The organism is Amycolatopsis vancoresmycina (assembly GCF_000716785.1).
Taxonomy (GTDB): Bacteria; Actinomycetota; Actinomycetes; order Mycobacteriales; family Pseudonocardiaceae; genus Amycolatopsis; species Amycolatopsis vancoresmycina.
Genome location: NZ_JNYY01000004.1, coordinates 391,711 through 448,510, shown reverse-complemented (window position 1 = coordinate 448,510; position 56,800 = coordinate 391,711). Strand labels below are relative to the sequence as shown.

The window sequence follows — 56,800 nt, the reverse complement described above, 5'->3', positions numbered from 1 at the left end:
GTGGGTTGCAGGTGTTAGATATCGAGGGTGGTACTTGGACTCATCGGCAGTCGGGGAAGGCAAAGACAACTATTCATTTAAGTGGTACCCAGTTCCGTGATCGGTTACGCCTGGCGCCAGTGCTTGACCTCGAGAAGTTGGTTAATGGTGGCCCTAGAAATGTTCTTTTGCACGACGCTTATGAACATACAAATAGTCGCGGCGAGGTTTTCTTTCTGAACTCAAAAGTGGTTACATTGCGTGACAAAAAAACCCAGCGAATTTACTACTTTAGTAAGTCTCTGCAGCCGGATTACGCAACCGGGCTGCCGGCCGGCATGACTGTTCGCGAAAATCCCAAGAATGGTTTTTTGACACTTATACGCGAAGGTGGCGAGTAGTCACTTAATGCGCGGCCGCCATCAGGCGGGGCGGATTGGCAGGTGGCCGCTGTGGTGCTGGCGGCCTGAAGGGGTGTGGGCAACGAGACCTACTGCTCTTTGTGGTTTATCACGCGAGACCATGGGCAAGTTTGGAGGGCGTCGTCGGTGGGCGGATCGCTTTGTCGGGTCGCTCTGCGGCTGGGCTGTGCGCCATTAGCAGCGCCCGCGTCTCGAGCAAAATTTGGTGTCGATTCGTTGGTCGGGGTGTCCGCTGACGTCTCAACTTGGTGAGAATGACTGGCAAGCGTTCGGGTGGCAGGTGGGCTGTTGGTCAGAACTTCAGCAACTAGACCGCTACCGAAGGTAACCCGGCGGGTGTTCCGCTTCAACGTGTGGCGCACTCTTCGTGAGCGTCAACTACTGACTGTTGTTTTCATTGGGCGCAGGATATGCTGCGTTCAATGAAAGCTTCGCCGAGTCTCCTGCCGCTGCTGCGCTCGCGCATGCAGGGTGAGCTGCTCGCGCTCCTCCTGCTGCACCCGGAGCGCGAGTACAGCATCACCGAGCTTGCCGAAGCCTGCGGTGTCTCGCCGACGGCCATCCTGCGTGAGGTCGAACGGCTCGTCGGGGGCGGCATCCTGGCAGACCGGCGGGTCGGCCGGAGCCGGCTCGTCAAGGCCCGGATCGACACCCCGCTCTACCGGCCGCTGAGCGAGCTCATGGCGGTCACCTTCGGGCCGTTGCCGCTGCTCTCCGAGGCCCTGTCAAACCTGCCGGGCGTGCGCGAGGCCTACATCTACGGCTCCTGGGCCGCGCGCTACCGCGGTGAACCAGGGCCGCCGCCCGGGGACGTCGACGTTCTCGTGGTCGGCTCGCCCGATCCGGATGCCCTTTTCGACCTGGCCGAGGGCGTGTCGCGGCGGCTGGGCCGCGAGGTCAACGTCCACCGGGTCTCGCCCGAGTCGTGGGCGGCGGACACGGCCGACCCGTTCCTCACCAGCGTGCGTGAACGTCCGCTGGCCCCGCTGAACCTCGACCAGGAGGCCTGATGCCCCAGTGGAACCAAGGGCGGGACCGGATCGACGCCTTCATCGCCCGCGGTGCCATCGAGCACGTCCCGGCGTCGCGGGAGGCGGCCGAGGCCGAGCTGGTCCGAGCCCGCACCCACCTCGCTTCCGCGCGGCAGCTGCAGGACACCGACCCCGAAGGCGCGTACACGCTGGCCTACGACAGCGCGCGCCGGGCGTTGGCGGCGGTCCTGCAGAACCAGGGCCTGCGGGTGACGAGCCGGGGCGGGCACGTGACCGTCTACGAGGCGGTCCTCGCCCAGCTGGATCCCCCGCTGGGCTCGCTCCTGCGGCCCTTCAACCGGATGCGGGCCCGGCGCAACGAAATCGCGTACCGATCTTCGGAGACGCCGGCGATGACCGCCGAGGACGTGGCGGCCGACGTGCCGAAGGTGCTCGCGCTCATCGAGGTGGCCGAGAAGGCCATCCCGAACATGCCCCGGTACTGATCGTGGCCGGCACCCGCCCGCTCACGCCGAACGAGCGGACGACCCTGGACACGCTGCTCGCGGCGGACTTCCCCGGCGCCGCGGAGCTGCGGGCGCAGGCGCCGACGGCCCGGGTGACCAGCCGCTGTGGCTGCGGCTGCCCCACGATCGACCTCGAGGTGGACGAAACAACACCGTCAGCGCCGCTCAAGAACTCGGTGGCGATCGAAGCCGACGCACCCGGCGGCGGTCTTATCGTGTTCGTCGACGACGGCCGGTTGTCGTGTCTCGAGTACTGGACCACGGCCGACGAACCCCCGGCCGAGTTCCCGCCGGCCGGGAAGATCGTCTTGTAGCGACCTAGCCGAGCAGGCCCAGCAGGGCGATCGCGATCAGCACCACCGCGGGGGCGAGGGCGTTGATCCAGGCGCGCTGGGCGGTGGTGGGGGCGGTGTTCATGGGCGTTTCCCTACGGGCGAACCGATACTTCCGCAGGATCAGCGCGCTGATCATGCCCCGCGTTAGCCGCTGTGATCGAACTCTCAGCCGTCCAGGTGACGGCGGTTGCGGGCGGTGAACCAGAGCACCCCGCCGGCCGCCGCCACCATCGTTGCGAATGCTGCCGTGCCGACCACGATTGCCTGAGTCATCTCGTCTCCCTCCCGAAGGTTCCGGTAACCGAGAGACGTCGAAACGGCGCTATGGTGCACTCAGCGTAGCCGAGATCACAGCACCGAATCGATCTGCGCCGCCAGGTCGAAGTCCTTCGCCGTCAGCCCGCCCGCCGAGTGCGTCGAGAGCCGGAACGTCAGCGTTCGCCAGCGGATGTCGATGTCCGGGTGGTGGTCGGCGGCCTCCGCGAGCTCCGCCACCCGGTTCACCGCCTCGATCGCCTCGGGGAAGCTCGCCAGTTCCACCTCGCGGGAGATCACCGCGCCGGACCGCGTCCAGCCCGTGCGCAACCGTCCGTCGGCCTCGGAGTCGCTCAAGATTTCCGTCATGTCTCCATCGTCCTGCGTCCTGGACTACGCTGCACGGTTGCCACGGGAGTCCGGCGGGTGCCGGGCTGAGAGGCGGGTATCCGCGACCGTTCGCACCTGACCGGATCATGCCGGCGAAGGGAGGGCTTCCCCCTCCTCGTCCGGCGAAGTGCAGGAGGGTAGATGAAACGCAGGGCTGCGACGGCCATCGCCGTCGTCGGCGTGGTCGCCGCTGGGTGCTCGCTGTCGGACGGATCCGGTGGCACGCAGCAGACGCCCACCGTCACCCTCGTGACGCACGACTCCTTCTCGGCGCCGCCGGACGTGCTCGACGCCTTCCAGAAGCAGTCGGGCATCAAGATCTCCGTGCTCAAGCAGGGTGACGCCGGATCGCTGACCAACAAGCTCGTGCTGACGAAGGCCAACCCGATCGGCGACGTCGCGTACGGCGTCGACTCCACCTTCGCTTCGCGCGCGCTCAGCGAGGGCGTTTTCGAGCCGTACACCAGCCCGGAGGCCGACCGCGGGCCGCAGCGCTACGCCGTCGACCCGGAACACCGGCTGTCCGCGGTCGACGTCGGCGACGTCTGCGTCAACGTCGACGTGAACTACTTCACCGCCAAGGGGATCCCGGCGCCGTCGACCTACGACGACCTGGCCGACCCGAAGTACAAGGACCTCCTGGTCGCGGAGGACCCCGCGACGGCGTCGCCCGGCCTGGCGTTCCTCCTCGGCACCATCGCCAAGTACGGCGAGGCCGGCTGGAAGGACTACTGGACGAAGCTGAAGGCCAACGGCGTCAAGGTGGTCAGCGGCTGGGAAGAGGCCTACACCAAGCAGTTCTCCGGCTCGACCGGCAAGGGGCCGCGGCCGATCGTCGTCTCGTACGCGTCGTCGCCCGCCGCCGAGGTCGGCGACGACGGGAAGCCGCGCACCAAGGCGCTGCTCGACACCTGCTACCGGCAGGTCGAGTACGCCGGTGTGCTGGCGAACGGCAAGCAGTCCGACAACGCGCACAAGGTCGTCGACTTCCTGCTCTCCCAGCAGTTCCAGGCGACGGTCGCCGCGAACATGTACGTCTACCCGGCCCGCCAGGGCGTCGACCTGCCCGGGGGCTGGGCGCAGGCCGCGCCGCTGCCGCAGAAGCCGCAGACGCTGCCCGCGGACCAGGTGCAGGCGGGCCGCGAGAAGTGGATCGGCGAATGGCGCACGCTCCTGCAGTGACGACGAAAGCCACTGCGCCACCGCGGACCGCCCGCGGACTCGGCCTGGCGCTGCTCGGCCTGGCCCCGATCGGGTTCCTGGTGGTCTTCTTCGCCTGGCCGGTCGTCGCGATCGTCGGCCGCGGGTTCGCCGCGGGCGGCCTCGGCGAAGTCCTCGGCGATCCGCGGACCTGGCAGCTGGCCGGGTTCACCGTCGGCAGCGCGGCCGCGTCGACGGCCGTCGCGGTGGTGGCCGGGCTGCCGGTGGCGTTCCTGCTGGCGCGCGTCCGGCTGCCCGGCGTCGGCCTGGTGCGGACGCTGGTGCTCGTGCCGTTCGTGCTGCCGACGGTGGTGGTCGGCTTGGCGTTCCGCGCGCTGTGGCCGGACGGCGGTGTGCTGCCGATCGTGCTCGCCAACGCCTTCTTCAACGTCGCCGTCGTCGCGCGGACCGTGGCCGGGCTGTGGGCTCGGCTGGACGCGCGGACGACCGACGCCGCCCGTGCGCTCGGTGCCTCGCCGTGGCGGGCCTTCCGGTCGGTGACGCTGCCCGCGCTGGCGCCCGCCATCGCGTCCGCCGCGGCCGTGGTGTTCCTGTTCTGCGCCACCAGTTTCGGCGTCGTGCTGATCCTCGGCGGCGCCCGGTACCGGACCCTGGAAACCGAAATCTACCTGCGGACGGTGGACCTCCTCGACCTCTCGGGGGCGGCCGCGCTTTCGCTGATCCAGTTCGCGGCCGTGGTCGCCGCGCTGGTGCTCGGCGGGCTTGCCCGGCGGCGCAAGGAAAGCGCGGCCCGCATCGGCTCGATCCGGGCCCGGCGGCCGCAGGGCGGCGAGTGGTGGGTCGTCGGTGTCGCGGGTGTCGTGCTGGCTCTGCTCGTGACGCCGATCGTCGCGCTGCTCGCCGAATCGCTGTCCACAGAGGACGGATGGAGCTTCGCCGGGTACCGGGCCCTGACCGGCACCGGCGAGAAGGGCGCGCTGCAGGTGTCCGGTTGGGACGCCGCGCTGAACTCGCTAAAGGTGGCGATCGACGCGACGCTGCTCGCGATGGTCGTCGGCGTGCTCGCGTCCGTCGTCCTCGTGGCCCTGCGGCGCTCGCCGGCCAGAGCCGCGCGCGGGCTGGGCGAGACGATGGACGCCGTGCTGATGCTGCCGCTCGGAGTCTCCGCGGTCACCGTCGGGTTCGGCTACCTCGTCACGCTCGACGCGCTGCCCGGCGACCTCCGGACGTCGCCGTACCTGGTGCCGCTGGCCCAGGCGCTGGTGATCATCCCGCTGGTCGTCCGGATGGTGCTGCCGGTGCTGCGCTCGGTCGACGTCCGGCTGCGGCAGGCCGCGTCGACGCTCGGCGCGAGCCCGCTGCGCGTCTGGCGCGAGATCGACCTCCCGCTCACCCTGCGGCCGCTGGTCGCCGCGGCCGGGTTCGGGTTCGTCGTGGCGCTCGGCGAGTTCGGTGCGACCAGTTTCCTCGCCCGGCCGTCGGCGCCGACGCTGCCGGTCGCCGTCGCGACGCTGATGGCGCGTCCCGGGGAACTGAACAACCAGATGGCGTACGCGGCCTGTGCGCTGCTGATGCTCGTGACGGTGCTGGCCGTCGCGCTGATCGACCGGCTCGGGGCCGCCCGCGGCGGGGTGGGGGAGTTCTGATGGCGCTGTCGGTGCGGGACCTGACCGTCCACTACGGATCGTTCGCGGCGGTGCGCGACGTCCGGCTGGACATCGCCGACGGCGAGGTGCTGGCGCTGCTCGGCCCGTCGGGCTCGGGCAAGTCGACGCTGCTGCGCGCGATCACCGGGCTGGAGCCGTCGGCGCGCGGTTCGGTGAGCTGGGACGGCGAGGACCTCGGCGCGGTGCCGGTGCACCGGCGTGGGTTCGGGCTGGTGTTCCAGGACGGTCAGTTGTTCGCCCACCGCGACGTCGCCGCGAACATCGCGTTCGGCCTGCGGATGCACGGCGTTCCGCGCAGCGAGTGGGCGCCGCGGGTCGCGGAGCTGCTGGCGCTGGTCGGCCTGTCCGGCTTCGAGCGGCGGCGGGTCACCGAGCTGTCCGGCGGCCAGGCGCAGCGGGTGGCGCTGGCCAGGGCGCTGGCGCCGGAGCCGCGGTTGCTGCTGCTCGACGAGCCACTGTCCGGGTTGGACGCCGGGTTGCGCGAGCAGCTGGCCATCGACCTGGCCGACCTGTTGCGCCGCAGCAAGATCACCACCCTGCTGGTCACCCACGACCAGGAGGAGGCGTTCACCCTCGCGGACCGGGTCGCGGTGCTCGACACCGGCGAGGTCCGCCAGGAGGGTGCGGTCCGGCGGGTGTGGCGCAACCCGGCGGACGACGACGTGGCGCGCTTCCTCGGCGTGACGACGTTCGCCGACGGCGTGGCCGCGGGCGGGCGGGTCCGCACCGCGCTGGGCGAGCTCGCCCTGCCGGACGCCGGCGACGGCCCGGTGCGGCTCGGGCTGCGGCCCCACGCGCTCCGGGCGGCCGCCGAAGGCGTTCCCGGCGAGGTGGTGGCGGCGGTGCACCGGCGGGCGCACGTGCGGCTCGTGGTCCGGCTGGAAAACTCCACTGTGGACGCGGTGGCCCCGGCCACGGCGGACCTGCGGGCCGGGGACGCGGTCCGGCTGGTGTTCGATGCGGACGGTGTCGCGCTGGTCGGCTGAAAGCGCTTATTACTCCGAACGGGGCCTGTTCTCCTCCTGATCGCGGCCTAGAGTGGCCGAACGCTGATCAACGAGGAGCCCTCTGGATGAACATCGACACGGCGTTGAAAGAAGCGATGACCATCACCGGCGCCGTCGGGGCCGCGGTGGTCGACTACGACAGCGGGATGTCGCTGGGGTCGCTGGGCGGCGGTGAGTGGCTGGACCTGGACGTCGCGGCGGCGGGCAACACGGAGGTCGTGCGCTCGAAGCTGCGCGTGATGGCCGCGCTGCAGCTCAACGACGACATCGAGGACATCCTGATCACCCTGCGCCGCCAGTACCACCTGATCCGGCTGATGGAACCGTCCAAGCGGGACACTTCGACGCTGTTCCTGTACCTGGTGCTGGACCGCGAACGGGCGAACCTGGCCATGGCGCGGCTCCAGCTCAAGCGCATCGAAGCCGATCTGGTCGTATGAGCGAAGCTCACGCGGAACGCGCCGCGCTGCCCAAACGCGGGAGCACGCCGGTGGTGCCGGACGCGCGGAGGGTGGCGTCGGCGGTTTCTCCCGAGGACGCGGCCAGGACGAGCGCGGCGCTGCGGGACATCCGCGGCCGGATCGACTGGAAGAACGTCAAGGGACTGCTGGCGGCCAGCCGGGACGGGCTGCTGCTGTGCAGCGACACCCGTGACATCGAGGACGACAGCGTCGCCGCGATGGCGGCCTCCGCGGTGGGCCTGGCCGTCCAGTTCACCGGCCGGGCCGGCGTCGGTGCCCCGCGGGCGGCCATCTTCGAAGGCGCGTACGGCCACGTCGGCGTGTTCACCACGAAGGAAGGCATCCTGCTGGTCGTGCTCGGCGAGCGGGACACGACCATGGGGCTGTTCAACGTCGCCGCGAGGCAGGCGTTGTCCCTGTTCCAGGAGGCCGTCGCCGACCGGCGGGTGCGCAGTGTCCGTGACATCGCACCCGCCGACGGGAACCGCTGACCTCAACCGTCCCGAGTGGACAGCCGGGCGTACGCCAGCGAAAGGCCGATCACGATGTAGCAGAGGGCACGCAGGGCTCCTTCGCCGAGCAGCTGCGTGCCCATCGGGTCCTGCAGCACCTCCGCCGGCGCCACCGACCAGTTCTGCGTCAGCAGGAACGGGTGCAGCCAGTTCAGCGAGGTCAGGAACCCGAGGATGGTGAACACGATGTCCGCCGCCAGCACGGACGCCACCACCAGCATCGGGTGCTCGGTCCAGCTGGAGATGGCCAGCGCCACCGCGCCGACCGCCCACATCTGGAGCACCACCCAGCCCGCCACCAGCAGGATCCGGGCCAGCGCGCCGCCGAGCGACAGCGTCGTGCCCGACAGCGTGAACAGCGAATCCGTGCCGTTGATGATCAGCCCGGTCACCACGCCCGTCACGCACATCGCCAGCACCGCGGCCACCGACACGGTCGCGACGCCGAACGCCTTCACCGCCAGCAGCCGGCCCCGGCCGACCGGGGCGATCAGCCAGCCGCGCAGCGTGCCGTGCGCGGTTTCGCCCGCGATCGCGTCCGCGCCCGCCATCGCCGAAGCCAGCGGCAGCAGCAGCGCCAATGACATCACGATCGCCGCGATGGGCAGCACGAACGCATTGTTGACCGCGGACGCCAGCAGCGCCCCGCCGCCGTTGTCCGGGCCGCCGCCGTTGTCCGTCGGGTCGTTGACCAGCGTCAGGCCGATCCCGATCACCACCGGGATCAGCGCGAGCAGGCCCAGGACGGCGAGCGTCCGCGGCCGCCGGAAGATCCAGCGCAGCTCCGCGGCGAGCAGCCGGGGCAGTGGCACCGTGTCGTGGCCCGTGCGGGCCGCCGGTGCTTCGAGAACCGCCGTCATTCCGATCCCTCCCCGGTGGATTCGGTCAGCCGCGCGAACAGGTCTTCCAGGCCGGTGCGGGCCCGCGTCGCCTCGTGGACCGCGACCCCCGCGCCCACCAGGACCTGCAGCACCTGCGGCGCTTCCGCCGCGGTGAGGTCGGCCCGGACGCCGTCCGGTGTGAGCCGGGCGCCGATCCGGTGCTCCCGCAGCACTTCCACCGCCTGTTCCGTGTCCGGCGTGCGGACCAGCAGGGCCGCGTTCCCGGACTCCAGCAGCTCCGCCAGCTCGCCCTGCGCGACGACGTTCCCGCTCTGCAGCACGGCGACGTGCGTGCAGGTCGCCTCGACCTCGGCCAGCAGGTGCGACGACACCAGCACGGTGACGCCCTCGGCGTGCAACTCGGCGACGATCCTGCGGATCTCCCTGGTACCCGCAGGGTCGAGGCCGTTGGTCGGCTCGTCGAGCACGACCATCTTCCGCGGCACCAGCAACGCCGAAGCGAGCCCGAGCCGCTGCTTCATGCCGAGCGAGTACCCCTTGTACCGCCGTCGCGCGGCGCCGGTCAGCCCGACGCGCTCCAGCGCGGAGTCCACTGCGGACGCGATGCCGGCCGAGGACAGCCGCGGTTCCGCCGCGGCGAAGCGCAGCAGGTTGTCGCGCCCGGACAGGAACGGGTGGAAGCCCGGCCCCTCGACCAGCGCGCCGACGTCCGGCAGCGCGTGCGCGGCGGCGTCCGGCATCGGGCGGCCGAGCAGCTCGACCTCGCCCTCGGTCGGCCGGACCAGGCCGAGCAGCATCCGGATGGTGGTTGTCTTGCCCGAGCCGTTCGGCCCGAGCATCCCGACCACCGCGCCCTGCGGGATGTCGAGGTCGACGTGGTCCACCGCGACCGTGCTGCCGTACACCTTGCGCAGGCCCCGGGTGCGCGCGGCGAGCGGGACCGCCGGGGCGGACGCCTCCGAAGAAACGTCCGCCCCGGACTCGAGAGCCGTGCTGGTCACTTCTGACCCAGCGCTTCGTACAGGACCTGCTCCGGCACCGCACCGGCGGCGAAGCGGCCGTCGTCGGTCAGCACCGCGGTGCCGACCTTCGTGGTGACGAGGTAGCCGCTGCCCCACGTGCCGCTGACCTTCTTGGCGAACCGCTCGAGCAGCGCCTTCGGGTCGGCGTTGCGGCCCTCACGGCCTTCGCGGCCGGACTGCTTCGGCGCCGCGTTCAGCGCGTCCGCCGGGACCTTGCCGGTGACGACGGTGTCCCAGCCGTCGCCGACGAGCTTCGTGTCCTGCTTGGCCTGCTCGGCCCGGTCCTTGTCCGCCTGGTCGATCGTCGGCGTCTTCTCCTGCACCTTGGCGCCCTTCGGCGGGGTGAAGGTGAAGAGGTCGGCCGGCTGCTGGGTGAACTCGATCTCGGTGAACGCGACCTGCAGTGCCGGGGTCGCGGTGCCGTTGCTCAGCACCGACACCCGCAGCGGCATCCGCGTCTGCGAGTCGACGGCGACGCGGATCTCGCGCAGCAGCGTCCGCTCGGTCGGCTTCGGCGTCAGCACCAGCTCGTAGGCCGGCCGGTCGGCGACCGTCGCGGTGCCGTCGACCGACACCGTGCTGCTCTCGCGAACCTTCGCGAGCAGCTCGGTCGACGCGGTCAGCGGGTCGGGCGTCTTCTCGCTGCCCGCGCCCTTCTGCTTGGCGACGTCGGCCGGGATGGTCACCTTCGTCGCGGTGTTCGTCTTGGAGCTGTAGTCCCAGACGGTCGTGCCGTCGTGGACCACGGTCTCCTGGCTGGCCCCCTGCGTGACGGCGAGGCGGCTCTTGCCGGCGCCGTCGCTGAAGATGTGCGCCGAGTCGATGTTCAGCGCCGACGCCCCCGGCACCGCGTTCCCCACCGCGGGCAGGCCCAGGTCGTTGCTGACCTTCACCGTCCCGTCGAACGCCCCCGGCTTCGCCTTGACCACCGACTGCACCAGGTCCTCGGCGCTCACCTGCGGCAGCGCGGGCTTGTCGTCGGCACTGGCCGGCATCGCGACGAACGCGAGCCCGCCGGCGCCGAGCGCCGTGCCGACGATCGCGGCGGTGATGCCCTTCGTCTTCGGTTTCATGCGTCTCTCCCTGTGGTGTTCCCGGGCTCGAGTGTGCCCGGCTCCCTGGCCACGACGCTTCCCTCTCGAGGCTGAGATACCACTGAAGGTTCTCCCTCCCAGGCTGAGATCGCGCTGAGAACGCCCACGCGACCTGCGAAAACCGGCCATGATGAGTCTCGTGAAACCTCGGGTGCTGGTGGTCGACGACGAACCGGGCGTGCGGAAGGCGCTGCAGCGCGGGCTGCGCGCGGAGGGGATGGACGTGGTCACCGCCGCGGACGGCCCCACCGGGCTGCAGCTGGCGGGCACCGGTTCGTTCGACGTCGTGCTGCTCGACATCATGCTGCCGGGCCTGTCCGGCTACCGCGTGCTGGAGCGGCTGCGCAAGGACGGCGTCACCACGCCGGTGCTGCTCGTCTCGGCCAAGGACGGCGAGGTCGACCAGGCCGACGGCCTGGACCTCGGCGCCGACGGCTACCTCGTCAAGCCGTTCTCCTTCGTGGTGCTGGTCGCGCAGGTCCGCGCGGTGCTGCGCCGGGCGGGGCCGGAGGCGGGCCGCGGGACGCTGCGGCTCGGCGCGCTGGCCGTCGACCGCGGGCTGCGGCAGGTGCACTGGAACGGCGAGGAGGTCGGGCTGAGCCCGCGGGAGTTCGCGCTGCTCGAGGTGCTCGTCGGGCGGGCGGGCACGGTCGTGACGAAGGACGAGCTGCTGCGCGCGGTCTGGGGCGAGGAGCAGGCCGTGACGCGCAACCTCGTCGAGGTCTACGTCGGGTACGTGCGGCGCAAGCTGGACGCGGTCGGCGCGGGCGCGTTGCTGCGGACCGTGCGCGGGCACGGCTACCTGGCCTCCGATGCGCAGCTCGACGAGGTCATCACCCCGTGACGTCCTGGTGGCGGGGCCGGTCCCTGCAGGCCCGGATCACCGTGCTGGCCGCGACGATCACCCTGGCCTGCCTGCTCGGGCTGGCGGCACTGGCCGCGGCGAACCTTTCGCCGCTGCTCATCGGCTCGGTCGACCGCGAGCTGTCCGCCGCGCTCGGCCCGGCGGGCGCCGAGGTGAGCGCCGGCCGTCCGCTGTCCGGCGCGGCCCCGGTGACGCTGCGGGTGCTGGACACCGCGGGCACGCCGGTGGACGGCGGCACCCCGGCCGGGCTGGCGCCGCCGGACGTCTCGGCGCTCAAGGCGGGCCAGCCGGTCCAGCGCGACGGGGCGCGCTACCTGGGCACGGTCGTGACCGCGCCGGACGGGTCGCAACGCCTGGTCGTGGCCGGCGCCGGCCTGGTCGGGTTCGCGGCCGCGGTGCACTACGGCGGGGTGTGGCTGGTGGTCGTCGCCTCGGTCGGCGCGCTGGTGGCGGGCTTCGCGACGTGGCTGGTGGTGCGGCTGTCGCTGCGGCCGGTCGCGCGCATGCGGGGCTCGGTGCGGTCGCTGCCGCCGGGGGCCCGGCTGGCGCTGCCGGACTCCCACGACGAGCTGCGGGCCCTGGCGGAGGAGTTCAACGCGCTGCTGGAGCGGCAGGAGCAGGCGGCCGAACGGCTCCGGCGCTTCACCGGCGACGCGGCGCACGAGCTGCGGTCGCCGGTCGCGTCGATCCGGGTGCAGGCCGAGGTGGCGGTGACCAACCCGGATCCGGAGCTGGCGCAGGAGACGCTGTCGGACATCCTGACGGAGGCCGAGCGGCTGTCGTCGCTGCTCGACGGGCTGCTGTCACTGGCCCGCTCGGACGCGGGGGAGGTGCCGCCCGCTTCGCCGGTCGAGCTGGTGAGCGAGGTGCGTTCGGCGGTGGCCCGGCTCCCGGCCGGGGCGCCGGAGACCCGGGTGAGCACGGCGGTCGCGCAGGCGTGGGCGTCCTCGGCGCACGCCGAGGTGGAGCTGGTGCTGGACAACCTGCTGCGCAACGCGTGCCGCTACGCGCGCGGGCAGATCGTGGTGTCGGTGCTGGCTTCGCGGTCGTCGGTCCGGGTGGTGGTCGACGACGACGGCCCGGGAATCGCCCCGGAGCACCGGGAGAAGGTGTTCGACCGGTTCTACCGGATCGCGGACGACCGGGCGCGCTCGTCCGGCGGCACGGGCCTGGGCCTGGCGATGGTGGCGGAGACGGTCCGCCGCCGCGGCGGCCGGGTCCAGGTGACCGACTCCCCGGACGGCGGCGCCCGGTTCGTGGTCGTCTGGCGCGCGGCTGGCACCGGGTCGTGAGTGGCAAGGCGAGTTAGAACGCGCCTTGCCACTCACGACCGGTCGGGTGGGGCTTCCGGGTAAGTTCCGGGACTGTGAACGCTGTGATCGTGGGAGCCGCCCTGGTGCGGGACGGCAAGCTGCTGGCCCAGCAGCGCGCCTGGCCGCCGAAGCACGCGGGGCAGTGGGAACTGCCCGGTGGCCGCGTCGAAGAGGGGGAGTCCGAAGCCTTCGCGCTGGCCCGCGAGTGCAGCGAGGAACTCGACGTCGTCATCGAGGTCGGCGGCCGCGTCGGGGAGGACGTCCCCCTGCCGGGCGGAAAGGTCCTGCGCATCTACGCCGCCACGCTCGTCTCACCCGGCGAGGAGCCGCGGGCCGTCGAGCACCGAGCCGTGCAGTGGCTCGGGCCCGACGACCTCGACGACGTCGACTGGCTGCCCGCGGACCGGATCCTGCTCCCCGCCTTCCGCGCGCTGCTCAGTTAGCCCCGATCATCCGGAGGGCGGCGTCAAGGCGGTGGGAACCGCGCTCGCGAGCCCGCTCGGCACCCGCCTTGCGGACCCGGTCCAGCTCCGCGACGTCGTCGAGGAGCGCCAACGCCTGCGAGCGCACCGGCCGCAGCTCCTCGACCACCGCGTCGGCGACAGCGTCCTTCACCGCTCCATACGAGGTGAACTCGTCGGCGAGCTCGGCAGGCGACCCGCCCCGGCACGCGGCCAGGATCTCCAGCAGGTTCGCCATCCCCGGCCGGGTCTCCGGGGCGTGGACCGGCACCGAGCCGCCGTCGGTGACCGCGCGGCGGATCTTGCGGCGGATCTGGTCGGGCTCGTCGAGCGCGAACACCACGCCCACCGCGTCCCGCGCCGACTTCGACATCTTGCGCGTCGGGTCGGCCAGGTCCTTCACCCGCGCGCCGGCCGGCGGCAGCACCGCGTGCGGCACGGTGAACACCTCGCCGCACGTGCCGTTGAAGCGCTTGGCCAGCGTCCGCGTCAGCTCGACGTGCTGACGCTGGTCCTCGCCGACCGGCACCTCGTCCGCGCCCTGCAGCAGGATGTCCGCGGCCATCAGCGCCGGGTACGTCAGCAGAGACAGCCGTACCCCGGCCTGGCCTTTCGATTTCTCCTTGAACTGGATCATCCGCGCGGCCTCGCCGTAGTTGCAGGTGCACTCCAGGACCCAGGTCAGCGCGCCCAGCTCGCGGGCCAGGTCGGACTGGACGAACACCCGCTCGGGATCGATGCCGGCGGCGATCAGCACGGCCAGCTGCTCGCGGGCCAGTGACCGGAGTTTCGCCGGGTTGTGCGGGGTCGTCATGCCGTGCAGGTCGGCGACGAAGTACAGGTCGTCCGCGCCGCCCTCACGCGCCCAGCGGCGGACCGCCCCGAGGTAGTTGCCCAGGTGGACGTGGCCGGACGGGGTGATGCCGGACAGCTTGCTCATCGTGTCTTCCTCCCGAGGTGGGGCCACCCCGGAGAAGGCACGAAAAAGGCCGCCCGTCCGGGGCGGCCGCTGGTGATCAGCGCAGGACTAGTCGGCCGCCGAGGGCGGCCACCAGGACGTCTGCACGCGCATGCGGCGAGCATAGGCGCGAAGTGGCGTGCGGGTCTACCGTCTAACCATGTATGTCGTCCTACTGAACTACACCGCACCGATCGAGGAAATCGACTACGCGCTCCCGGACCACGCCGAGTGGCTGAACAAGCAGTACGAGCACGGCCACTTCCTGGCGTCGGGACGGCGGAACCCGCGCACCGGCGGCGTGATCATCACGCGCCCGATGGCCCGCGGGAAGCTGGACGCGATCCTGGCGTCCGATCCCTTCTGCGTGAAGCACCTGGCGCAGTACGAGGTGATCGAGTTCTCGCCGACCAAGACCGCCCCGGAGCTGCGGCTGCTCAACGAGGCGGTACCGCACTAGGCCGCCAGGTCCTCTTTGGCCTTCTTCAGAGCCAATACCGGGCACTTCTTGCAGCGCGGCTTCGACCGGCAGCACTTCTTCTTGACCTTGCCGGCCTTCATGAGCTTGCGCACGACCTTCCGCGGGTCCTTCGGCTTCTTGCCCACGCGCACGCACCTTCCGGATCGGCGACCTTCACCGGGTTTCCACGTTAGGTCAGCCTAACCACCAGGGGGGCGTGGGGCCGCTCACACCGGGGTGGCAGGTATCCTGGGTGAGGTCCGCGTGTGACCAGAGCCGGTCACGGATGCCTGAGCGGCTTGCGCGGCCATCCAACCCTTGAAGTTCAGGAGTTCTCGCGTGCCCGCAGCCAGCGCTACCGTCGAAACCGGCCGGCCGACCGGTAAGACCCGGCCCGACCTGCGCAACGTCGCGATCGTCGCCCACGTCGACCACGGCAAGACGACGCTGGTGGACGCGATGCTCCGCCAGTCCGGCGCCTTCGCCGAGCGGGCCGAGGTCGTCGACCGCGTGATGGACTCCGGGGAGCTGGAGCGCGAAAAGGGCATCACGATCCTCGCGAAGAACACCTCGATCCACCGCCAGACGCCCGAGGGCCAGGTGACGATCAACGTCATCGACACCCCCGGCCACGCCGACTTCGGCGGCGAGGTCGAGCGCGGCCTGGCCATGGTCGACGGCGTCGTCCTGCTGGTCGACGCGTCCGAGGGCCCGCTCCCGCAGACCCGGTTCGTGCTGCGCAAGACCCTCGAAGCCGGCCTCCCGGTGATCCTGCTGGTCAACAAGACCGACCGGCCGGACGCCCGGATCGCCGAGGTCGTCGAGGAGACCCACGACCTGCTGCTCGAGCTGGCCAGCGACATCGAGGACGCCGACCACGACGCGATCCTCGACCTCCCGGTCGTCTACGCCTCCGCGCGCGCCGGCAAGGCGAGCCTGGAGCAGCCCGCCGACGGCGAGGTGCCCGAGAGCGAGAACCTCGACCCGCTGTTCGACACGCTGCTGCGCCACGTCCCGCCGCCCGCGGCCGACCTCGACGCGCCGCTGCAGGCGCTGGTCACCAACCTCGACGCGTCCAACTTCCTCGGCCGCATCGCGCTGATCCGCATCCACGCCGGCAAGCTGCGCAAGGGCCAGACCGTGGCCTGGATGCGCGCGGACGGCACGACGCAGAACGTCCGCATCTCCGAGCTGCTCGTCACCGAGGCGCTCACCCGCGTCCCGGCGACCGAGGCCAGCGCGGGCGAGCTCGTCGCCATCGCCGGTATCCCGGACATCACCATCGGCGACACCCTCGCCGACTCCGAGAACCCGGTGGCGCTGCCCCGGATCACCGTCGACGAGCCCGCGATCTCGATGACCATCGGCGTCAACACCTCGCCGCTGGCCGGGCGCAACGGCGGCGACAAGGTCACCGCGCGGCTGGTCAAGGCCCGCCTGGACCAGGAGCTCATCGGTAACGTGAGCATCCGCGTCCTGCCGACCGAGCGCCCCGACACCTGGGAGGTCCAGGGCCGTGGCGAGCTGGCGCTGGCCATCCTGGTCGAGCAGATGCGCCGCGAGGGCTTCGAGCTGACCGTCGGCAAGCCGCAGGTGGTCCTGCGCACGATCGACGGCAAGCTGCACGAGCCGTTCGAGCGCCTCTACATCGACTCGCCGGAGGAGCACCTCGGCGCGATCACCCAGCTCCTGGCCGCCCGCAAGGGCCGCATGGAGGACATGAGCGGCAACGGCACCGGCCGGATCAAGCTCGAGTACGTGCTCCCGTCGCGCGGCCTGATCAGCTTCCGCACCGACTTCCTCACCGAGACCCGCGGCACCGGCATCGCGAACCACGTGTTCGAGGGCTACTTCCCGTGGGCGGGCGAGATCCGCACCCGCCACAGCGGCTCCTTGGTCGCCGACCGCACCGGCCCGGTCACCGCGTACGCGATGATCCAGCTGGCCGACCGCGGCACGTTCTTCGTCGAGCCGGGCGCCGAGGTGTACGAGGGCATGGTCGTGGGCGAGAACCCGCGCTTCGAGGACCTCGACATCAACATCACCAAGGAGAAGAAGCTGACGAACATGCGTCAGTCCTCCGCCGACGTGATGGAGACGCTGGCCCGCCCGCGCAAGATGGGGCTGGAAGAGGCGCTCGAGTTCTGTTCCGTCGACGAATGCGTCGAGGTCGCGCCCGAGGTCGTCCGGGTCCGGAAGGTGATTCTGGACGTGAACACCCGCGCGAAGGAGCGTTCGCGCGCGAAGAGCCGCGACAACGGCTGATCCGCCCGTTCGGAAAATCCTCCCGGTGTGCCGCACCGGGAGGTTTTTTCGTGCCCGGTCCCTTACGCTGGGTCGGCCGGACCCGAACCCATCGTCACGAATTCCGCGGTTCTTCTCCTTATATCTTTATAGGGGTTCCGCCGGCATCATCGCCTGGTGCCGGCCACCGAGGTGAACCTTTCTCGTGTCCGGCCCGTGTTCGTTCCGCCGTTCCGGAACGGTCCGGGAACCCGGACGGCGGTCCGCGCGTCCTTCCCCGTAGTGGCACCACGGGGTGGCGGACCCGGCCGATCCGGGTGTGGGAATCTCGGTTCCGGCGGCGAAGGCGGTCGTGGGAGCATGGCTGACCCGATCGGTGGATTCTGGGAGGAACGGGGCGTGCGGGTGAATCGCAAGGCGGTGCCGGTACTGGCACTCGCGGCCGTGCTGCTCACCGCCTGCTCGAACACCCCGCCGCCACCGGTCGTGTCGTCGTCGGTCGCGCCGGCGTCGACCACCGGCAAGACGCCGTCGCAGATCGTCGTCGGCGTCGACGACGTGCTCGGCGGGTACAACCCGCACAACCTCGCGGACTCGTCCCAGGTGACCTCGGCGCTCTCGCAGCTGCTGCTGCCCTCGGTGTTCCGCCAGAAGGACGACGGCACCACCCAGCTCGACAAGAACCTGATGAAGTCCGCCGAGGTGATCTCGCAGCAGCCGTTCGTGGTCGCCTACGAGATCCGCCCGGACGCGTCCTGGTCCGACGGCGCGCCCATCGCCGCCGAGGACTTCGACTACCTGCGCACCCAGCTGCGCGACCAGCCCGGCGTGATCGGGCCCGCCGGCTACCGGCAGATCACCGACCTGCAGTCCCGCGAGGGCGGCAAGCGCGTCGAGGTCACCTTCGCCAAGCCGTACCCGGGCTGGCAGACGCTGTTCTCCGACCTGCTGCCCGCCCACCTGCTCAAGGACGCGCCCGACGGCTGGCGCGGGGCGCTCGCCTCGAACTTCCCGGCCGTCGCCGGCCCGTTCTCGATCAAGAGCCTCGACACCGCCCGCGGCGAGGTGATCCTCGAGCGCAACGAGCGCTACTGGGAGAAGCCCGCGGCGATCGACCGGATCGTGCTGCGCCGGTCGGACCAGAGCACCCTGCTGGCCGCGCTGCGCAGCGGCAACGACCAGTTCGCGCTGGCCAGGACGACCGGCGACGAGCTCAAGCTGCTCGGCGAGCTCGGCTCCGCGGTCCGGCTGCACACCGTCGCCCGGCCGCTGGTCGCCGACGTGCTGCTGCGCCCGGTCAGCGCGACGCTGCAGGACACCCAGGTCCGCGCCGGGGTCGCCGCGCTGGTCGACCGCGCCAAGCTGATCACCGAGGGCGTCAACGGCGGCCCGTCGTCGGCGCTGCACGCCGACGCGCAGGTGACGCCGCCGTCGGCGAAGGGCTACGCGGCGACCATCCCGCCCGGCCCGCCGACCGCGCCCGACGTCGCCAAGGCCGAGGAGTCCCTGAAGGCGGCCGGCTACACCAAGACCGCGGGCACCTGGCGCAAGAACGGCAAGGCCCTTTCGCTGGTCATCGCCTCGCCCGGCACGCAGGAGCCGTACGCGACGATCGCCAAGGAGCTCGCCGCCGAGCTCACCGCGCAGGGCATCGAGGTCAACACGATCGCGCCGCAGCCGCGCGACCTGTTCAGCGGGCTGCTCGCGATGCCGGTCGTCAGCGGGGTCCAGCAGCCGACCGGCGACTCGGCGGGCAACGTCGGGGTCGACATCGCCGTCGTCCCGCAGGCCGTCGGCGGCGACACCGCGTCGGTGCTCGCCTCGACCTTCGGCTGCCGCCCGGAGCAGACCACCGCGGGCGTGGACAAGACCAAGCCGGTCGTCCCGGGCAATTCGGCCGGCTTCTGCGACCCGGCGCTGCAGCCGTCGATCGACGCGGCGCTGTCCGGATCGACCCCGATCGCCGAGGCGCTCACCACTCTTGAGCCTGAACTTTGGCGCCAGAACGTGGTGCTCCCGTTGTTCCAATTGGCTGACACCCTGGCGATCGGATCGGGCATCTCGGGCGTCACACCGGGCCCCCCGATGGTGGGCCCGTTCGGGTCGGCGGTGAACTGGACTCGCGGCCCGAAGTAATCGGTTGGCTACGCATTCAGTACTACCGGGTGATCTTCACCAACGCGTTCGAGTGGGACGTTGTGAATCCATGAGGTAACCGTCGTATTTCTGGATGTCGACTGGAAGTCACCCTTTGGTCACGATCGACCCTGAACTGGTGACTGTCGGTGCTTTTCCTTTCTAGCGTGCTCCCGCAGTGCGCCAGTTGAGTGTCGCTTGGCGTGTCGTAGGCTCCGGCCCATCCAACCGGAGCGGTGTGGGCCCTTGTCCCGATATTCAAGGGCTCAGTGCTAGGAGGGCACACTTCATGAGGAGATCCAAAGCAGTCTCCGCTTTGTCGCTCGTCGCCGGCGCTTCGCTGTTGCTGAGCGCCTGCAGTGGCGGTGATTCGGGCTCGGGCAACACCGACCAGAACGGATCGTCGACCGACGTCAAGGCGATGGCTGTCGGCAAGGCCGAGACCGGCGACCTGTTCAAGCTCGCGGACACGAAGCCTTACGACGGTACCGTCACGATCGGTATCGACGACGGGTACTCGGGGTACAACAACCAGACCCCGGACACCAACAGCTCGTACAACAACTACGTCCTGGCCGCGGTGCTCTCCGGTACGTTGAAGCTCGACGGCAACAACAAGGTGCTGCTGAACAACGACATCTTCGAGTCGTGGGACATCACGCAGAAGGACCCGCAGCAGGTCACCTACAAGATCAAGCCGAACATCAAGTGGTCGGACGGCCAGCCGTACGACTGCAAGGACATGTACCTCGCGTGGCTGTCGCAGAGCGGCTTCGCCAAGGGCCCGGACGGCAAGAACCCGTTCAACTCGGCCTCGACCACCGGGTACTCGCTGATCAAGCAGGCCACCTGCAAGGACGCGCTGACCTTCGTCACCGACTACAGCGAGCCCTACCTGGACTACAAGGGCCTGTTCAACGCGCCGGCGATCATGCCCGCGCACATCCTCGAGTCGAAGACCGGCATCGCGGACATCACGAAGCTGGCCCCGACCGGCGACCCGGCCCAGATCAAGGCCGCCGGTGACTTCTGGACGAACGAGTGGAAGGGCTTCAAGGCGGACATCATGCCCGCTTCCGGCCCGTACAAGCTCACCGCGTTCGACGCCAACCAGAAGGCCGTCACCCTCGAGAAGAACCCCATGTGGGCCGGCGGCAAGGGTGGCCCGTCGAAGATCGTCGTCAAGGCCATGGAAGACACCAAGGCCATGGCCACCGCGCTGCAGAACGGTGAGATCGACGTTGCGGCGTCGACCCAGCCGGACGCCACCGCGGCCCAGACGATGAAGGGTCTCGCGGCCCAGGGCGTGGTCTACGGTTCGGCCCCGCAGCTGACCTACGAGCACCTCGACCTGAACTTCAAGCGCATGTTCGCCGACAAGGACCTTCGCAAGGCCTTCATCGAGTCGATCAACCGCAAGGAGATCACGGACAAGCTGCTCAAGGAGGTCCAGGCGGACGCGGAGCCGCTGAACAGCGTCGTCTTCTTCCAGGGTGAAGAGGGCTACACCGACCTGTACAGCAGCAAGGCCGGCCTGGGCGCCGACGCGGCGGCCAAGACCCTGACCGACGCCGGCTGGGCCAAGGGCGCCGACGGCATCTTCGCCAAGGGCGGCCAGCGCGCTTCGTTCAAGATCACGCACAACCAGAACGCGCGCCGCAGCCAGACCGTCGAGATCATCATCTCGCAGGCCAAGGCGGCCGGCATCGAGGTCAAGGACGAGACCGACGCCAACTTCCTCAAGGGTGGCCGCGTCTCGACCGGTGACTACGACGTCGCGCTGTTCGGCTGGTCGGCCCAGCCGTTCAAGGCGGAGTCCCGCTCGATCTACATCTGCCCGGACAAGGGCGGCGAGCAGAACTACCAGGCGCTGTGCGACCCGAAGATCGACGACGCCTACAACGCTGCGGTGAAGGCGACCGACGAGCAGGTCAAGCTGCAGAAGTACCAGGAGGCCGACAAGGCCATCGCCGACGACTACGCGACCCTGCCGCTGTTCCAGACGCCGAGCATGTGGGCGTTCAAGGGCATCGACCGCGTCTACATGCAGTCGTACGACGGTGTGCTGTGGAACGCCGGCGAGTGGGAGCAGAAGAAGTAGGGCTCGCCCCGCCTCTTCTTTCCCCTCGCTCCAGATGACCTGGGAGGTACCGGGGTCCGGCCACAAGCCGGGCCCCGGTACCCACCGGAAGTAGCTGTTGACCGTAGGGTTACCGCCACTACGGTAGACAACCGGGTAGCGGTCCAGCGCACTTCTGACGACCAGGCCCGGATGAGGAGCAGTTCGTTGAACCTGGTGATCTACATCCTTCGCCGTCTGGCGATATCGATTCCCGTCCTGCTGGTCGGGACTTTCCTGTGTTTCGTCATGGTCGCCGGCACCGGCGACCCGCTGGGCGAGCTGCGCCAGAACCCGCAGATCAGCAAGGAAGCGCTGGCCGCCACGGCCGCCAAGCTCGGTCTCGACCAGGGCATCATCCCGCGCTACTTCACGTGGCTCGGTGACTTCCTGACCGGCAACTGGGGCATCTCCATCGCCCAGGGCAACGCCCTCGCGCCGGTCGCCCCCAAGGTGATGGCCGCTCTCGGCGTCACCTTCAAGCTCGTGGTCGGCGCCGAGATCCTCGCCCTGATCGTGGGCATCATCGTCGGCGTGCTCGCCGCGGTGAAGCAGTACTCGATCATCGACTACATCGCGACCACCCTCGCCTTCCTGCTCTTCTCGATGCCGATCTTCTGCGTCGCGATCGTGCTGAAGCGCTACGCGATCGAGATCAACGGCTGGGTCCGCGACCTCGGCCTGTCCGACGTCCTCGGCAACCCGTGGCTGCGCACGACCAGCCCGGAGCAGCTGAAGACCGACGGCGTCGGCGACTTCATCACCAGCACCATCGGCGCGTACCTGCTGCCGACGCTGTCGATCATGGCGATCAGCTTCGCCGCGTACAGCCGGTTCCAGCGCGCCTCGATGCTCGAGGTCATGGGCTCGGACTACGTGCGCACCGCGCGCGCCAAGGGCCTCGCCAACGGCCGGGTCATCTTCCGGCACGCGTTCCGCAACGCCCTGATCCCCGTGACGACCCTGTTCTCGGTGAACTTCGGCTCGGTCCTGGCCGGCGCGATCATCACCGAGACGGTGTTCAACTGGCACGGTATGGGCACATTGCTGGTGGAAGCCGTCACGAAGAACGACACTCAGGTGATGATGGGCTGGCTCGTGGTCATCGCCTCTCTCGTGATCATCGCCAACCTGATCGCCGACCTGATGTACGGCATCCTGGACCCGAGGATTCGCGTTGGCTGACTTGAACTCTCTTCTCGCGAGCGAAACCGCTGCCACCGAAGGCACGCTGCCGCCGGACGCGCTGCCGGAACCGCGCAGCCAGGGCAAGCTGGTCCTGCGGAAGTTCCTGCACCACAAGCTGGCGATGGCGTCGACGGCGGTGCTGATCCTGATCGTGCTGATCAGCGTGCTCATGCCGATCTTCTGGAAGCACGGCTACCAGGACAGCTCGTTCCCGTCGTTCGCCAAGCCCAGCGGCGAGTTCCCGCTCGGGACGACGCAGGTCGGCAAGGACATGGTGTCGCAGGTGCTGCGCGGCACGCAGTACTCGCTGCTGATCGCGCTCACGGTGTCGATCCTGGCCACCGTGATCGGTGTCGTGTTCGGCGCGGTCGCCGGCTACCTGCGCGGGTTCACCGACTCGGCGATCTCCCGGGTGACGGACCTGTTCCTGATCATCCCGCAGATCGCCGCGGCGGCCATCCTGGCCAAGGTGTTCGGCGGCGGTACGTGGTACATCGTCGCGCTGGTGCTGTCGGCGTTCGCGTGGATGCCGATCGCCCGGATCACCCGGGCCGAAGCGATGTCGCTGTCGCAGCGCGAGTTCGTCGACGCGGCGCGCGCTTCGGGGGCCGGCGTCGTCCGGATCATCTTCAAGCACCTGGTGCCGAACATGGTCGGCAGCATCACGGTGAACGCGACCCTCGCGGTCGCGCAGGCCGTGCTGGCGGAAGCCGCGCTGTCGTTCATCGGCCTGGGTGTCCAGCTGCCCGACACCTCGCTGGGCCGCGTCATCCTGGAGAACTACGCCCAGCTGCAGACGCGGCCGGCGCTGTTCTTCGGTCCGTTCATCGTGCTCGTGCTGATTTCACTGACGATCAACTTCATCGGTGACGGTCTTCGCGACGCCTTCGACCCGCGCCAGCGGAGAATGAAGGCCTGAACGCGCGACGCGGGGGTGACCGGTTCCGGTCGCCCCCGCGTCCGTTTTCGCGCGCGGATCGCCGGACCTGGGGGTTTCGGATGAATCTCGTGCTCTACGTGCTGCGCAGGCTGGCCGTCTCCATCCCGGTCCTGCTGATCGGCACGTTCCTCTGCTTCGTCATGGTCGCCAACACCGGCGACCCGCTCGGCGAGATCCGTAGCAAACCGGGGATCAGCGCCGCGGCGATCGCCGAGACCGAGCACAAGCTCGGCCTGGACCAGAGCGTCGTCGCCCGCTACTTCAGCTGGCTGGGCCACTTCCTGACCGGCGACTGGGGCATCTCGATCGCCCAGGGCAACGCGTTCGCCCCGGTCCAGCCGAAGGTGATGGCGGCCTTCGGCGTGACGCTGGAGCTGGTGCTGACGGCGTCGGTGCTGGCCCTGGTCTTCGGTGTCCTGGTGGGCGTCCTCGCCGCGGTCAAGCAGTATTCGATCTGGGACTACCTGGCGACGACGCTGGCGTTCCTGATGTTCTCGATGCCGATCTTCTGCGTGGCGATCGTGCTCAAGGGCTACGCGATCCGCGCCAACATCTGGGTCCGCGACCTGGGCCTGTCCGACGTACTGGGCGACCCGTGGCTGCGCACGACGAGCCCGGAGAGCCTGTCGGCCACGGGGGTGGGCGACGCGCTCGCGAAGTACGTCGGCGCGTTCCTGCTGCCGACGCTGTCGATCATGGCGATCACGTTCGCCGCGTACAGCCGTTTCCAGCGCGCGTCGATGCTGGAGGTCCTGAGCGCCGACTACGTGCGCACAGCGCGCGCTAAGGGCGTCTCGAACTCGCGGGTGATCTGGCGGCACGCGTTCCGCAACGCCCTGATCCCGGTGATGACGCTGTTCTCGGTCAACTTCGGCGCCACGGTGACGGGCGCGATCATCACCGAGACGGTGTTCAACTGGCACGGCATGGGCACGCTGCTGGTGGAGGCGGTCAACAAGAACGACCCCCAGGTCCTGATGGGATGGCTGGTGCTGATCGCGGCGAGCGTGGTGATCGCCAACCTGATCGCCGACCTCCTGTACGGCATCCTCGACCCCCGCATCCGGGTCGGCTGAGCCTGCCCGGCAACGCACGGCCAGGCCCGGCGGTGGACGCCAGAGGTCGCGAATGACTCATTCGGGACGCTGGAGGTCGCGAATGACTCATTTGGGACGCTGGAGGTCGCGAATGACTCATTCGGGACGCTGGAGGCCGCGAATGAGTCATTCGCGGCAACGCCGGCGGCCGGCCCCCGCAAAGCACGGAAGGCCGCCACCCGAGCCGGGTGGCGGCCTTCCGCGCTTTCTCAGGGCCTCAGTCGGCGACGGGGGCCAGCTTGCCGGCCTCCCAGGCCGCGCGGCGCTCGGCCTGCAGCACCGGGTCCGCGACCGGCGCCGCCGACAGCAGGCGCTTCGTGTACTCCTGCTGCGGCGAGTGCAGCACCTGGTCGCGCGTGCCGACCTCGACCAGCTTGCCGTGCTGCATCACCGCGACGCGGTCGGCGAGCAGGTCGACCACCGCCAGGTCGTGGCTGATGAACAGGCAGGCGAACTGCAGCGACTGCTGCAGGTCCAGGAACAGGTCCAGCACGCGCGCTTGCACCGACACGTCCAGCGCCGACGTCGGCTCGTCCGCGATGAGCAGGGCCGGGTCGAGCGACAGCGCCCGGGCGATCGCCACGCGCTGGCGCTGGCCGCCGGAGAGCTCGTGCGGGTAGCGGTTCATGTAGTGGCCGCCCAGCTCGACCTTGTCGAGCAGCGACCGCACCCGCGCCGACAGCGCCTTGCCGGACAGCACCTTGTGCAGCACCATCGGCTCGGCGATCGACTCGCCGATCGTCATCTTCGGGTCCAGCGTCGACGCCGGGTCCTGGAACACGATCGAGAAGAACCGGCGAAGCGGGCGAAGCTCCTTCGCCGACATCTGCGTGATGTCCTTGCCCGCGATCGCGATGGTGCCCTCGGTCGCGCGCAGCAGGCCGACCGCGCAGCGGCCGACCGTCGACTTGCCGGAGCCCGACTCGCCCACCAGGCCGACGATCTCGCCCTTGGCGATGGTCAGCGAGACGTCGTCGACCGCGCGGTTCTTGCCCTGGCCGCGGCGGCCCGGGTACTCGAGCACGAGGTTCTTGATCTCCAGGGCCGGCGCGGCCTCCTCGATCACGGCCTCGAGCTCTTCGTCGGCCAGCCGGATCTCCTCGGCGATCTTGGCCGCCTCGGTGCTGTCGGTGGCGATCCCGGCGTCGTCGAGCAGACGGCGGCCCTCGGGGCGCTGCCCGAGCACCGGCACCGCGGCGAGCAGCCGCCGGGTGTAGTCCTCCTTCGGCGACGCGAACAGCTCGCGCACCGGCGCCTCTTCGACGATCTCGCCCTGGTACATCACGATCACCCGGTCGGCCATGTCGGCGACGACGCCCATGTCGTGGGTGATCAGCACGATCGCCGTGTCGAGGGTGTCCCGCAGCTTGCGCAGCAGGCCCAGGATCTCGGCCTGGACCGTGACGTCGAGCGCCGTGGTCGGCTCGTCGGCGATGATCACCTTCGGGTCGCACGCGATCGCCATGGCGATGACGACGCGCTGGCGCAGGCCGCCCGAGAGCTGGTGCGGGTACTGCTTGAACCGCAGCTCGGGGTTCGGGATGCCGACCATGTCGAGCAGCTCGACCGCCCGCTTGTCCGCGGCGTCCTTGGCGATGTCGAGGTGGGACCGCAGGGCCTCGCGCAGCTGCCAGCCGACCGTGTAGACCGGGTTCAGCGCCGTCATCGGCTCCTGGAAGATCATCGCGACCTGGTTGCCGCGGATCTTCTGCATGTCCTTCTCTTTGAGATCTGCCAGGTTGCGCTCGCCGAGGCGCAGCTCACCGGCGATCCGGCTGGTCTTGGGCAGCAGGCCCAGCACCGACATCGACGTGACGGACTTGCCGGACCCGGACTCCCCGACCACGGCGACGATCTCGCCGGGCTGCACGTCGAACCCGATGCCCTTGACGGCGTCCACGACGCCGTCCTCGGTCTGGAACGAGACGCTCAGGTCGGAGATCGACAGAACGGATCCGGACACGCCGGCGACGTCCGCCGAAGTTGCTTCAGTGCTCACCAAGATGCCCTTCGTGGGGGTACAGACGATCGCGACGCGGCGGTCGCGACTCGCGCGAGGATAACCGAGGGTGTCCCCGACGAAGGTCGGAGCACGGGAATTACGCTCAACCCGTGATCTCCCCGGTACCCCGACGGCTGCTGTTCGTCCACGCCCATCCCGACGACGAAAGCATCACCACCGGCGCCTCGATCGCACGATACGCCGCCGAAGGCGCCGACGTGACCGTGGTGACCTGCACGCTGGGTGAAGAGGGCGAGGTCATGGCCGGCCTCGGGGAGCTGGAGGGGCTGCGCGCCCACACCGCCGACCAGCTGGGCGGCTACCGCGTCACCGAGCTGAGGGCCGCGTGCGCCGCGCTGGGGGTGTCGCGGCACCGCTACCTGGGCGGGCTCGGCCGCTGGCGCGATTCGGGCATGGCGGGCACGCCGTCGGCGTCGCACCCGCGGGCGTTCACCGGGGGTTCCGCGGACGAGCAGGCCGCGCAGCTGGCGGCGATCCTCGACGAGGTCGAGCCCCAGGTCGTCGTCACCTACGACGCCTTCGGCGGCTACGGCCACCCGGACCACATCCGGGCCCACGACATCACGATGGCGGCGGCGCCGCGGGCCCGCTCGGTGGCCCGGGTCTTCCACACGGTCGCGCCGCGGGCCGCGGTGCGTGCCGGGCTGGCCGCGGTGCGTGACGGCGACCCGGTGTTCGCCGTGCCGGCCGACGACGAGCTGCCCACGACACCCGACGAAGAGATCACGACGGTGCTCGACGTCGCCGCGTACGTGCCCGCGAAGCTCGCGGCCCTGCGCGCGCACGCGACGCAGCTGACGGTGGTCGACGGCGACGTCCCCTACTTCGCGCTGACGAACGAGCTCGCCCAGCCGATCCTCGCGCAGGACTGCTACGTGCTCGCCCACGGCCCGGCCGAGGGCGCCGGGCACGACCTGTTCGGCGGGCTGTGACCGTGGACGAGCGGCTGACGCTCGAACAGGGCCTGCTGCTCGCGCTGCTCGCCGTCGACACGGTGCTGCTCGCCCTGCTGGAGCTGTTCTTCCTGCCGCTGCGGATCGGGGTGGTCCCGGTGCCGGTGACGGTGCTCGTCGGCGCCGTCACCACGCCCTGGCTGGTGTGGACCACGGCGAAGCTGGTGCGGCCCGGGCTTTCCTGGGTACCCCTCGCGGTGTGGGTGCTCGTCGTGTTCGGGGTCGGCCTGCTGGGTCCGGGTGGTGACCTGGTGCTGATCCAGGACTGGCGGGCGCTGCTGTTGCTCGGCGCGAGCGCGCTGCCGGGCGCGATGGTGCTCGGCGGCGGGCCGGGCCGGGTGGGAAGGAGACCGGGACGTGGCTGAGGCGATCTCCGACCGGCAGGTCGTGGCGGTCCTGCGGCCGTTCGTGCGGGCGTGCGGGCCGATGCTCGACGCGCTGCGCGAGTCCGACCCGTTCGGCCTGCAGGCGCGGGCGGCCGACGACCTGGCCGAGGTCGAGTCCGGGCTCAAGGCGAAGCTGATCCACGGCATCACGTCGGTGAAGGTCCCCGGCACGGCGGCGTGGGCGCGGATGACCGGCTACGACCGGTCGAGCTGGTGGATGAACCGCGTCGGCCGCTTCACGGCGCTGCTGACGTCGATCCCCGGGCTGGGCGGCGCGCTGGCCGACCGGCTCCCGGTCCAGGACGCGCTGGGCGCGGCGTCGCAAGGGCTGCTGCTCTGCGCGATCGCGGGCGAGTACGGCGTCACGGACGTCGGCACGCGCGTGCGCCTCATCGCGTCGGTGCTGTTCGAGCGCGACATCGACCCGGACCTCGCGGCCGGCAGGCACGCGGAGCACGACGAAGCCGCGGAGGCGGACGAAGCGGCGAAGCTGACCGAGGAACTGAGGGAGTCGGAGAAGAAGCACGGCAAGGCGACCGTCAAGGCCGCGGGCCGCACGCTCTGGCGGCTCGGCCGCGGACTGCTCGGCATCACCGGCGAACTCGAGAAGCGTCCCCGCGGCAACCTGTTCCACCGCGCGATCGGCATGCTGCCGGTCGTCGGCGCGGCGGGCGACTACCTCGGGGAGCGGTCGGGTCTGCGGGTCGTGTGGAAGCGCGCGCACGTCTGGCTGACCGAGCACGCGCCACCCGTCACGGCACCGCGCTGATCATTCCCGCGCGGCACCCGGTTCAAACCTCAGTACTTCCAGAACTGGAAGAGCAGGAACCCGTTCGGGGCACCGGGATAGCCACCCAGCGCGTCGAAGATCCAGCCGGCGCCGTCCCACAACGCGGCGTTCGCCGGCGGGAACAGCCAGAGGAGCGCGAACAGGACGATCGGCGCCCACGGGCGGACCTGCGCCCCGAACGCACGCGCCTGCGGCGGCAGGTACGGCTCGATCGCGCCCCAGCCGTCCAGGCCCGGGATCGGCAGGATGTTCAGGATGAACGTCACGACCTGCAGCAACGCCAGGAAGGACATCGCGATCACCAGGCCGTTCGGCATCGGGACCAGCGCGACCACCAGGCACAGCGCCGCGCCGACCGCGAGGTTGCTCAGCGGCCCGGCCAGCGACACCCACGACGACGTCCCCCGCGAACGCAGCGCGCCCCGGTTGATCCACACCGCGCCACCCGGCAGCGGGATGCCGCCGATGAACAGGAAGATCAGCGGGAGCACGATCGACAGAACCGGATCGGTGTACTTCCGCACGTCGAGGTTGAGGTAACCCTTGTGGGCGACGCTGTAGTCGCCGCCGCGGTAAGCGACCATCGCGTGCCCGAACTCGTGGAGCGTCAACGACGCCACCCAGCCGGCGGCGACGAAGATCACCACACCGGCCACGGCCAGCGTGTCGTGATCGCGGACGAAGTACGGGTCGACGTAGCCGAACGCGGCCATGACACCACCGGCGACGGTGAGCGCGAGGATGCCGAGGAAGACCGGGCTGGGACGCACTGCTGACTTCTGCACGTGCTCCAGTCTTCCGTATGCCCGGTGTGAAGTTACCGGCGTGTCCCCTTGCGCGATCGGGCCGGAACGTCCCCCGAACTCGCTACTCCGCTTGACCTGACCGCACTACACGGGTGTAATCACAGTGATGTCATTCGCCGCCGAGAGGGGACGGCGAGTGTCGTTTCACCACCGCCAGCCTGGGGAGTGCTAGGGAGCGAGGAGGCGGACGTGCGGTTGGAAGCCGATGGGAAGGAATGGGGGCACGTCATGAGTTGGGGCGAGATCCCGGAGCAGGCTCTGGGAGATCTCACCGAGCTCATCGATGCCACCGAAGAAGAGCAGGACTGGCAGGAACGCGCCCTGTGCGCACAGACGGACCCGGAGGCGTTCTTCCCCGAGAAGGGCGGCTCCACCCGCGAAGCCAAGCGGATCTGCCTGGGCTGCGAGGTCAAGGACGAGTGCCTTGAGTACGCACTGGCCCACGACGAGCGCTTCGGCATCTGGGGCGGTCTGTCCGAGCGGGAGCGTCGAAAGCTCAAGAAACGAGCCGTCTAGGGAGAGGTGTGTTCGCGGAACGCGCGAACCGAAGCCGCTCGTTTCCGTGTTTTCTGGGGGTGCAACCCCCAGACCCCGCCCGGGGGCAAGCCCCCGGACCCCCGCGTCGGGCCGGGTTCGCGTGGGACCCGCGGCTCGGTGCGAGGCGGATCCTTTGCCGTGTTCCGGCTGTGGACTGCGGAATTCGCCGGTGATGCTTTGCGTCACCGGCGAATTCTCTTGGGTGGGGCCCGGCGTGGGTTCACCATCGGGTGATGGGGCGGGGCCGTAGGGTGGCCGGACCGACCCCCGGCTGATCTGGAGCGTTCGTTGCCTCGCACCGCCGCGCCGCCCGTTCCGCGCACCGCGCCCGTTCTGGCCATTGTGGTCTGTCACAACGGCGAATCCTGGCTGCCGCTGGCCCTTTCTTCGTTGCGCCGCAGCACAGTGCGGCCCCGGTACGTGCTCGCCGTGGACACCGGATCCACCGACGCGACCCCGCGGCTGCTCGCCGAAGCCGCCGAGGACCCCGGCCCGGATTCTTCTCCCGTGCTCTCCGGCGTCATCACACTTCCGGGCGACACCGGCTTCGCCGCCGCGGTCGCCGCGGCCGTCGAGCACGCCACCGAGCGCTGGGGTGACGACCCCGGATCGTGGCTGTGGCTGCTGCACGACGACTGCGCACCCGAACGCGACTGCCTCGAGCAACTCCTGACCGTGGCGACGAAGGAACCGTCGGCCACCGTGCTCGGCCCCCTCGGGCTCGACTGGACCGACCCGCGGCTGATCGTCGAAGCCGGCCTGTCCACCGACGCGTCCGGCCACCGCCAGCAGATCGCCGCCACCGGCGAAGAGCCGGTGGAGGTGCTCGCCGTGCCCAGCGCCGGCTCGCTCGTGCGCCGCGACGCCTGGGACACCCTCGGCGGCTTCGACCCCGCATTCCCGTTGCTGCGCGAGGATCTCGACTTCGGCTGGCGCGCCAACGCCGCCGGCGGCATCGTCCTGTCCGTCCCGGCCGCCCGCGTCCGCCACGCACGGGCCCTCACCACCGGACAGCGGGCAGCCGACGCCGTCCCCGGCTCGCTCTCCGCCGCGAACCGCGCCCACGGGCTGCGCGTGTTCCTGGTGAACTGCTCGCCGTTTTCCTTCTGGCTCGGCATGATCCGGCTCCCGCTCCTGTCGGTGCTGCGCGCGCTCGCCTTCGCGCTGCTGCGCCGCACCGGCGAAGCGCGCGCCGAGTTCGCCGCCGCCGCGTACCTCCTCAGTGGACGCGGCGGATTGCGCGCCGCCCGCGACCGCCGGCGGCGGAATCCGCGGCCCGGCACGGTTCGCGGGCTCTTCACCGGCCGCTGGACCCGCCTGCGCAACGCCGTCCGCGCCGGCGTCGTCGGCCTGGTGCGCCGCGGCGTCGAGAACGAGGTCGCGCTCGGCCGCGTGCCCGAGACCGTCGAAACCGAGTCGGCATGGGTGACGCCGGAAGCCCTCGACGCCCGTGAGAGCCGTCCGGTCGGCCCCGACGCGCTGCCCGCGGGCGCGCTGCGCGGCCTCAGCGCCCGCGGATCCGGGCTGCGCCGCCCGGGCACGCTCGTCGCCGTCACGCTGCCGGAGACCCCGGTACCGGTGGCCGAAGACACCTCGGAAGCCGATGAGCCGGAGCTCGTCTTCGTCGAGGTGAACCGCCGCCGCGTGCTCGCGGCCACGGTCTTCGCGCCGCCGGTGGTGCTGCTCGTCGTGATGACGGCGCTGGGCCTGGTGGTCAACCGGGCCCGGCTCGGCCTCGACGTCTTCGGCGGCAAGCTGCTCCCGGTCGCCGGGCTGGGGGAGCTGTGGTCGTCGTACCTGTCGCCGTGGCACGCGATCGCGGGCGGCACCGGCGCACCCGCCTCGGCGTCCCTGCCGGTGATCGGGACGCTCGGCGCGGTGTTCGCGCCCCTCGGCGGCCCGTCCGCACTGGTCGCGATCCTGTTCCTGGGTGACATCCCCCTGTCGGCGATCGGGGCGTACGCGGCGACGCGGCGGCTGCGCGTACGCCGCTGGGTGCGTGCCGTCGTCGCCGCGACCTACGCGCTGCTCCCGGCCGCGACCGCCGGCGTGGCACAGGGCCGCCTCGACGTCGTCGTGGTGCACCTCGTGCTGCCGCTGGTGGCCGCGGGCATCGCCGGGCTGCTGGTCCGGGCGGACACGCGCTGGCTGCACGTGTCCGCGCTGTCGGCGCTGGGGATGGCGCTGCTCGGCGCGTTCTCACCGCTCGCGCACGGGCTCGCGCTCGCCGGGCTGCTGATCGGGTTCGTCGTCCTGCCGGCCCCGACCGGGCTGGCGCGCCGCGTCGTCTCGGTCGGCATCGTGGTGCTGCTGCCGCTGGCGCTGCTGCTGCCGTGGCCGACGGTGCTGCTCCGCCACCCGGGCCTGCTCCTGCAGGGCCTCGGCGGGGCGGCGTCGGCGGTGTCCGGCACTGACCTGGCCGGCCTCGACCCGGGCGGCCCGGGTGCCTGGCCCATCGGCGTCGCGGTGATCGCGGCGGCGCTGGTGGCCGTGGTCGTCCGCCCGACGAAGCTCGCGGCGGGCGGCCTCGCACTCGCGGCCCTCGGCGGCGCCGGCCTGGTGCTGGTGCGGGTGGTGACCGCGGTCCCGGTGCAGGGAGGAGCCCCGGCGCACGGCTACGCGGGGGTGCCGCTGCTGGTCGTCGGCGCGGGCCTGCTGTGGGTCGTACTGGGATCGTGGCAGCGCGGCGGCTCGGCAAGCATCCCGGCGACCTGGCTGCCCCAGGTGTTCGCGGTCGCCGGAGTGGCGGTGTTCCTGGGCCTGGCAACCGGCGCGGTCCTGGTCGGCTCGCAGGGGCCGTTGCGAGCGGGCGAGCGGCCGTCCCTGGCCCCGGAGGTCGCGGCCGAGCTGGCGGCATCCGGCCGCTCGGTGCTCGACGTGGCCCCGGACGCAACCCGCCAGATCGGCGCCCGCCTGCCGCACTACGGCGACGACGAGCTGGCCCCAACCCCAGCCACCCCGGCCCGCTTGGCGGCGTGGCGCCGCGACCTGGGCCAGGGCGACGCACCAGCGGTCCAGCGCATGGTGGCGGCCGCAGCGGCGGCGGGCGTGGAGTACGTGGTGCTCCCACCGGGCGTGGACCCCCAGGCGTACCTGCCCCTGGCAAAGGACCTGCTCTCGGCGGCCGCCCCAACCTCGGACGGCCGCGGAGTGCTCCGCCTGCTCCCCCCAGCGGGCCAGGTGATCCTGATCTCCCCGGAACAGGCCAAGGCGGCGGTCACAGGGGGCGCCGCGCCCGGAAACGCCCCGGGCGTGGCCCCGGTCCGAGCGGACCTCCCGGACGTACGTGTCCGGGTATCCGACGGCCCGACGGGCCGCCTGCTGGTCCTGGCGGCAGAGCAGGAAGCGGGCTGGAAGGCAACGGTAGGCGGCAAACCGGTCCCGATCGTCCCGGCATGGGGCCACCAGGTGGCGGAGCCGGGCCCGCAACACAGAGCGCAACGCGAGAGAGCAGCGCAACCTTGCGGGCCCGGCTCAAAGTGATAGGCCTCAATCAGGCGACGGGATGACCACCTTGCGGCCCACCTCTCCAACGGGAGATGACAGCGGCACGAGTGGTCATCCCAGAGCCTGCCCGTCCGGCGAGGACAGTCTTTGAATTCTCTTGCGCCAGAACCGGCCCTGCCGCGGCAGAATTCCCTGCCGCGGCAGAGAGGCGGCTCCGACCTCCCCCGCCCCTCCGGTGGGATTTTCAGCCGCCGCTCGGGTTTGTCAAGGCGGGAAAGCGTGCCTTGACAAACCCGACCGCCGGCTGAAGGGAAGGCTGGGATGAGGGGCGGGGGAGGTCTGGTGAGTTCGTGCTCGGCGTCCGCTGCCGGCCGCCGGTTCACGTCACCCATTCGCCCGCGGTCCGGAGTTCCCCGGCCGCCGGTTCACATCGTCCGGTCGGCCCCGGCCCCCGGCTACTCGCCTTCGATGACGTCCGGTTCCACGCCCAGGTAGCCGGCCACCTGCTCCACCAGCACGTCGTGCACCAGCTCCGCCAGCTCCGACGGGTCCTTCGCGCGCGCCTCCAGCGGCCGCCGGTACAACACGATCCTGGCTCGCGTCGGCAGCCCCGTCCGGTCCACGCCCGCCGGGACCAGGCGCGACAGCGGCACCGCGCCGTCGTGGAGCACGCCGTCCGCCGGTGAGTGGCCGTTCTCGCGGACCTCGGGTACGTCGTCGACCGCCACGTCGAGCTTGGTCAGCTCGTGGCGCCAGCGGGCCTCGATCGGCTCCAGTGCGTCCAGCACCAGGGCGTCGAAGCGTTCCGCGCGGCTCGCGGCGGCGGGCAGGGTCGCCGGATACAGCGTCCCGCGCAGGCCCCGGCCGTGCCGGTCCCGTCGCGAGCGCCGCCGTTGTCGGTAGTCACGAGCCGTCGCCACGCCTCGAAGTCTATGCGGTCGGCGCGTCCCAGCGCGTGTCGCTCCTCCAGGCTTGCGGCGACGCGCTATCGTTTCGATTCGTGCGGAGCGTACGGAAGTGTTCGCGTACTGGCTGTCTCGAGCCAGCTGTGGCCACGCTGACGTATGCGTACAGCGACTCCACCGCCGTCGTCGGCCCGCTGGCCACCGCCTCCGAGCCGCACTCCTACGACCTCTGCGAAGCCCACGCGCTGCGGCTGACCGTCCCCAAGGGCTGGGAAGTCGTCCGGCACGAAGGGGCCTTCGCCGCGCCGGACCCGTCGGCCGACGAACTGACCGCGCTGGCCGAGGCCGTGCGCGAGGCCGGCCGCTCCGACAAACCGGCCCCCGCGCCCGAGCCGGAGGGCCCGTCCGGGCGCCGCGGCCACCTGCGGGTCCTGCCCGGCCGCGCCTGAACGCGTAACCCACTCACCTCGCCGGTAGGCTTTCCGCGCGGCGCAGCGGGCGCCGGGACGACTATTCGCGGGGAGACGGCGTGCCAGACCTTTCGGGCATCGTGAAGGCCTACGACATTCGCGGCGTGGTCGGCGAGCAGCTCGACGCGGACCTCGTCCGCGACTTCGGCGCCGCGTTCGCCCTGCTCATCAAGCCGGAAGCGCCCTCGGTGGTGATCGGCCACGACATGCGCGACTCGTCGCCCGCGCTCGCGGCGGCGTTCGCGGACGGCGTCACCTCGCAGGGCCTCGACGTCGTGAGCATCGGGCTGGCCAGCACCGACCAGCTGTACTTCGCGTCGGGCTCGCTGAACCTGCCGGGTGCGATGTTCACCGCCAGCCACAACCCGGCCAAGTACAACGGCATCAAGATGTGCCGCGCGGGCGCGTCGCCGGTCGGCCAGGACACCGGGCTCGCCGAGATCCGCGACACCGTCGAGCAGGGCGTGCCGGAGTTCGAGGGCCAGCGCGGGTCCGTCTCCGAGCGGGACGTCCTCGCCGACTACGCCGCCTACCTGCGCAACCTCGTCGACCTGTCGGGCAGCCGGCCGCTGAAGATCGTCGTCGACGCCGGCAACGGCATGGGCGGGCACACCGTCCCGACCGTGTTCGACGGGCTGCCGATCGAGGTCGTGCCGATGTACTTCGAGCTCGACGGCACCTTCCCGAACCACGAGGCCAACCCGCTCGACCCGGCGAACATCGTCGACCTGCAGGCGAAGGTGCGCGAGGTCGGCGCGGACGCCGGCGTGGCCTTCGACGGCGACGCCGACCGCTGCTTCATCGTCGACGAGCGCGGCGAGCCGGTTTCGCCGAGCGCGATCACCGCGCTGGTCGCCGTGCGCGAGCTGGCCAAGGACCCGGGCGGCACGATCATCCACAACCTGATCACGTCCAAGGGCGTGCCGGAGATCGTCGCCGAGCACGGCGGCAAGCCGGTCCGCACCCGCGTCGGGCACTCGTTCATCAAGGCCGAGATGGCCCGCACCGGCGCCATCTTCGGCGGCGAGCACTCCGCGCACTACTACTTCCGCGACTTCTGGCGCGCCGACACCGGCATGCTGGCGGCGCTGCACGTCCTCGCCGCCCTCGGCGAGCAGACCGGCCCGCTGAGCGAGCTGACCAGCGCGTACTCGCGCTACGCGGCTTCGGGTGAGATCAACTCCACGGTCGACGACCAGGTCGCGAAGATGATGGCCGTCAAGGACACCTTCGGCACCCGCTCCGGCGTCGAGCTCGACGAGCTGGACGGCCTCACCGTGCAGCTGCCGGGCGGCGCCTGGTTCAACCTGCGCCCGTCGAACACCGAACCGCTGCTCCGGCTGAACGTCGAGGCCGCGAACGCCGAGGCCGTGCAGGGGCTGGTGGACGAAGTACTCGCGATCATCCGCAGCTGACCCCGTCCACGGTGAAGGGCGGGCCGCGGGGCCGAACTGTGTCCTGAAGGTGCCCTTCATCACACCTCCCAGCGTGGTATGGAGGAACCATGGCCATCACGCTCGACGCCCAGCTCCTCGAGATCTTGGCGTGCCCGTCGCCCGACCACGCCCCGCTCCGGCCGGGCGCCCTGGACGACCCCGAGGCCGACGCACTGACGTGCACCGAATGCGGTCGCGTGTACCCGGTCCGTGACGGGATCCCGGTGCTGCTCCTCGACGAGGCGACCTTGCCGGGGGACAACGGGACTTCCGATGCCGACAGTGCTTGACGACACGCTGCTCGACGACCCCGCGCGGCTGGCCGAGGCCGACAGCGCGGGGTTGCTCCGTGCCGCCGCGATGGCGGGCGCCCAGGTGCGGGCGACCGCCGAGCTCGCCGCGGAGCTGGAGCTGTCCGAGCGGCTCGACATGGGCCGCCCGCGCGCCGTCGTGCTCATCGACCGGCCGGGGGTGAGCCGCACGCTCACGCGGCTGCTGGCCGCCCTGCTGGCGCCCTCGTGCCCCGTTCCGGTGGTCGTCGCCGAGGTGGTGCCGAGCTGGATCGGCGCGCTCGACGTCGTGTTCGCCCACACCGACGACCCCGGTGACCGCGAGCTCGCCGCGTCGCTGGAGCGCGCGGCCCGCTACGGCGCCTCGGTGGTGCTCTCGGCGCCGTCGGAAGGCCCGGTGGCGGCCGCGGTGGCGGGCAAGGGCATCCTGCTGGCGCCGCGCATCCCGGTGCCGCCGGAGCTGGCGTTCCCGCGCGGCCTGGCCGCCGGGCTGCTCACCGCGAACGCGCTGGGCCTGCTGATCTCCGACGTCCAGGTGCTGGCCGACCAGCTCGACCTGGAAGCCGAAAAGGACTACCTGGCGCGGGAGTCGTTCGCGAACCCGGCCAAGGCGCTCGCGCTGCGGGTGGCCGACCGCGTGCCCCTGCTGTGGGGGCTGGACCCGGTAGCGGTCGCCGTCGGCGAACACGCTGCGCACGCATTCGCCGCCCACGCGGCCACGGTGTGCGACGTCGAGGACTATCGTCAGGCCCTGGCGCGCCCCGCATTGCGGCGGGCGGCGCAATCAGGCGGCGGAGAGCGTGACATCTTCGCTGATCCGGACGATCCCTCTGGTGACATCCCCACCCGGGTGCTGCTGCTCTCGGTGCGGACCGGTCCGGCCACGGACGCGGCGCGCTACCAGGCCGAGGATCTGCTGCCGGGTGCGGACGTCATCGCGCCGGCCGAGGAGATCGAGGCCGACGAAATCGTGCGGGCCGCGGTGCTGGCACTGCGGTTCGAACTGGCGGCGGTCTATCTCGGGCTGGCGGCGGGCAGCATCGGCGGTGCCGGTCGCTTCGCGCCCGCGACGGCGTGAGACCCGCCTAGCGCCGGCCTGGCCGGTGCCGAAGGAGTGGAGTTGAGGTGACAGTGGAGCTGCTGCGCAACGCGGTGCGGCCCTACGCCTGGGGATCGCGGACGGCGATCCCCGAGCTGCTGGGCCGTCCGGTACCCGCGCCGCACCCCGAGGCCGAGCTGTGGATGGGTGCCCACCCGGGCGACCCGTCCCACGTGATCGGCCCCGACGGGACCGAGCGGAGCCTGCTCGAGCTGGTGGACGCCGACCCGGTGACCCAGCTCGGCGAGCGCTGCGCGAAGCGGTGGGGCGGGCGGCTCCCGTTCCTGCTGAAGATCCTCGCGGCGGAGGAGCCCCTGTCGATGCAGGCGCACCCGTCGGCGGCCCAGGCCGCGGAGGGCCACGCCCGCGAGGAGCAGCTGGGCATTCCGCGGGACGCGGCGAACCGCAACTACCCGGATCCGACGGCGAAGCCGGAGCTGGTGTGCGCGCTGACGGAGTTCCACGCGCTGGCGGGCTTCCGCACCCCGGACCGCACGGTGAAGCTCCTGAAGGCGATCGAGACGCCGGGACTGGCGAAGTACACGGGGCTCCTGGAGGCCCAGCCGGACCCGGCCGGCCTGCGGGCGCTGTTCACGACGTGGATCACGCTGCCGCAGCCGTCGTTGGATTCGCTGCTGCCGGAGGTGCTCGACGCGTGCGTCCGGCACGTCCAGGAGCACGGCGAGTTCGCGGTGGAGTGCCGGACGATCCTGGAGCTGGGCGAGGCGCACCCGCGCGACGCGGGCGTGCTGGCGGCGTTGCTGCTGAACCGGTTGACGCTGCGCGCGGGCGAGGCGATTTACCTGCCGGCGGGCAACCTGCACCTGTACCTGCACGGAACGGCCGTGGAGATCCTGGCGAACTCGGACAACATCCTGCGGTGTGGTCTGACGCCGAAGCACGTGGACGTCCCGGAGCTGCTGCGCGTGGTGGACTTCGCGTGCGGCGAAATGCCGGTCCAGTGCGGCGACACGGGCGGGCGGATGGCGGTGTACCGGACGGACGCGCCGGAGTTCGAGCTGTCCCGCGTGGAGTGGTCGGCGGACCAGGACGACGAGATATCGGTCGACAGCGTGGGCCCGCAGATCCTGCTGTGCACGGCGGGCGACCTGCTGGTGACGGCGGACGACGGCGAGAAGGTCGAGCTGCGGCGGGGCCAGTCGGTGTGGCTCCCGGCGGCGGACCCGCCGGTGAAGATCCGCCCGGTGGGCGGAGTGCGGGCACAGCTGTTCCGCGCGACGGCAGGCACCTGCGAGGACTGACCCCCTCGCCTTCCTGAGCCCGACCACCCACCTGGCCAGCGTGCCCGGAGGGTCGTCTGGCGTACCCAGACGGTCGGCTGGCGTGCCTGGAGGGTCGGCTGGCGTGCCCGGAGGGTCGGTTCGCGGGCCGACTGCCCAGGTACGCGAGCCGACTGTTCAGGTACGCGAGCCGACCATCTGGGTACGCGAGTCGACCGCCTGGGTACGCGAGCCGACTGCCGGGGTGCGGGCTGTGCGGGTGTGCGCGGCGGGGGTTTCTGTGTGCGTTCCGTGTGGCGGCATCCGCCACCATCAACACCAACGGGGGACCCTGGTGCGCTGGTGCGCGCGGCCAGTCCGCTGGGGGTGGCGCCGGTCGGGATTCCGCCCGGCGCCCGTGGGCTCGAGGTGGTGCCGCGAGGGGGCGGCACCACCTCCGTGGCCACCCGTTCGACGAGGGGGAGCCGGGTGGTGCGGCGAGGGGGCAGCACCACCCCGTCTCGTCAGGCGCCCGCGAGCCCGGCGGTTCCGGGCCGGTCGGCGGGTGTGGGACGGGCGGCTGGCGGACACCCGCCAAGCCGGCCCCGGAGAGGGCGGCATCACCTTGTCTCGCCAAGGCGCCCCCAGCTCGGGCTGGGCGAGCGACACCAGCTCGGCCCCGCCGAGGCACCTGTCCGGCCAGGCCGAGCGTCACCATCTCGCCCGCACCGGCCACCCCAGGGCGACCGGCCTCACCCCCGCCGTCAGGCCGGTTCGGTCAGCGCCAGCAATGCCCGGCGCAGGGCAGCCGCGCTCGCGTCCCGTGGATCGGCCAGCCCGGCCGCCTCGGCCGCGGCCTGGTCGGCCGCTTCCTCGTCTCCCACCGCCACGTACGCCCGGTGCAACACCAGCCACGTCAAGCCCGCCGCCGGGCGGCCGCCCATCTCGCCGTACTCGTCCAGGCATGCCCGCAGCACCGGGATCGCCTGGGCCGCTCGGCCCTCGCCGATCCAGCTCGCCGCCAATGCCCGGGTGCACGACAGCTCGCGTGGGCGCTCGTCCAGCTCCCGGGCCAGCGCGCGGGCCTCCTCGAACGCCGCCGTCGCCTCCGCTCGGAACCCCCTTGACGCCGAGATCGCGCCCAGCGTGCGCAAGGACTTCGCCAGTGCCGACCGGACCTTCGTGCCGCGCAACAGCGTCACCGACTCCGTGATCGCCGCCGCCGCTTCGTGGTCGTTGCCCGTCAGCAGGGATGACCACGCGAATCCGTGCAGGGCCTCGCCGATCACCCGGGCGTCGCCGGTCGAGCGGGCCGCTGCCAGGGCCGTCCGGTCGACTTCGCGGGCCTCGGGAATGCGGCCGAGTCGCAGCAACGCTGCCGACTCCGCCGCGCGCACCCAGCCGAGCTCCGCCGTTGATCCGTCCACTGTGAACAGTTCGCGGGCGTGGGCGGCCGTCTGCAGGGCCTCCTCCGCGCGGCCGAGGCCGATCAGGCAGTGCGCCAGGTTCGCCGACACCCACGCGTGCGTGCGGCGGTCGCCGCACGCCTCGAGCTCCTTCGCGCACGCGCGGTAGCGGACCGCCGCCTCCTCGTACTCCCCGCGCGCGTGCCGCAGCAGCGTCAGCGTGGCCTCGGCGACCGTCGCCAGCGGGGGATCCGCGACCCGGACCGTCTCGTACGCCGCCCGCATGTCGGCGTATTGCCCGTGCAGGTACAGGTACACCCCGAGCCGGTCGAGCAGCAGCAGCGCGTCCCGCCCGCCCAGCGTGCCGAGAAGCAGCACCAGGTTCGCGCGCTCGGCGGCGAACCAGTCGTCCGGACGTGCCAGCAGCCGCTCCACGAGCGCATCCGGCAACGGCTGCGCGGGTGGCTCGGCCTCCGGCGGCGGCATCGGCACCGTGCGCGGCAGGCGGGCCGCCGCCGCGTCGGCGAGGGCGAGTGTCGCCGCCAGCACCGTCCGGACACCCTCGCCGGACGACGGCTCGGCCAGCTCCGCGGCATACAGCCGGACCAAATCGTGCATCCGGTAGCGGCCTTCGCCGGTCGGGTCCGGTCCGCGGGCCTCCAGCAGGCTCGCCTCGACGAGCTCTTCCACCGCCTCGTCGGCGTCCGGGTCGTCGACCAGGGTGGTGACCGCCCACGCCGGCAGGTCGGCGAGCCGGCACCGGCCGATCAGCCGGAACGCCCGCCGCGCGGGCGGGCGCAGGCCCTCGTAGCTCAGCGCGATGCTGCTGCGGACGGCCAGGTCGCTGACCGTCAGCTCGTCGAGCCGCCGGACCTCGTCCTCCAGCCGGTCGGCCAGCTCGCCGAGCCGCAGGTGCGGGCGGATGGCCAGCCTGCTGCCCGCGATCCGCAGGGCCAGCGGCAGCCGCGCGCACGCCGTGACGATCCGCTCGGCGTCGGCGCGCTCCCGGGCCACCCGCGCGCCGGCGAGCCGGTCCAGCAGCTCGGCGGCGTCGGCGCCGGACAGCGGCCCGAGCGCCAGCCGGTGCGCGCCCGCGAGCCCGCTCAGCCGCCGGCGGCTCGTGACGAGCACCGCGCAGCCCGGCGTGCCCGGCAGCAGCGTGCGGACGTGCCCGGGGTCGACGGCGTCGTCGAGCACCACCAGCACCCGCCGGTCGGAAAGCCGGCCGCGGAACACCGCCGCGCGGGCCCGGACGTCGTCCGGCACGGCCGGCCCCGGGACGCCCAGCGCGCGCAGCAGGTCGGCCAGCACCTCCCCGATGTCACGGCCCGCCAGCGGCACGTACAGCTGGCCGTCGGGGAACTGCGCACGCAGCCGGTGCGCGGCGCGGACGGCGAGGGTGCTCTTGCCCGCGCCCGGTTCGCCGCTGAGCACCGCGACCGGGACGCCGCCACCGGCGCCGAGCACCGTGGTCAGCTCCGCCAGTTCGGCTTCGCGCCCGGTGAAGTCGCCGATGTCCGGCGGGAGCTGGCACACCGGCCACACCGCGGGCGGCAGCCGCGGCACCGGGTCCTCGCCGCGCAGGACGGCCGCGTGCACCCGGCGGGCCTGCGCGCCCGGTTCGACGCCGAGCTCCTCGACCAGCGTGGTCCGCAGCCGCCGGTAGACCTCCAGCGCGTCGCCCTGCCGCCCGGCCCGGTGCAGCGCGGTCATCAGCTGCGCGGCCGGCCGTTCGCGCAGCGGGTGCTCGGTGACCACGGCCTGCAGCTCGCCGGTCAGCTCCGCGTGCCGCCCGGCGGCCAGCTCGGCGTCGACGCAGTCCTCGAACACGGCGAGCCGCTCGGACTCCAGCCGGGCGACGTCGGCGTCGAGCTTCGGCACGTGCAGCCCGGCCAGCACGGGCCCCCGCCACAGCGCGAGCGCCCGCCGGTAGTGCCCCGCGGCGGCGACCGGATCCGCCGCCGCCCGGCCGTCGGCGACCGCGGCGCGGAAGCCGAGCAGGTCCAGCTCCGCCGGCTCGACCTGCAGCCGGTAGCCGAGCGGCCCGTGCTCGACGCGGAGACCGTCGATCCGCTCGCGCAGCCGCGAGAGGTAGGTGTGCAGGTTGGAGGTGGCCGACTTGGGCGGCCCGGCCGGCCACAGCGCCTCGACCAGCACGTCGGCCGGGACCGGGCGGCCGGCGTTGAGCAGCAGCACGGCCAGCAGCGTGCGCTGCCGCTCGCCGCGCAACGCGACCCAGTGCCCGGGCGGCCCTTCGACGGCGAGCGGCCCGAGCACGCCGAAGTGAGCCATGGCCACCCTCCCTGTGCCGGAACGGCCACCGTAGCGAAGGGGTCCGACAAAACCGGGCGGTGCGGGGCGGGAACCGGACGGGGTCCTCTAGGCTCCAAACCGGCAAATCGGGAACGTCGGCAGGGGAGCGCTCGTGTCAGCTGGAGGCGGAACCAAGGCGATCATCGCGGCGCTCGGCGCGAACGCCGGAATCGCGGCCGCGAAGTTCGTCGGCTTCCTCGTCACCGGGTCGTCGTCGATGCTCGCCGAGTCCGTGCACTCGCTGGCCGACACGACGAACCAGGGCCTGCTCCTGCTCGGCCAGAAGACGTCGAAGCGGGAAGCCGACAAGGAGCACCCGTTCGGCTACGGCCGCGACCGGTACTTCTACTCCTTCATCGTCGCGCTGATGCTGTTCACCCTCGGCTCGGCGTTCGCGATCTACGAAGGCATCCACAAGATCGGCCACCCCGAGCCGCTCGACTCGCCGATCGTCGCCGTGATCATCCTCCTGGTCGCGGTCGGCCTGGAGGGCTACAGCTTCTACACCGCGGTCGGCGAGTCGAAGAAGATCAAGGGCGGCGCGACCTGGTGGGGGTTCATCCGCCAGGCCAAGGAGCCCGAGCTGCCGGTGGTCCTCCTCGAGGACGCCGGCGCGCTGCTCGGCCTGGTCTTCGCGCTGCTCGGCGTCGGGCTGTCGGTCGTCACGGGCGACCCGGTCTGGGACGGCATCGGCACCCTCGCGATCGGCCTGCTGCTCGGCGTCATCGCGATCATCCTCATCGTCGAGATGAAGAGCCTGCTCATCGGCGAAGGCGCCACCGAGGGCGTGCTCGCGACGATCGTCGACGAGCTCGCCGCGGGCAAGGTCGAGCGGGTCATCCACATCCGCACCCAGTACCTGGGCCCGGACGAGCTGCTCGTCGCGGCGAAGCTGGCCATGGTGCCGGGCCTCGACACCGCCGAGGTGGCCACGGCCATCGACGACGCCGAGGCGCGCGTGCGGGCCAAGGTGCCGGTCGCGAAGCTGATCTACCTCGAACCGGACCTCGACCGCAGCCTCACGCGGTAGCCGGAGATCCACTCCGGGGGTCTTCGGACGGCCGTCACCGGCTTGACCCGTTAGGGTGACCTACTGCGATACATGCAGGCCAGCCGCAGGAGGTCAACGGTGCCCGGAACGGGATTGTGGCGCACTAAATCGATCGAACAGTCCATTAAGGACACCGACGAGCCGGACACCAAGCTCCGGCGGAACCTGAGCGCGTGGGACCTCACGGTCTTCGGCGTCGCCGTCGTCATCGGCGCCGGCATCTTCACGCTGACCGCGCGCACGGCGGGCGACTACGCCGGCCCGTCGGTCTCGCTGGCCTTCGTGTTCGCCGCGATCGCCTGCGCGCTGGCGGCGCTGTGCTACGCGGAATTCGCCTCGACCGTGCCGGTCGCGGGCAGCGCGTACACGTTCTCCTACGCCACCTTCGGCGAGTTCATGGCGTGGATCATCGGCTGGGACCTGATCCTCGAGCTCGCCGTCGGCGCCGCCGCGGTGTCCAAGGGCTGGTCGGTCTACCTCGAGACGGTGCTCGGCTACCTGTTCGGCAAGGGCACCACGACGACGTTCGACATCGGGAGCGTGACCGTCGACTGGGGCGCGCTGCTCGTCGTGGCGATCCTGACGACGCTGCTGGCCGTCGGCACAAAGCTGTCGTCGCGGGTGTCCATGGTGATCACCGGGATCAAGGTCGCCGTGGTGCTGTTCGTGATCATCCTCGGGCTGTTCTACATCAAGGGCGCCAACTACACGCCGTACATCCCGCCGGGCGAGACCGGCGGGGCCGGCCAGACCGGGGTCGACCAGTCGCTGTTCTCCCTGATCGCGGGCGGCGCGAGCAGCTCGTTCGGCGTCTTCGGCCTGCTGGCCGGCGCCTCGCTGGTGTTCTTCGCGTTCATCGGGTTCGACATCGTCGCGACCACCGCGGAGGAGACGAAGAACCCGCAGAAGGCCGTCCCGCGCGGCATCATGGGCTCGCTGGCCATCGTGACCGTGCTGTACGTCGCGGTGTCGCTGGTGGTCGTCGGCATGACGTCCTACAAGGACCTCGCGACCAAGGCGGGCGACGGCAGCCACAAGACCCTCGCCACGGCGTTCTCCGCGAACGGCGTCGACTGGGCGGCCAACATCATCTCCTTCGGCGCGCTGGCCGGCCTGACCACCGTCGTCATGGTGCTGATGCTGGGCCAGGTCCGGATCATCTTCGCCATGTCGCGGGACGGCCTGATGCCGCGCGGCCTGGCGAAGACCGGCGAGCACGGCACGCCGAAGCGCGCGACGCTCATCGTCGGCGGCCTGGTCGCGCTGGCGGCCGGCTTCTTCCCGGCGGACAAGCTCGAAGAGATGGTCAACGTCGGCACGCTCTTCGCGTTCGTGCTCGTCTCGGCCGGGGTGCTGGTGTTGCGCCGGACGCGGCCGGACCTGCCCCGCGCGTTCAAGGTCCCGCTGGTGCCGCTGATCCCGATCCTGGCCATCCTCGCCTGCCTGTGGCTGATGCTGAACCTGACCGTGCTGACCTGGCTGCGGTTCCTCGCCTGGATGGTGCTGGGCGTGGTGTTCTACTTCGCCTACAGCCGGCGGCATTCGCTGCTGGGCAAGCGGCAGGCCGGCGGGCTCGACGAACCCGTCGAGGCGCCCCGAGCCTGACTTGCGGCCGAAAAGCCCCGCCGAACTGGATCCCCAGGTCGGCGGGGCTTTTTCCGTTTGGTTGCGTAACGCGAGGTTACGGCTTGATCAAGAGGATCTTGCGATTCGTGCGCAAAGGGGGACCCCTGGTAAGGGGCCGAGTGACGTGCGATACCTTTCGAGCCTCCGTGTGCCACTGACGGGTGAATTACAGCCGCGTGATTCCCACGTTCAGTGGCATTGCGATCCCCCGATTTCGCCGTTCCTCCCCCGATCGGTACTGGAGAACTCATGCGCAGACGTACCTTCCGCGGCGCCGTCGCGGTCATGGCGCTCACCACGGCCGCCCTCATCGGCACCGCCGGCTCCGCGCTGGCCTGCTGGAGCCCCGACGACCGCTCGAACCCGATTCCGGACCGCAGCCACTCGAAGTGCGCGGACGGCCAGGACAAGGTCACGCAGGACGACGTCGACTTCACCGGTGGCGTGGGCCAGAAGACGCTGACCATCACGAAGGTCCACGATGGCGTCACCGTGAACCGCATCGTCGTCATCGGCGGCGACGACGGCTTCAACGAGTACATCCCGGGCAAGAAAGGGCTGTCGAAGGACGCGCCCTGGAGCGGCCTCAAGTCGACGCTGACCAGCCACCGCCAGGAAACCAACATCGACAAGTGGTTCCTGTGCGGCAAGAAGACCACGAAGCCGACCGAGACCGTCACGGCTCCGCCGACCAAGCCGACGAAGCCGGCCGAGACCACCAAGCCGAGCGCCCCGGCGACCTCGGACACCTCGGTCGCGCCGACCAGCTCCACCACCGCTCCGGCCGCCGTCCCGGCGGGCAACGAGTCGGGCACCGGTGGCGGCCTGGCCAACACCGGCTTCGACAACGCGTGGCTGATCTGGGTCGGCGGGCTGCTGCTCGTCGCCGGTGGCGGCCTGCTCGCGCTGCTGAAGTTCCGCCGTAAGGCTTCCGAGTGAAGCTGAGCTAGTTCCCGGTCGAAGGCCCCTCGCTCCGCGCGCGAGGGGCCTTCACCGTTTCGGGGGAAAGTCCCCGAAGAGCGAGCCCTGCTCGCCCCAGGACGGCTTGCCGAGGCCGGCGGCCATCGCGACGGCGTGGTCCCATTCGGCGTCGACGACGTAGTCCTGGTGCTTGAGCACCCCGGGCGCCCAGCGGTGCCGCCCGGTCGGGCCGCGCAGCGGGTCCGGCAGCCAGTGGTCGCCGCCGAGGATCAGGACGCCGGTGCCGTCGGCCGTCGCCGACACCGGGCCGAAGCCGCCGTCCGGGAGGAACCCGACGCCGTGCAGCCGCCGGTCGGCGACCGAGTGCCGCCACGTCGTCACGCCGCCGCCGAAGATGTCGGTGCCGCGGCACAGTGCCCGCCACCGGCCGTCGAGGTCGGCGAAGAGCCGCTCCAGCGCTTCCTGCGGCAGCAACGCCGGGAACGCGCGTTGGTAGCCCCACTGCAGCGGGGAGCCGGCGGTGAGCACGCCGACGCGCTCGAGGTCCGCCGGCGGCAGCTCGGCGGCCAGCCGGGCGGCGGCCATGAGCGTGAGCAGGCTGCCGAGGTTGTAGCCGGAGAGCACCACGCGTGTCCCGGGTTCGGCGAGGTGCTCGCGCGCCCGCGCGGCCAGTTCGGGGACGACCTTGAGCGCGTAGCAGGGCGGCACCGTCGGGTGCGCCGCCCGCGGCCAGAAGCACACGAGGTCGGCCAGCGCGCCGAGGTGGCGGCTGCGCTGCGGGGTCCGCGCGGCCGTGTAGACGACCCGCAGCAGGCCCGCGGCCAGCGCGCCGAGCGCGACCACGCCGATCGCGGACAGCGGGCCGAACCAGCCGGGGACCAGCCCGAACCCGAACCGCAGCACCAGCAGCGCCGCGCCGCCCGCGGACATCGCCGACGCCACCGCGAGCGCCAGGTGGTGCAGGTGCCGCCGTTCCCACGCCGACCGCGCCCACGCCGCCGCAGCCTGGGCTTCCTGCTGCCGGTCGTGCTCCATCAGCTCGACGATCTCCGGGATGCCGCGCCGCAGCCGCCGCAGCGGGACGGCGACCGCGAAACCGAGCACGCCGAGCACCGCGGCCAGCGCCAGCCCGGCCCCCCACAGGACCGTGACCAGCAGGTACGTCGTCGGCACCTGCAGCAGCCCGGCGCCGGAAAGGCGCCGGAGCGCCTCGGCGAGGCCGGCGCCGAAGCCGCCGCCGAGCAGGCCGGCCAGCGCGAGCACCGGCGCGGCCGCCCAGCCGCCCATCCACGGCCGCAGCCGCTGCGGCTTGTGCCGCCAGCCGGGCCGGGCCAGCAGCGCGGCCGGGGCGAGGAACAGCGCGAACAGCACCGTGACCGCGACCAGGGCCGCACCGAGGCCTTCGACGACGCCGTTGGTGCCCGGCAGCGGGCCGGTGCCCAGCCGCAGCCGCACCGCGGCCACGACGACGAGCAGGGTCGCGAACGCGAGCACCCCGGGGCGGGCGAACCGGCCGGTGTCGACGCCGATCGCGGCGGCGACGACGGTGGCGAGCACCACGGCCAGCGTGACGATCCAGGCGACGACGTCGACGGTGTCGCCGGGCACCCGGAACGGTCCGCCGAGCAGCAGCAACGCGACCGACGCCAGCGCCGCCACGGTGTGCAGGCAGCGCAGGGCCGGCGTCTCCGGGTCGGCGCGCATCCGCAGCGGCCCGCCGGTGAGGTCGCCGTCGGCGTGCACCGCCCAGGTCGCGCTCGAAATCCGGTGCAGGACGAAGATCACGGCGAGCAGCGGCAGCACGCCGACGGCGATCCTCGCGGGCACCGAGCGGACCGCGTCGGGGATCGCGGGCAGGCAGCCGGAGCCGGGCGCGAGGCACTGCGCGGCGAACAGGTCGAGCGCGATCGCCGCGAGCTGGCCCATCAGCAGCATCGTCAGCAGCAGGGCGCCGACGCGCAGCAGGCCGCGGCACACGGCACCGAGAACGCGCGCGAGCCGGCGGTCCGGGACCGGTGGCAGCATCCAGAAGGCGACGTTGGCCAGTGAGAACGGGAACAGCAGCGCCCAGGTGGCCTTCGTGGCGCCGCCGGAGGTCATGCCGTGCCACAGGTAGCCTTCGAGCGTTCGCGGGATCGACCGGCCGAGCGCCGGCAGCACCGGCCCGGGCGCCGGGCGGCGCAGCCGGTCCGCCGGGCGGACCACCCGGCCCAGCCCGTCGCCGGCGACGTCGACGGTCGAAACGGCGTCGAGGAGTGTCTCCCCGCTGGTGCCCACGAGGCCGGCGACGCGGATTTCCACGACGCGGGTGTCGGGGCCGGGCATGGCCACGGTAAGGGCCTCCTAACACTTCTAGGGACAGTCGAGCGGACAACGGTAGTGTTCGTGTGTCATCGAGTCTTGGAGGAATCGCCACTATGACCCCCGAAAGCGTTGCCAAGCGGCACGAGACCCGCAACGGCATCGAGTTCGCCGTCGCCGACCTCGAGGCCGCCGAGTTCGGCCGCAAGGAGATCCGCCTCGCCGAACACGAGATGCCGGGACTGATGGCGCTGCGGCGCGAATACGCGGAGGTCTACCCGCTGCGCGGGGCGCGCGTGTCCGGTTCGCTGCACATGACGGTGCAGACCGCGGTGCTGATCGAGACGCTGGTGGCGCTGGGCGCGGAGGTGCGCTGGGCCTCCTGCAACATCTTCTCGACGCAGGACCACGCGGCCGCCGCGGTCGTCGTCGGCCCGCACGGCACGACCCAGGAGCCCAAGGGCGTCCCGGTGTTCGCGTGGAAGGGCGAGTCGCTCGAGGAGTACTGGTGGTGCACCGAGCGGATGCTCACCTGGGACGGCGAGGGCCCGAACATGATCCTCGACGACGGCGGTGACGCCACGATGCTGGTGCACAAGGGCACCGAGTTCGAGAAGACGGGTGTCGTGCCGACCCCGGACGAGAACACCTCGGACGAGTTCCGCGTGTTCCTCGAGCTGCTGCGCGCGTCGGTGGCGGCGGACACCGGCAAGTGGACGAAGATCGGCGAGGGCATCCACGGCGTCACCGAGGAGACGACGACCGGCGTCCTGCGCCTGTACCAGCTGGCGGCGGCGGGCGAGCTGCTGTTCCCGGCGATCAACGTCAACGACGCGGTGACGAAGTCGAAGTTCGACAACCGCTACGGCATCCGCCACTCCCTGATCGACGGCATCAACCGCGGCACCGACGTCCTGATCGGCGGCAAGGTCGCGGTGGTCTGCGGCTACGGCGACGTCGGCAAGGGCGCCGCGGAGTCCCTGCGCGGCCAGGGCGCGCGCGTGATCGTCACGGAGATCGACCCGATCTGCGCGCTGCAGGCGGCGATGGACGGCTACCAGGTCAGCACGCTGGAGAACGCGCTCCCCGAGGCCGACATCGTCATCACGACGACCGGCAACAAGGACGTCGTGCTGGTCGAGCACATGGCGAAGATGAAGCACCAGGCGATCCTGGGCAACATCGGCCACTTCGACAACGAGCTCGACATGGCGGGCCTCGCCCGTTACCCGGGCATCCGCCGCGTGAACATCAAGCCGCAGGTCGACGAGTGGGTGTTCCCGAACGGCAACACGATCATCGTGCTGTCGGAGGGCCGCCTGCTGAACCTGGGCAACGCGACCGGGCACCCGTCGTTCGTGATGTCGAACAGCTTCTCCAACCAGGTGATCGCGCAGGTCGAGCTGTTCACCAAGCACGAGGAGTACGACAACGAGGTGTTCCGGCTGCCCAAGAAGCTGGACGAGAAGGTGGCGAAGATCCACCTCGACGCGCTCGGTGGTGAGCTGACGAAGCTGACTAAGGCGCAGGCCGAGTACATCGACGTGGACGTCGAGGGCCCGTTCAAGCCGGAGCACTACCGGTACTGAGGTTTTCGCTGGTCAGGGCCGCCCCGAAAGTGTTCGGGGCGGCCCTTTGTCCTGCGCCGTGAACAGTGATAGCACGAATGGGTGATGTGTTATCATGGTGTCGTGAAGCAGTTGATCACGAGGATCGACGACGAGCTGCACGCCCGGCTGAAGGCCCGAGCCGAAGCCGAGGGGCGCAGCATGAACGACCTGGTCACGGAAGCGTTGAGGGGCGTAGTGGCGAAGACCGAAACCCGGGCGGACTGGAAGCGGCGCTTGATCGCCGAAGGCAAGATCGTGCACGTGGAGCCCCCGGCTCAGGTGCCGACGCTCGACGAAATCGAAGAATTGTCCCGAGGGTGGGGCACTGCTGTCAGCGAAGCACTCGACTGGACCCGAGGGGAGTGGTGACCGTGCTGTATGTCGACACCAGCGCGTTGGTCACGGCTTACCTGCGGGACGAGCCGGAACACGACAAGTTCCGCGAGCTGCTCCTCGAAGGCGGTGACCCGATCATGAGCAGCGACTTCACCCGCATCGAGTTCGTCGGCGCGATGACGGCCGCCAAGCGGACCGGCCGCATCCCCGATCCCGCGGCGCTGCTGGCGCACTTCGATCACTTCGCCTCCCCGGACGGTGACCTGCTGCTCATCCCGTTCGATCCGGAACGGGTGATTCCCGCCGCGAGCCGGCTGGTCGCCGAGAACTACCCGGTGCGCACACTCGACGCGATCCACATCGCGGTCGCGATGCACTCCACGGCGGAGCTGACCGCAGGCGACCCGGTCACCTTCGTCACGCGTGACGAACGGCAGGCCGACGCGGCCAAGGCCAACGGATTCGAGGTGCTCTGACCGAGTCCGGCGCCGAACACCGCGGGCGTCAGTTCCACTCCACGGCGACCCCGGCCAGCCCGGGCCCGGCGTCGCTGAAGAACGCGCTGCTCACCCCGCCCATGTCGCACGCCAGTTCCTCCGCCACCACCGGCAGCGCGTCGTCTCGTGCCCGCACCTGACGGGTGCACCGGGCCGGCAGCGCGTTGCGGTCGAAACGCAGCTGGACCAGGTAACTCGCGCAGCGGTCGCGCAGCATCCGGTAGTACCCCGGCGACGCCGACCCCGAGTCGTCGCGGACCTCGAAGCAGAACACGTGGATGTCGCCCTCGGCGAGCTTGCGGTCGAACAGCAGCTCCGTCGCCATCGTGTCCGCGTCCGGGTTGCGGCGCATCCGGCCCACGCGGCAGCCCTCGTCCGTGATCAGCTCGACGTCGTCGATGCGGCAGCCCGGGTCGCCGTTGTACACCGTCAGGTACCGGTCCGGGCCGTGCCGGCGCGCCCGCGTCACCAGCCGCGTGCGCAGGCTGACCTGGCGGTGTTCGGCGTCGAACGTGATCGTGTCGTGGACCGACAGCAGTTCGAGGTCCGCGTTGTAGTGGTTCGACGACGGGTACGCGCCCAGCTCGGCCAGCAGGTCCTCGACGATCGAGCCCATGTCGCCGGAACGCAGGTCGTGGAACGACGCCGCCGGCTGGTGGCCGCGGCGGACCAGGCGCGGGCCGATCAGCACCACGAGGGCATCGGCCGGCAGCTGGAGGACCGATTCCAGGGCCCGGACCGCCGGCAGCGCCTTCGGCACCTCGGGCTGGCGGAGGCCGCGTTGCCAGTAACTCAGCGTCGACTGTCCGATTTGGACGCCACGCAGCGCGAGGTGCGCCCGCAGCCGCGCCAGTGACAGCCCGCGGTAGGCGATCGCGAGCCGCAACGCGTGGTGGAACTCACCCGTGCGGAGTGCCTCGGTCAGCTCTTTGGGCAGTTCGGCGACCGATGCCCGGGTCGTGCGGGCGCCATCGATGATCAGTGGGAGGTTCCCGTCTTGTGCCACCGCTCGTCCCTTCACCCGACCAGTGTGTGCGCTGGGCGTGAACACCGCGGAACGTTCACGTTAGCAGCGTAGGGTGGGCGTGCCGACCCCCGTTCAGGGTGGTTGGCCTCCTTGAGGTGACTGTTCCGCGTTCCGGCTGTGCCCCGGAACGGTCCGTTCCGCCGGATGGCGTTCTTGCTCCTTGTGACGGCGTTGTTCACCGTTGTGACCACCGCTGGTTCGCCCACGTTCGAGCAGGAGGCCGTCCGTGCTGGTGAAGTCGAGCCAGGTTCACGCCGTACTGGCTTTGAGCCTGCTGTTGTGCCTGGTCGCACCGGTCACCGCCGGAGCCGCGCCCGGAGTGCCGTCGACCTACCGGAACCAGATCGTGCTGCAGCTCCAGCAGAAGAACCAGTGGTGCTGGGCGAGTTCGGGCGCCACCATCGCCGCCTACCACGGCCTCGCCGTCAGCCAGACGCAGTTCTGTCAGCTCGCTCACAGCGAAACCGGCGCGGACTGCGCGAACCTCCCGGGCACCCTCGCCGACCCGCAGCGCGCGTTCGCGAAGCTCGGGTTCAGCTCGCCGGGCCGCTACCTCGACCGGCGGATCCCCTACGCCGACGTCCGGACGCAGACCGCGGCGAACCGGCCGGTCGAAACCCGCGTCGGCTACCGCTCGGGCGGCGGCCACGCCCACGTCCTCTACGGCTACGACACCCGCGGCGACTGGGTGTTCTGGGGCGACCCCGGCCCGGCCAAGCGCTACAACTGGTCGACCTACGGCTACTACGCGCACAATTCGTCGTTCACCTGGACGCACACGCTCACCGGGATCGCCCGATGAGCAGGCGGGCGCTCGTGCTCGCCGTGCTGACCGGCGCGGCGCTGCTGATGACGGCTCCGGTGTCAGGCGCGGCCCAGGCCGCCGGCATCAGCAGCGCCGACGCTGTGGCCGCGCACACCGCGGCCGCGGGTCTCCAGGACACGCTCGTGCGGTTCTTCGCCGCGGCGCCGGACGCGAAGGGGCCGGTGACGGTCGAGGTCACGCCGGACACCTTCCCCGTATACGAGCTTTCGCCGGACTTCGTCGCGGGCAAGCCCGACGCGGCCCCGGGCGACTTCGCCTACTTCGCGATCCCCGTGCGTGCCTCCGACGGCCGGACCGCGACGCTCTGGTCGGTCCGCGGCTCCGACGGCGCCTGGCAGATCGGCAACATCGCCTCGGGTGACGTCGAAGGCGGGTACGCCCGCAAGCTGCCCGCGGGCGCCCAGCTGCTGCACGAACCGCAGATCGACGCCTGGTACGCGGTCGACGGCCGCCGTGTCACGTCGCTGGCCGACGGCAAAGCGGTCGCCGACTACCAGCGGACCGTCGCAGCCCGCTACGCCGACAAGCTCCCCGGCTCGGCCTACGCCCGCAACGGCGAGGCCGGCGGCTTCGACGCCACCTCCCAGGTGATGCCCCGCGGCGACGGCGGCCCGGCGCCCGCCGGCCACGACACCGGCTGGGTGCCGCTGCTGATCCTCGTCGGCGTGCTCGCGGTCAGCGGCGCCGGTTACGTGCTCCACCTGCGGCGGAACCCCGCCTAGACGAACCGGCGGGCTCGGCGTCGATCCCCTTCCACCGAGCCCGCCGGTCCACCACCGCTAGGGTTTCCCCCGTGGGTCGACTGGTGGTCATCGAAGGGCTCGACGGCGCGGGCAAGCGCACGCTGGCCGACGGGCTGACGGCGGCGCTCGGCGCGAAGGGCGCGAGTGTCGCGTCGCTCGCGTTCCCGCGCTACGGCAAGAGCGTGCACGCCGACCTCGTCCGCGAGGCGCTGCACCGCGGGCACGGCGACCTCGCCGACTCCGTGTACGGCATGGCCCTGCTCTACGCGCTGGACCGCAGCGGCGCCGCGGACGAGATCCGCGCACTGCGGGACGCGCACGACGTCGTCCTGCTCGACCGGTACGTCGCCTCCAACGCCGCGTACGCGGCCGCGCGGCTGCGGCAGGACGCCACCGGCGAAGTCGTGAAGTGGGTGTGGGACCTGGAAGTCGACCGCTTCGGCCTGCCCCGTCCGGACGCACACCTGCTCCTGCGCGTCGCCCCGGCGGTCGCGGCCGAGCGCGCCGAACGCCGTGCGGCGACCGAAACCGGCCGCGAGCGCGACGCCTTCGAGACCGACGACGGGCTGCAGCGGCGGTGCGCGGCCGTCTACGACGGGCTCGCCGCGGCCGGCTGGCTGGCGCCGTGGCACGTGCTGGACGGCGTCGCGGGCGTCGACCTCGAGGCGCTGGCGACGTCGCTGCTAGGCCAGTAGCCGGGCGGGGTCGAACTGCGCGATCGGGTGCGCCGTCGCCCCGTCGACCACCAGATCGGCGAGGATTTCGCCGATCACGGGGGCGAACTTGAAGCCGTGGCCGGAGAACCCGCACGCGAGCACCACGCGCTCTTCGGCCGGGTGCGGGGCGAGCACGAAGCTTTCGTCGGCCGTGTCGGTGTACATGCAGGTCGCGGCCCGGAGGAACGCGCCGGGCAGCGTCGGCAGGTGCCGTTTCAGCACGGCCTCGATCTCGTGGACCTCGTCGCCCGACACGGTCCGGTCGATGCCGTCGGGGGTGCACGTCCGGCCGCCGCCGTGGAACGCGACCTTCACGCCGTCCGCGGGCGCGTTGTGCGCCGGGAAGCCGTAGAACGTGTAGCCGTCGGCTTCCCAGATGTAGACGGGGTGGTCCCGGAACGGCGCGATCCCGCCCGACGGCGCGAACCAGTACTGCACCTGCCGCCGGACCGTGAAGGCGACGCCGAACCCGAGCAGCAGCTCGGCGGCCCACGCGCCGGGGCACAGCACCAGGCGGTCGGCCGTGTAGTAGCTGTGCGACGTCCCGACGCGCACCCCGCCGGCCATCGTGCTCCAGGTGAACACCTTCTCTTCGTGGTGCAGTTCGGCGCCGCACCGCGCGGCGAGCTGCAGGTGTGCGGCCACGGTGCCCTCGGGGGACACGAGCCCGGCGCCCGGCTCGTACAGCGCGACTTCGTCCGGCGAAGGCGTCATGGTCGGGAACCGGCGGCGGATCCCGGCCGCGTCGAGGAGTTCGTGCGGGATGCCGAAGGCGCGGGCCGACGCCGCGCTGCCGGTGATCGTGCGCGAGTCCGCCGTGCCGACCATGAGCCCGCCGCAGCGGGTGAACAGCCGTCGTCCGCTGTCGCGCTCGAGGCCCTCCCACAGTTCGTGCGCCCGCAGCAGCAGCGGCACGTACTCGGGGCCTTCCAGGTACGCCTGGCGGGTGATCCGCGAACCGCCGTGGCTCGACCCGCGGTTGTGCACCGGCGCGAACTGGTCGATGCCGAGCACCCGCTGCCCACGCTGCGCCAGCCGGTACGCCGCGGCGCTGCCCATTCCGCCGAGCCCGACGACGATCACGTCGTAGTGCGTCACGCCGCCCTCCCGTATCCATCCACAGTGGACAGTTGTGGCACGGCGGCCGGGGTTGTGTCTGTTGTGGACAGTACTGGCAGTGCTGGTGCTGCCATGACTTCCTCCGGGCGTCGAAGTTGCGCCTTCAGCAACAACGTGCGTGATGCGCGACGCGGTGTCAAGCGCCCGAACGGTGCCCGCTAGTCCCGGAAGTACCCCAGCTGCGCGGAAAGCTCGTCCGCCGCCTCGGTCATCGGCTTCACGATCTGCTTCACGCGCTGCTTCGAAAGCCGGTACGACGGGCCGGACGCGCTCATCGCCGCGACGACCTCCCCGCCCGGCCCGTGGATCGGCACCGCGACGGCGTGCATGCCCAGCTCGAGTTCCTCGTAGCAGGCCGCGTAGCCGTCTTCGAGGACCCGGTCCAGCTCGGTCAGCAGCTCGTCCGGCTCGACCGTCGTGCGCGGGGTGTACTGCTCCAGCTTGCGCTTAAGCACGCGCTTGCGCTCGGTCTCGCCCATGTGGGCCAGCAGGACCTTGCCGCTGGAGGTCGCGTGCAGCGGCGTGCGCTGGCCCGTCCAGTTCTGGGTGGTGATCGCGGCCGAGCCGCGGGCCTGGCTGATGTTGATGGCCACGCCGTCGTCGGCGATGGCGATGTTCACCGTCTCGCCCAGTTCCTCGGCCAGCGCCAGGCAGCTGGCCCGGCCCAGTTTCGCCAGGTCCATGCGGCCGGTCGCGGCGCCGGCCAGCCGGACGACGCCGAACCCGATGGCGTACTTCCCGCGTTCGCCGAGCTGCTCGACCAGGCCTCTCGTCTCCAGGACGCTCAGCAGCCGCGACGCCGTCGACTTGTGGACGCCGAGCTCGCCCGCGATCTCGGTGATGCCGGTTTCGCCGTTGCGCGCGAGCAGCTCCAGCACGCTGATGGCCCGGTCGACCGACTGCACCTGGCTCTGAGTTGCGTTGCCCGAGTCCTGGTTCCGCATGGCGCAACAGTATCCGTTTCGGTGGGTTCCTATCGGCTGAGTGGGCGAATCTCTTGACGGCGAGGCCCCCTGACCTGGATTGTTGCGCAAGGAGCACAGCGTCTCGCAATGCGCAACTTTTACGTACCGTCCCGGCATCCTGTCAGTCGTTCTCCGGAGGCCCCGATGATCCGAGCCTGCGCCGTCGCCGACCTGCCCGCAGGAGAGGCTCTCCGCCTCGACGGCCCCGCCCCGATCGCGGTGTTCCACACCGAAGCCGGCTTCTTCGCCGTCGACGACACCTGCACGCACCAGGACGCCTCGCTCGCCGACGGCTGGCTCGAAGGCTGCTTCGTCGAATGCCCGCTGCACGCCTCGCAGTTCGACCTGCGCACCGGCGTGCCCACCTGCCTGCCGGCGAAGCAGCCGCTGCGGACGTACCGCGTGGTCGTGGACGGCGGCGTCGTGTACGTCGACGCGCCCGTCCCCGCCGTTCCCTGAACTTTCCTCGCAGGTCCGCGGAGGCCGCGCCGGGGGACTCCGAGCCCGCCGGCGCGGCCTCCGCGGACCGTCCACCGGCACCCGGATGGAGCAGGA

The 56,800-nt window shown here is 71.3% G+C and carries 53 protein-coding genes (1 of these 53 cut by a window edge); 39 read left to right on the top strand and 14 right to left on the bottom strand.

The features are described 5' to 3' along the window. The 4 genes from OO60_RS46405 to OO60_RS11860 all read left to right on the top strand — a co-directional run. On the top strand, positions 1-380 hold the final stretch of the coding sequence (locus tag OO60_RS46405; RefSeq protein WP_155849002.1) for an ATP-binding protein. Its footprint begins 1,492 nt before the window's first position; only the last 380 of its 1,872 coding nucleotides appear in the window; the start codon falls outside the window, past its left edge; its stop codon occupies positions 378-380. Positions 381-823: 443 nt separating this feature from the next. Continuing rightward, positions 824-1,411, top strand: a complete 588-nt coding sequence (locus tag OO60_RS11870; RefSeq protein WP_004558843.1) for a hypothetical protein — start codon at positions 824-826, stop codon at positions 1,409-1,411. Continuing rightward, a complete protein-coding gene (locus OO60_RS11865) occupies positions 1,411-1,878 on the top strand; it encodes a hypothetical protein (protein ID WP_004558842.1) in 468 nt (155 codons plus the stop codon). Before OO60_RS11870 ends, OO60_RS11865 begins: the two co-directional genes overlap by 1 nt. 2 nt (positions 1,879-1,880) lie before the next feature. After that, positions 1,881-2,213 carry a hypothetical protein gene (locus tag OO60_RS11860; protein ID WP_004558841.1) on the top strand — a complete coding sequence of 111 codons (333 nt, stop codon included), beginning with the start codon at positions 1,881-1,883 and terminating at the stop codon, positions 2,211-2,213. 369 nt (positions 2,214-2,582) lie between these two features. On the opposite strand, the gene OO60_RS11855 is transcribed toward OO60_RS11860, so the two are convergent. Continuing rightward, entirely contained in the window at positions 2,583-2,858 is a 276-nt protein-coding gene (locus OO60_RS11855; RefSeq protein ID WP_004558840.1) for a 4a-hydroxytetrahydrobiopterin dehydratase, read from the bottom strand. 162 nt (positions 2,859-3,020) lie between these two features. Here OO60_RS11855 and OO60_RS11850 point away from each other — a divergent pair, with 162 nt between their 5' ends. The 5 genes from OO60_RS11850 to OO60_RS11830 all read left to right on the top strand — a co-directional run bounded on the left by OO60_RS11850 (position 3,021) and on the right by OO60_RS11830 (position 7,666). Further along, positions 3,021-4,061 (top strand): thiamine ABC transporter substrate-binding protein, encoded by a 1,041-nt coding sequence (locus tag OO60_RS11850; RefSeq protein WP_004558839.1) that lies wholly within the window; start codon positions 3,021-3,023, stop codon positions 4,059-4,061. Continuing rightward, positions 4,040-5,686, top strand: a complete 1,647-nt coding sequence (locus tag OO60_RS11845; RefSeq protein ID WP_420835578.1) for an ABC transporter permease — start codon at positions 4,040-4,042, stop codon at positions 5,684-5,686. The genes OO60_RS11850 and OO60_RS11845 overlap by 22 nt, the downstream gene beginning before the upstream one ends. Beyond that, a complete protein-coding gene (locus OO60_RS11840; protein WP_033261319.1) occupies positions 5,686-6,693 on the top strand; it encodes an ABC transporter ATP-binding protein in 1,008 nt (335 codons plus the stop codon). Before OO60_RS11845 ends, OO60_RS11840 begins: the two co-directional genes overlap by 1 nt. An 86-nt stretch (positions 6,694-6,779) precedes the next feature. Further along, a complete protein-coding gene (locus tag OO60_RS11835) occupies positions 6,780-7,154 on the top strand; it encodes a hypothetical protein (protein ID WP_004560942.1) in 375 nt (124 codons plus the stop codon). Continuing rightward, positions 7,151-7,666 (top strand): roadblock/LC7 domain-containing protein, encoded by a 516-nt coding sequence (locus OO60_RS11830; protein WP_004560943.1) that lies wholly within the window; start codon positions 7,151-7,153, stop codon positions 7,664-7,666. The genes OO60_RS11835 and OO60_RS11830 overlap by 4 nt, the downstream gene beginning before the upstream one ends. Before the next feature lie 2 nt (positions 7,667-7,668). Here the strand turns inward: OO60_RS11830 and OO60_RS11825 are convergent, their stop codons facing one another. Genes OO60_RS11825 through OO60_RS11815 form a run of 3 tightly spaced genes read right to left on the bottom strand, consistent with a single transcriptional unit; the run spans position 7,669 to position 10,624 of the window. Beyond that, positions 7,669-8,547 carry an ABC transporter permease gene (locus OO60_RS11825; RefSeq protein WP_004560944.1) on the bottom strand — a complete coding sequence of 293 codons (879 nt, stop codon included), beginning with the start codon at positions 8,545-8,547 and terminating at the stop codon, positions 7,669-7,671. Continuing rightward, entirely contained in the window at positions 8,544-9,530 is a 987-nt protein-coding gene (locus OO60_RS11820; RefSeq protein WP_004560945.1) for an ABC transporter ATP-binding protein, read from the bottom strand. The genes OO60_RS11825 and OO60_RS11820 overlap by 4 nt, the downstream gene beginning before the upstream one ends. Next, the gene (locus OO60_RS11815; protein WP_004560946.1) at positions 9,527-10,624 is read right to left on the bottom strand and encodes a LolA family protein; all 1,098 of its coding nucleotides are present in this window, start codon (positions 10,622-10,624) and stop codon (positions 9,527-9,529) included. Before OO60_RS11815 ends, OO60_RS11820 begins: the two co-directional genes overlap by 4 nt. A 148-nt stretch (positions 10,625-10,772) precedes the next feature. Here OO60_RS11815 and OO60_RS11810 point away from each other — a divergent pair, with 148 nt between their 5' ends. The 3 genes from OO60_RS11810 (at position 10,773) to OO60_RS11800 (ending at position 13,266) form a co-directional block, all read left to right on the top strand. Then, positions 10,773-11,489 (top strand): response regulator transcription factor, encoded by a 717-nt coding sequence (locus OO60_RS11810; protein ID WP_033261318.1) that lies wholly within the window; start codon positions 10,773-10,775, stop codon positions 11,487-11,489. Next, entirely contained in the window at positions 11,486-12,802 is a 1,317-nt protein-coding gene (locus tag OO60_RS11805; RefSeq protein ID WP_033261317.1) for a sensor histidine kinase, read from the top strand. The genes OO60_RS11810 and OO60_RS11805 overlap by 4 nt, the downstream gene beginning before the upstream one ends. 74 nt (positions 12,803-12,876) lie before the next feature. After that, a complete protein-coding gene (locus OO60_RS11800) occupies positions 12,877-13,266 on the top strand; it encodes a (deoxy)nucleoside triphosphate pyrophosphohydrolase (RefSeq protein ID WP_033261316.1) in 390 nt (129 codons plus the stop codon). On the opposite strand, the gene trpS is transcribed toward OO60_RS11800, so the two are convergent. Beyond that, a complete protein-coding gene (gene trpS / locus OO60_RS11795; protein ID WP_003090172.1) occupies positions 13,259-14,224 on the bottom strand; it encodes a tryptophan--tRNA ligase in 966 nt (321 codons plus the stop codon). The genes OO60_RS11800 and trpS overlap by 8 nt on opposite strands. A gap of 178 nt (positions 14,225-14,402) precedes the next feature. On the opposite strand from trpS, the gene OO60_RS11790 reads away from it, so the two are divergent. Beyond that, positions 14,403-14,702, top strand: coding sequence for a YciI family protein (locus OO60_RS11790; RefSeq protein WP_003090171.1), 300 nt, complete (start codon positions 14,403-14,405; stop codon positions 14,700-14,702). Here OO60_RS11790 and OO60_RS47135 read toward each other — a convergent pair. Continuing rightward, positions 14,699-14,848: a hypothetical protein gene (locus OO60_RS47135; protein ID WP_003090169.1), complete on the bottom strand. Its 150-nt coding sequence runs from the start codon at positions 14,846-14,848 to the stop codon at positions 14,699-14,701. The genes OO60_RS11790 and OO60_RS47135 overlap by 4 nt on opposite strands. 193 nt (positions 14,849-15,041) lie before the next feature. Here OO60_RS47135 and typA point away from each other — a divergent pair, with 193 nt between their 5' ends. The 6 genes from typA (at position 15,042) to OO60_RS11760 (ending at position 24,405) form a co-directional block, all read left to right on the top strand. Then, entirely contained in the window at positions 15,042-16,967 is a 1,926-nt protein-coding gene (gene typA, locus OO60_RS11785; RefSeq protein WP_003090168.1) for a translational GTPase TypA, read from the top strand. Positions 16,968-17,345: 378 nt separating this feature from the next. Beyond that, positions 17,346-19,082 carry an ABC transporter family substrate-binding protein gene (locus OO60_RS11780; protein WP_003090166.1) on the top strand — a complete coding sequence of 579 codons (1,737 nt, stop codon included), beginning with the start codon at positions 17,346-17,348 and terminating at the stop codon, positions 19,080-19,082. 289 nt (positions 19,083-19,371) lie between these two features. Continuing rightward, the gene (locus OO60_RS11775) at positions 19,372-21,183 is read left to right on the top strand and encodes an ABC transporter family substrate-binding protein (RefSeq protein WP_033261315.1); all 1,812 of its coding nucleotides are present in this window, start codon (positions 19,372-19,374) and stop codon (positions 21,181-21,183) included. Positions 21,184-21,369: 186 nt separating this feature from the next. Next, entirely contained in the window at positions 21,370-22,386 is a 1,017-nt protein-coding gene (locus tag OO60_RS11770) for an ABC transporter permease (protein WP_003090162.1), read from the top strand. Beyond that, positions 22,379-23,308: an ABC transporter permease gene (locus OO60_RS11765; RefSeq protein ID WP_081655878.1), complete on the top strand. Its 930-nt coding sequence runs from the start codon at positions 22,379-22,381 to the stop codon at positions 23,306-23,308. The genes OO60_RS11770 and OO60_RS11765 overlap by 8 nt, the downstream gene beginning before the upstream one ends. 80 nt (positions 23,309-23,388) lie before the next feature. Continuing rightward, positions 23,389-24,405 carry an ABC transporter permease gene (locus OO60_RS11760; RefSeq protein ID WP_033261314.1) on the top strand — a complete coding sequence of 339 codons (1,017 nt, stop codon included), beginning with the start codon at positions 23,389-23,391 and terminating at the stop codon, positions 24,403-24,405. A gap of 238 nt (positions 24,406-24,643) precedes the next feature. Here OO60_RS11760 and OO60_RS11755 read toward each other — a convergent pair whose 3' ends face one another. After that, positions 24,644-26,425, bottom strand: a complete 1,782-nt coding sequence (locus OO60_RS11755) for an ABC transporter ATP-binding protein (protein WP_033261313.1) — start codon at positions 26,423-26,425, stop codon at positions 24,644-24,646. Between the two features lie 113 nt (positions 26,426-26,538). Here OO60_RS11755 and mshB point away from each other — a divergent pair, with 113 nt between their 5' ends. From mshB to OO60_RS11740, 3 genes are read left to right on the top strand one after another with little or no spacing between them, the layout of a single operon-like run. Further along, complete coding sequence (mshB, locus tag OO60_RS11750; RefSeq protein ID WP_033261312.1) at positions 26,539-27,381, top strand: N-acetyl-1-D-myo-inositol-2-amino-2-deoxy-alpha-D-glucopyranoside deacetylase; 843 nt, start codon at positions 26,539-26,541, stop codon at positions 27,379-27,381. Further along, on the top strand, positions 27,378-27,767 hold the full coding sequence (locus tag OO60_RS11745; protein ID WP_003090153.1) for a hypothetical protein: 390 nt from the start codon (positions 27,378-27,380) through the stop codon (positions 27,765-27,767). The genes mshB and OO60_RS11745 overlap by 4 nt, the downstream gene beginning before the upstream one ends. After that, a complete protein-coding gene (locus tag OO60_RS11740) occupies positions 27,760-28,557 on the top strand; it encodes a hypothetical protein (RefSeq protein ID WP_003090152.1) in 798 nt (265 codons plus the stop codon). The genes OO60_RS11745 and OO60_RS11740 overlap by 8 nt, the downstream gene beginning before the upstream one ends. Before the next feature lie 29 nt (positions 28,558-28,586). Here the strand turns inward: OO60_RS11740 and OO60_RS11735 are convergent, their stop codons facing one another. Then, positions 28,587-29,348 (bottom strand): site-2 protease family protein, encoded by a 762-nt coding sequence (locus OO60_RS11735; RefSeq protein WP_003090150.1) that lies wholly within the window; start codon positions 29,346-29,348, stop codon positions 28,587-28,589. A 264-nt stretch (positions 29,349-29,612) separates the two neighbouring features. On the opposite strand from OO60_RS11735, the gene OO60_RS11730 reads away from it, so the two are divergent. Beyond that, positions 29,613-29,900, top strand: coding sequence for a WhiB family transcriptional regulator (locus tag OO60_RS11730; protein ID WP_161790928.1), 288 nt, complete (start codon positions 29,613-29,615; stop codon positions 29,898-29,900). 309 nt (positions 29,901-30,209) lie between these two features. Then, positions 30,210-33,404 carry a glycosyltransferase family 2 protein gene (locus OO60_RS44565; protein ID WP_244885510.1) on the top strand — a complete coding sequence of 1,065 codons (3,195 nt, stop codon included), beginning with the start codon at positions 30,210-30,212 and terminating at the stop codon, positions 33,402-33,404. Positions 33,405-33,823: 419 nt separating this feature from the next. Here OO60_RS44565 and OO60_RS11720 read toward each other — a convergent pair whose 3' ends face one another. Beyond that, complete coding sequence (locus OO60_RS11720) at positions 33,824-34,288, bottom strand: metallopeptidase family protein (RefSeq protein ID WP_004559274.1); 465 nt, start codon at positions 34,286-34,288, stop codon at positions 33,824-33,826. Between the two features lie 80 nt (positions 34,289-34,368). On the opposite strand from OO60_RS11720, the gene OO60_RS11715 reads away from it, so the two are divergent. From OO60_RS11715 to manA, 5 genes are all read left to right on the top strand, one after another. Beyond that, positions 34,369-34,722, top strand: a complete 354-nt coding sequence (locus tag OO60_RS11715; protein ID WP_033261311.1) for a DUF3499 domain-containing protein — start codon at positions 34,369-34,371, stop codon at positions 34,720-34,722. Between the two features lie 80 nt (positions 34,723-34,802). Further along, positions 34,803-36,158: a phosphomannomutase/phosphoglucomutase gene (locus OO60_RS11710; RefSeq protein WP_004559276.1), complete on the top strand. Its 1,356-nt coding sequence runs from the start codon at positions 34,803-34,805 to the stop codon at positions 36,156-36,158. 89 nt (positions 36,159-36,247) lie between these two features. Next, on the top strand, positions 36,248-36,469 hold the full coding sequence (locus tag OO60_RS11705) for a Trm112 family protein (protein WP_004559277.1): 222 nt from the start codon (positions 36,248-36,250) through the stop codon (positions 36,467-36,469). Continuing rightward, a complete protein-coding gene (locus tag OO60_RS11700; RefSeq protein ID WP_033261310.1) occupies positions 36,453-37,547 on the top strand; it encodes a hypothetical protein in 1,095 nt (364 codons plus the stop codon). The genes OO60_RS11705 and OO60_RS11700 overlap by 17 nt, the downstream gene beginning before the upstream one ends. Before the next feature lie 53 nt (positions 37,548-37,600). Continuing rightward, complete coding sequence (manA, locus tag OO60_RS11695; RefSeq protein WP_004559279.1) at positions 37,601-38,830, top strand: mannose-6-phosphate isomerase, class I; 1,230 nt, start codon at positions 37,601-37,603, stop codon at positions 38,828-38,830. Positions 38,831-39,552: 722 nt separating this feature from the next. Here the strand turns inward: manA and OO60_RS11690 are convergent. Beyond that, entirely contained in the window at positions 39,553-42,486 is a 2,934-nt protein-coding gene (locus OO60_RS11690; protein ID WP_033261308.1) for an AfsR/SARP family transcriptional regulator, read from the bottom strand. Positions 42,487-42,619: 133 nt separating this feature from the next. On the opposite strand from OO60_RS11690, the gene OO60_RS11685 reads away from it, so the two are divergent. From OO60_RS11685 to OO60_RS11675, 3 genes are all read left to right on the top strand, one after another. Then, positions 42,620-43,537, top strand: a complete 918-nt coding sequence (locus OO60_RS11685; RefSeq protein WP_004562365.1) for a cation diffusion facilitator family transporter — start codon at positions 42,620-42,622, stop codon at positions 43,535-43,537. 99 nt (positions 43,538-43,636) lie between these two features. Continuing rightward, positions 43,637-45,163, top strand: a complete 1,527-nt coding sequence (locus OO60_RS11680) for an amino acid permease (protein ID WP_033261307.1) — start codon at positions 43,637-43,639, stop codon at positions 45,161-45,163. A gap of 270 nt (positions 45,164-45,433) precedes the next feature. Then, positions 45,434-46,123: an LPXTG cell wall anchor domain-containing protein gene (locus OO60_RS11675; RefSeq protein ID WP_004562366.1), complete on the top strand. Its 690-nt coding sequence runs from the start codon at positions 45,434-45,436 to the stop codon at positions 46,121-46,123. 51 nt (positions 46,124-46,174) lie between these two features. Here OO60_RS11675 and OO60_RS11670 read toward each other — a convergent pair whose 3' ends face one another. Then, positions 46,175-48,430 carry a hypothetical protein gene (locus OO60_RS11670; protein ID WP_033261306.1) on the bottom strand — a complete coding sequence of 752 codons (2,256 nt, stop codon included), beginning with the start codon at positions 48,428-48,430 and terminating at the stop codon, positions 46,175-46,177. Positions 48,431-48,522: 92 nt separating this feature from the next. Between OO60_RS11670 and ahcY the strand changes: the two genes are divergently transcribed. The 3 genes from ahcY (at position 48,523) to OO60_RS11655 (ending at position 50,828) form a co-directional block, all read left to right on the top strand. Next, entirely contained in the window at positions 48,523-49,995 is a 1,473-nt protein-coding gene (gene ahcY, locus OO60_RS11665; RefSeq protein ID WP_003085556.1) for an adenosylhomocysteinase, read from the top strand. A gap of 102 nt (positions 49,996-50,097) precedes the next feature. After that, a complete protein-coding gene (locus OO60_RS11660; RefSeq protein WP_033261305.1) occupies positions 50,098-50,385 on the top strand; it encodes a FitA-like ribbon-helix-helix domain-containing protein in 288 nt (95 codons plus the stop codon). Next, positions 50,382-50,828: a type II toxin-antitoxin system VapC family toxin gene (locus OO60_RS11655; protein ID WP_240490700.1), complete on the top strand. Its 447-nt coding sequence runs from the start codon at positions 50,382-50,384 to the stop codon at positions 50,826-50,828. The genes OO60_RS11660 and OO60_RS11655 overlap by 4 nt, the downstream gene beginning before the upstream one ends. A gap of 28 nt (positions 50,829-50,856) precedes the next feature. On the opposite strand, the gene OO60_RS11650 is transcribed toward OO60_RS11655, so the two are convergent. Beyond that, positions 50,857-51,855, bottom strand: a complete 999-nt coding sequence (locus OO60_RS11650) for a hypothetical protein (RefSeq protein WP_003085563.1) — start codon at positions 51,853-51,855, stop codon at positions 50,857-50,859. Positions 51,856-52,102: 247 nt separating this feature from the next. Between OO60_RS11650 and OO60_RS11645 the strand changes: the two genes are divergently transcribed. From OO60_RS11645 to OO60_RS11635, 3 genes are all read left to right on the top strand, one after another. Next, entirely contained in the window at positions 52,103-52,678 is a 576-nt protein-coding gene (locus OO60_RS11645) for a papain-like cysteine protease family protein (RefSeq protein WP_003085568.1), read from the top strand. Then, complete coding sequence (locus OO60_RS11640) at positions 52,675-53,424, top strand: hypothetical protein (protein ID WP_033261304.1); 750 nt, start codon at positions 52,675-52,677, stop codon at positions 53,422-53,424. Before OO60_RS11645 ends, OO60_RS11640 begins: the two co-directional genes overlap by 4 nt. Positions 53,425-53,507: 83 nt before the next feature. Continuing rightward, complete coding sequence (locus OO60_RS11635; RefSeq protein WP_003085602.1) at positions 53,508-54,140, top strand: dTMP kinase; 633 nt, start codon at positions 53,508-53,510, stop codon at positions 54,138-54,140. Here OO60_RS11635 and solA read toward each other — a convergent pair. Further along, complete coding sequence (gene solA, locus OO60_RS11630; RefSeq protein ID WP_003085606.1) at positions 54,129-55,259, bottom strand: N-methyl-L-tryptophan oxidase; 1,131 nt, start codon at positions 55,257-55,259, stop codon at positions 54,129-54,131. The genes OO60_RS11635 and solA overlap by 12 nt on opposite strands. Before the next feature lie 179 nt (positions 55,260-55,438). Continuing rightward, a complete protein-coding gene (locus OO60_RS11625) occupies positions 55,439-56,224 on the bottom strand; it encodes an IclR family transcriptional regulator (RefSeq protein WP_003085609.1) in 786 nt (261 codons plus the stop codon). Positions 56,225-56,389: 165 nt separating this feature from the next. On the opposite strand from OO60_RS11625, the gene OO60_RS11620 reads away from it, so the two are divergent. Beyond that, positions 56,390-56,704, top strand: coding sequence for a bifunctional 3-phenylpropionate/cinnamic acid dioxygenase ferredoxin subunit (locus OO60_RS11620; RefSeq protein WP_003085612.1), 315 nt, complete (start codon positions 56,390-56,392; stop codon positions 56,702-56,704). Positions 56,705-56,800: the final 96 nt, after the last annotated feature.

What these genes read in the sequence shown, in the direction of transcription:
- OO60_RS11865 (WP_004558842.1), top strand. Translation starts at nt 1,411, where the DNA reads ATGCCCCAGTGGAACCAAGGGCGGGACCGGATCGACGCCTTCATCGCC.
- OO60_RS11830 (WP_004560943.1), top strand. Translation starts at nt 7,151, where the DNA reads ATGAGCGAAGCTCACGCGGAACGCGCCGCGCTGCCCAAACGCGGGAGC.
- OO60_RS11620 (WP_003085612.1), top strand. Translation starts at nt 56,390, where the DNA reads ATGATCCGAGCCTGCGCCGTCGCCGACCTGCCCGCAGGAGAGGCTCTC.
- OO60_RS11825 (WP_004560944.1), bottom strand. Translation starts at nt 8,547, where the DNA reads ATGACGGCGGTTCTCGAAGCACCGGCGGCCCGCACGGGCCACGACACG.
- OO60_RS11775 (WP_033261315.1), top strand. Translation starts at nt 19,372, where the DNA reads ATGAGGAGATCCAAAGCAGTCTCCGCTTTGTCGCTCGTCGCCGGCGCT.
- OO60_RS11815 (WP_004560946.1), bottom strand. Translation starts at nt 10,624, where the DNA reads ATGAAACCGAAGACGAAGGGCATCACCGCCGCGATCGTCGGCACGGCG.
- OO60_RS11810 (WP_033261318.1), top strand. Translation starts at nt 10,773, where the DNA reads ATGATGAGTCTCGTGAAACCTCGGGTGCTGGTGGTCGACGACGAACCG.
- OO60_RS11690 (WP_033261308.1), bottom strand. Translation starts at nt 42,486, where the DNA reads ATGGCTCACTTCGGCGTGCTCGGGCCGCTCGCCGTCGAAGGGCCGCCC.
- OO60_RS11840 (WP_033261319.1), top strand. Translation starts at nt 5,686, where the DNA reads ATGGCGCTGTCGGTGCGGGACCTGACCGTCCACTACGGATCGTTCGCG.
- OO60_RS11855 (WP_004558840.1), bottom strand. Translation starts at nt 2,858, where the DNA reads ATGACGGAAATCTTGAGCGACTCCGAGGCCGACGGACGGTTGCGCACG.
- OO60_RS11760 (WP_033261314.1), top strand. Translation starts at nt 23,389, where the DNA reads ATGAATCTCGTGCTCTACGTGCTGCGCAGGCTGGCCGTCTCCATCCCG.
- OO60_RS11675 (WP_004562366.1), top strand. Translation starts at nt 45,434, where the DNA reads ATGCGCAGACGTACCTTCCGCGGCGCCGTCGCGGTCATGGCGCTCACC.
- OO60_RS11850 (WP_004558839.1), top strand. Translation starts at nt 3,021, where the DNA reads ATGAAACGCAGGGCTGCGACGGCCATCGCCGTCGTCGGCGTGGTCGCC.
- OO60_RS11700 (WP_033261310.1), top strand. Translation starts at nt 36,453, where the DNA reads ATGCCGACAGTGCTTGACGACACGCTGCTCGACGACCCCGCGCGGCTG.
- OO60_RS11705 (WP_004559277.1), top strand. Translation starts at nt 36,248, where the DNA reads ATGGCCATCACGCTCGACGCCCAGCTCCTCGAGATCTTGGCGTGCCCG.
- trpS (WP_003090172.1), bottom strand. Translation starts at nt 14,224, where the DNA reads ATGAGCAAGCTGTCCGGCATCACCCCGTCCGGCCACGTCCACCTGGGC.
- OO60_RS11845 (WP_420835578.1), top strand. Translation starts at nt 4,040, where the DNA reads ATGGCGCACGCTCCTGCAGTGACGACGAAAGCCACTGCGCCACCGCGG.
- OO60_RS11625 (WP_003085609.1), bottom strand. Translation starts at nt 56,224, where the DNA reads ATGCGGAACCAGGACTCGGGCAACGCAACTCAGAGCCAGGTGCAGTCG.
- OO60_RS11835 (WP_004560942.1), top strand. Translation starts at nt 6,780, where the DNA reads ATGAACATCGACACGGCGTTGAAAGAAGCGATGACCATCACCGGCGCC.
- OO60_RS11870 (WP_004558843.1), top strand. Translation starts at nt 824, where the DNA reads ATGAAAGCTTCGCCGAGTCTCCTGCCGCTGCTGCGCTCGCGCATGCAG.
- OO60_RS11730 (WP_161790928.1), top strand. Translation starts at nt 29,613, where the DNA reads ATGAGTTGGGGCGAGATCCCGGAGCAGGCTCTGGGAGATCTCACCGAG.
- OO60_RS11640 (WP_033261304.1), top strand. Translation starts at nt 52,675, where the DNA reads ATGAGCAGGCGGGCGCTCGTGCTCGCCGTGCTGACCGGCGCGGCGCTG.
- OO60_RS11670 (WP_033261306.1), bottom strand. Translation starts at nt 48,430, where the DNA reads ATGCCCGGCCCCGACACCCGCGTCGTGGAAATCCGCGTCGCCGGCCTC.
- ahcY (WP_003085556.1), top strand. Translation starts at nt 48,523, where the DNA reads ATGACCCCCGAAAGCGTTGCCAAGCGGCACGAGACCCGCAACGGCATC.
- OO60_RS11790 (WP_003090171.1), top strand. Translation starts at nt 14,403, where the DNA reads ATGTATGTCGTCCTACTGAACTACACCGCACCGATCGAGGAAATCGAC.